The sequence below is a fragment of the Pedobacter gandavensis genome, from assembly GCF_032678745.1.
GTDB lineage: Bacteria > Bacteroidota > Bacteroidia > Sphingobacteriales > Sphingobacteriaceae > Pedobacter > Pedobacter gandavensis_C.
Genome location: NZ_JAVTST010000013.1, coordinates 1 through 48,492, shown reverse-complemented (window position 1 = coordinate 48,492; position 48,492 = coordinate 1). Strand labels below are relative to the sequence as shown.

The 48,492-nt window shown below is 39.0% G+C and carries 43 protein-coding genes and 1 pseudogene; 18 read left to right on the top strand and 26 right to left on the bottom strand.

What is annotated here, in order from left to right:
• The 3 genes and pseudogenes from R2S10_RS24560 to R2S10_RS24550 form a co-directional block, all read right to left on the bottom strand.
• Window positions 1–2,157 (bottom strand): annotated as a pseudogene (locus tag R2S10_RS24560) (hypothetical protein); the annotation flags it as partial.
• Between the two features lie 187 nt (window positions 2,158–2,344).
• A complete protein-coding gene (locus R2S10_RS24555; protein WP_316843043.1) occupies window positions 2,345–4,786 on the bottom strand; it encodes an AsmA family protein in 2,442 nt (813 codons plus the stop codon).
• Window positions 4,787–4,950: 164 nt separating this feature from the next.
• Complete coding sequence (locus R2S10_RS24550; protein WP_316843042.1) at window positions 4,951–5,997, bottom strand: NAD(P)-dependent alcohol dehydrogenase; 1,047 nt, start codon at window positions 5,995–5,997, stop codon at window positions 4,951–4,953.
• A 337-nt stretch (window positions 5,998–6,334) separates the two neighbouring features.
• Between R2S10_RS24550 and R2S10_RS24545 the strand changes: the two genes are divergently transcribed.
• Window positions 6,335–7,993: a DUF3472 domain-containing protein gene (locus tag R2S10_RS24545; RefSeq protein WP_316843041.1), complete on the top strand. Its 1,659-nt coding sequence runs from the start codon at window positions 6,335–6,337 to the stop codon at window positions 7,991–7,993.
• An 88-nt stretch (window positions 7,994–8,081) separates the two neighbouring features.
• Here the strand turns inward: R2S10_RS24545 and R2S10_RS24540 are convergent, their stop codons facing one another.
• The gene (locus R2S10_RS24540) at window positions 8,082–9,587 is read right to left on the bottom strand and encodes a malate:quinone oxidoreductase (RefSeq protein ID WP_316843040.1); all 1,506 of its coding nucleotides are present in this window, start codon (window positions 9,585–9,587) and stop codon (window positions 8,082–8,084) included.
• Window positions 9,588–10,006: 419 nt separating this feature from the next.
• On the opposite strand from R2S10_RS24540, the gene R2S10_RS24535 reads away from it, so the two are divergent.
• From R2S10_RS24535 to R2S10_RS24750, 3 genes are read left to right on the top strand one after another with little or no spacing between them, the layout of a single operon-like run.
• Entirely contained in the window at window positions 10,007–10,891 is an 885-nt protein-coding gene (locus R2S10_RS24535; RefSeq protein WP_316843039.1) for a sce7726 family protein, read from the top strand.
• A 9-nt stretch (window positions 10,892–10,900) separates the two neighbouring features.
• On the top strand, window positions 10,901–11,152 hold the full coding sequence (locus tag R2S10_RS24530) for a sce7725 family protein (protein WP_316843038.1): 252 nt from the start codon (window positions 10,901–10,903) through the stop codon (window positions 11,150–11,152).
• Complete coding sequence (locus tag R2S10_RS24750; RefSeq protein WP_410479029.1) at window positions 11,104–11,337, top strand: RES family NAD+ phosphorylase; 234 nt, start codon at window positions 11,104–11,106, stop codon at window positions 11,335–11,337. Before R2S10_RS24530 ends, R2S10_RS24750 begins: the two co-directional genes overlap by 49 nt.
• A gap of 105 nt (window positions 11,338–11,442) precedes the next feature.
• Here the strand turns inward: R2S10_RS24750 and R2S10_RS24525 are convergent, their stop codons facing one another.
• Window positions 11,443–12,309 (bottom strand): DUF808 domain-containing protein, encoded by an 867-nt coding sequence (locus R2S10_RS24525; protein WP_316843036.1) that lies wholly within the window; start codon window positions 12,307–12,309, stop codon window positions 11,443–11,445.
• A gap of 148 nt (window positions 12,310–12,457) precedes the next feature.
• On the opposite strand from R2S10_RS24525, the gene R2S10_RS24520 reads away from it, so the two are divergent.
• The 4 genes from R2S10_RS24520 to R2S10_RS24505 all read left to right on the top strand — a co-directional run bounded on the left by R2S10_RS24520 (window position 12,458) and on the right by R2S10_RS24505 (window position 17,921).
• Window positions 12,458–14,902 carry an outer membrane beta-barrel protein gene (locus R2S10_RS24520; RefSeq protein ID WP_316843035.1) on the top strand — a complete coding sequence of 815 codons (2,445 nt, stop codon included), beginning with the start codon at window positions 12,458–12,460 and terminating at the stop codon, window positions 14,900–14,902.
• Between the two features lie 43 nt (window positions 14,903–14,945).
• Window positions 14,946–15,263 carry a hypothetical protein gene (locus R2S10_RS24515; RefSeq protein ID WP_316843034.1) on the top strand — a complete coding sequence of 106 codons (318 nt, stop codon included), beginning with the start codon at window positions 14,946–14,948 and terminating at the stop codon, window positions 15,261–15,263.
• 107 nt (window positions 15,264–15,370) lie between these two features.
• Window positions 15,371–15,700 carry a hypothetical protein gene (locus R2S10_RS24510; RefSeq protein WP_316843033.1) on the top strand — a complete coding sequence of 110 codons (330 nt, stop codon included), beginning with the start codon at window positions 15,371–15,373 and terminating at the stop codon, window positions 15,698–15,700.
• Window position 15,701: 1 nt separating this feature from the next.
• The gene (locus tag R2S10_RS24505) at window positions 15,702–17,921 is read left to right on the top strand and encodes a TonB-dependent receptor (RefSeq protein WP_316843032.1); all 2,220 of its coding nucleotides are present in this window, start codon (window positions 15,702–15,704) and stop codon (window positions 17,919–17,921) included.
• Between the two features lie 94 nt (window positions 17,922–18,015).
• Here R2S10_RS24505 and R2S10_RS24500 read toward each other — a convergent pair whose 3' ends face one another.
• From R2S10_RS24500 to R2S10_RS24480, 5 genes are all read right to left on the bottom strand, one after another.
• Entirely contained in the window at window positions 18,016–19,137 is a 1,122-nt protein-coding gene (locus tag R2S10_RS24500) for an AAA family ATPase (protein ID WP_316843031.1), read from the bottom strand.
• Window positions 19,109–19,816, bottom strand: a complete 708-nt coding sequence (locus R2S10_RS24495; protein WP_316843030.1) for an RNA ligase family protein — start codon at window positions 19,814–19,816, stop codon at window positions 19,109–19,111. The genes R2S10_RS24500 and R2S10_RS24495 overlap by 29 nt, the downstream gene beginning before the upstream one ends.
• A 151-nt stretch (window positions 19,817–19,967) precedes the next feature.
• Window positions 19,968–20,330: a DUF2200 domain-containing protein gene (locus R2S10_RS24490; protein WP_316843029.1), complete on the bottom strand. Its 363-nt coding sequence runs from the start codon at window positions 20,328–20,330 to the stop codon at window positions 19,968–19,970.
• A gap of 18 nt (window positions 20,331–20,348) precedes the next feature.
• Window positions 20,349–20,978 (bottom strand): class I SAM-dependent methyltransferase, encoded by a 630-nt coding sequence (locus R2S10_RS24485; RefSeq protein ID WP_316843028.1) that lies wholly within the window; start codon window positions 20,976–20,978, stop codon window positions 20,349–20,351.
• A gap of 71 nt (window positions 20,979–21,049) precedes the next feature.
• Window positions 21,050–21,502, bottom strand: coding sequence for an RDD family protein (locus tag R2S10_RS24480; RefSeq protein ID WP_316843027.1), 453 nt, complete (start codon window positions 21,500–21,502; stop codon window positions 21,050–21,052).
• Window positions 21,503–21,805: 303 nt separating this feature from the next.
• Here R2S10_RS24480 and R2S10_RS24475 point away from each other — a divergent pair, with 303 nt between their 5' ends.
• Complete coding sequence (locus R2S10_RS24475; RefSeq protein ID WP_316843026.1) at window positions 21,806–22,582, top strand: hypothetical protein; 777 nt, start codon at window positions 21,806–21,808, stop codon at window positions 22,580–22,582.
• Window positions 22,583–22,603: 21 nt separating this feature from the next.
• Here the strand turns inward: R2S10_RS24475 and R2S10_RS24470 are convergent, their stop codons facing one another.
• On the bottom strand, window positions 22,604–23,116 hold the full coding sequence (locus R2S10_RS24470; protein ID WP_316843025.1) for a ClbS/DfsB family four-helix bundle protein: 513 nt from the start codon (window positions 23,114–23,116) through the stop codon (window positions 22,604–22,606).
• 70 nt (window positions 23,117–23,186) lie between these two features.
• On the opposite strand from R2S10_RS24470, the gene R2S10_RS24465 reads away from it, so the two are divergent.
• Together R2S10_RS24465 and R2S10_RS24460 are read left to right on the top strand one after the other, a co-directional pair.
• Entirely contained in the window at window positions 23,187–24,017 is an 831-nt protein-coding gene (locus R2S10_RS24465; RefSeq protein WP_316843024.1) for a sulfurtransferase, read from the top strand.
• A gap of 27 nt (window positions 24,018–24,044) precedes the next feature.
• Window positions 24,045–24,785 (top strand): DUF1080 domain-containing protein, encoded by a 741-nt coding sequence (locus tag R2S10_RS24460; protein WP_316843023.1) that lies wholly within the window; start codon window positions 24,045–24,047, stop codon window positions 24,783–24,785.
• Window positions 24,786–24,796: 11 nt separating this feature from the next.
• Here the strand turns inward: R2S10_RS24460 and R2S10_RS24455 are convergent, their stop codons facing one another.
• Window positions 24,797–25,546: a DeoR/GlpR family DNA-binding transcription regulator gene (locus R2S10_RS24455; RefSeq protein ID WP_316843022.1), complete on the bottom strand. Its 750-nt coding sequence runs from the start codon at window positions 25,544–25,546 to the stop codon at window positions 24,797–24,799.
• A gap of 172 nt (window positions 25,547–25,718) precedes the next feature.
• On the opposite strand from R2S10_RS24455, the gene R2S10_RS24450 reads away from it, so the two are divergent.
• A complete protein-coding gene (locus R2S10_RS24450) occupies window positions 25,719–26,894 on the top strand; it encodes an MFS transporter (protein WP_316843021.1) in 1,176 nt (391 codons plus the stop codon).
• Between the two features lie 109 nt (window positions 26,895–27,003).
• Here the strand turns inward: R2S10_RS24450 and R2S10_RS24445 are convergent, their stop codons facing one another.
• The 5 genes from R2S10_RS24445 to R2S10_RS24425 all read right to left on the bottom strand — a co-directional run bounded on the left by R2S10_RS24445 (window position 27,004) and on the right by R2S10_RS24425 (window position 34,931).
• Window positions 27,004–28,095 carry a basic secretory protein-like protein gene (locus R2S10_RS24445; RefSeq protein ID WP_316843020.1) on the bottom strand — a complete coding sequence of 364 codons (1,092 nt, stop codon included), beginning with the start codon at window positions 28,093–28,095 and terminating at the stop codon, window positions 27,004–27,006.
• A 159-nt stretch (window positions 28,096–28,254) separates the two neighbouring features.
• Window positions 28,255–29,226 (bottom strand): hypothetical protein, encoded by a 972-nt coding sequence (locus R2S10_RS24440; protein WP_316843019.1) that lies wholly within the window; start codon window positions 29,224–29,226, stop codon window positions 28,255–28,257.
• Window positions 29,227–29,294: 68 nt separating this feature from the next.
• Window positions 29,295–31,121 carry a RagB/SusD family nutrient uptake outer membrane protein gene (locus R2S10_RS24435; RefSeq protein ID WP_316843018.1) on the bottom strand — a complete coding sequence of 609 codons (1,827 nt, stop codon included), beginning with the start codon at window positions 31,119–31,121 and terminating at the stop codon, window positions 29,295–29,297.
• Between the two features lie 5 nt (window positions 31,122–31,126).
• Entirely contained in the window at window positions 31,127–34,333 is a 3,207-nt protein-coding gene (locus R2S10_RS24430; RefSeq protein ID WP_316843017.1) for a TonB-dependent receptor, read from the bottom strand.
• Between the two features lie 34 nt (window positions 34,334–34,367).
• Window positions 34,368–34,931: a discoidin domain-containing protein gene (locus R2S10_RS24425; protein ID WP_316843016.1), complete on the bottom strand. Its 564-nt coding sequence runs from the start codon at window positions 34,929–34,931 to the stop codon at window positions 34,368–34,370.
• Window positions 34,932–35,164: 233 nt separating this feature from the next.
• On the opposite strand from R2S10_RS24425, the gene R2S10_RS24420 reads away from it, so the two are divergent.
• Entirely contained in the window at window positions 35,165–36,613 is a 1,449-nt protein-coding gene (locus tag R2S10_RS24420) for a HAMP domain-containing sensor histidine kinase (protein ID WP_316843015.1), read from the top strand.
• Between the two features lie 3 nt (window positions 36,614–36,616).
• Here R2S10_RS24420 and R2S10_RS24415 read toward each other — a convergent pair whose 3' ends face one another.
• A complete protein-coding gene (locus tag R2S10_RS24415; RefSeq protein WP_316843014.1) occupies window positions 36,617–37,339 on the bottom strand; it encodes a response regulator transcription factor in 723 nt (240 codons plus the stop codon).
• A 161-nt stretch (window positions 37,340–37,500) separates the two neighbouring features.
• Here R2S10_RS24415 and R2S10_RS24410 point away from each other — a divergent pair, with 161 nt between their 5' ends.
• Entirely contained in the window at window positions 37,501–37,860 is a 360-nt protein-coding gene (locus tag R2S10_RS24410; RefSeq protein WP_316843013.1) for a DUF4180 domain-containing protein, read from the top strand.
• Window positions 37,861–37,903: 43 nt separating this feature from the next.
• On the opposite strand, the gene R2S10_RS24405 is transcribed toward R2S10_RS24410, so the two are convergent.
• Together R2S10_RS24405 and lepB are read right to left on the bottom strand one after the other, a co-directional pair.
• Window positions 37,904–38,371 (bottom strand): nuclear transport factor 2 family protein, encoded by a 468-nt coding sequence (locus R2S10_RS24405; RefSeq protein ID WP_316843011.1) that lies wholly within the window; start codon window positions 38,369–38,371, stop codon window positions 37,904–37,906.
• A 28-nt stretch (window positions 38,372–38,399) separates the two neighbouring features.
• A complete protein-coding gene (lepB, locus tag R2S10_RS24400) occupies window positions 38,400–39,590 on the bottom strand; it encodes a signal peptidase I (protein WP_316843010.1) in 1,191 nt (396 codons plus the stop codon).
• Window positions 39,591–39,889: 299 nt separating this feature from the next.
• Here lepB and R2S10_RS24395 point away from each other — a divergent pair, with 299 nt between their 5' ends.
• Entirely contained in the window at window positions 39,890–40,537 is a 648-nt protein-coding gene (locus R2S10_RS24395) for a hypothetical protein (protein ID WP_316843009.1), read from the top strand.
• A gap of 83 nt (window positions 40,538–40,620) precedes the next feature.
• On the opposite strand, the gene R2S10_RS24390 is transcribed toward R2S10_RS24395, so the two are convergent.
• The 5 genes from R2S10_RS24390 to R2S10_RS24370 form a co-directional block, all read right to left on the bottom strand.
• A complete protein-coding gene (locus R2S10_RS24390; RefSeq protein WP_316843008.1) occupies window positions 40,621–41,550 on the bottom strand; it encodes a hypothetical protein in 930 nt (309 codons plus the stop codon).
• Window positions 41,551–41,556: 6 nt separating this feature from the next.
• Window positions 41,557–42,570 carry an SPFH domain-containing protein gene (locus tag R2S10_RS24385; RefSeq protein ID WP_316843007.1) on the bottom strand — a complete coding sequence of 338 codons (1,014 nt, stop codon included), beginning with the start codon at window positions 42,568–42,570 and terminating at the stop codon, window positions 41,557–41,559.
• Window positions 42,571–42,685: 115 nt separating this feature from the next.
• Window positions 42,686–43,393, bottom strand: a complete 708-nt coding sequence (locus R2S10_RS24380) for an NUDIX hydrolase (protein WP_316843006.1) — start codon at window positions 43,391–43,393, stop codon at window positions 42,686–42,688.
• A gap of 595 nt (window positions 43,394–43,988) precedes the next feature.
• Window positions 43,989–44,549, bottom strand: a complete 561-nt coding sequence (locus R2S10_RS24375) for a suppressor of fused domain protein (protein ID WP_316843005.1) — start codon at window positions 44,547–44,549, stop codon at window positions 43,989–43,991.
• Between the two features lie 133 nt (window positions 44,550–44,682).
• Complete coding sequence (locus R2S10_RS24370) at window positions 44,683–45,288, bottom strand: hypothetical protein (protein WP_316843004.1); 606 nt, start codon at window positions 45,286–45,288, stop codon at window positions 44,683–44,685.
• A 279-nt stretch (window positions 45,289–45,567) separates the two neighbouring features.
• On the opposite strand from R2S10_RS24370, the gene R2S10_RS24365 reads away from it, so the two are divergent.
• The 3 genes from R2S10_RS24365 to R2S10_RS24355 all read left to right on the top strand — a co-directional run bounded on the left by R2S10_RS24365 (window position 45,568) and on the right by R2S10_RS24355 (window position 47,599).
• Complete coding sequence (locus R2S10_RS24365; RefSeq protein WP_316843003.1) at window positions 45,568–46,491, top strand: AraC family transcriptional regulator; 924 nt, start codon at window positions 45,568–45,570, stop codon at window positions 46,489–46,491.
• Window positions 46,492–46,579: 88 nt separating this feature from the next.
• Window positions 46,580–46,921: a VOC family protein gene (locus tag R2S10_RS24360; protein ID WP_316843002.1), complete on the top strand. Its 342-nt coding sequence runs from the start codon at window positions 46,580–46,582 to the stop codon at window positions 46,919–46,921.
• A gap of 33 nt (window positions 46,922–46,954) precedes the next feature.
• Window positions 46,955–47,599 (top strand): Pr6Pr family membrane protein, encoded by a 645-nt coding sequence (locus R2S10_RS24355; RefSeq protein WP_316843001.1) that lies wholly within the window; start codon window positions 46,955–46,957, stop codon window positions 47,597–47,599.
• A 1-nt stretch (window position 47,600) separates the two neighbouring features.
• Here the strand turns inward: R2S10_RS24355 and R2S10_RS24350 are convergent, their stop codons facing one another.
• Window positions 47,601–48,023, bottom strand: coding sequence for a putative quinol monooxygenase (locus R2S10_RS24350; RefSeq protein WP_316843000.1), 423 nt, complete (start codon window positions 48,021–48,023; stop codon window positions 47,601–47,603).
• Between the last annotated feature and the right edge of the window lie 469 nt (window positions 48,024–48,492).

The following is a 48,492-nucleotide window of genomic DNA, read 5'->3' as shown; positions in this document are numbered from 1 at the left end:
TACTGGATCCCCAGCTAAACAAAACACCGTAATTTGTGGCATTTGGATCTGATTTCCCGTAATCATAGGGGCAATCACCAGCACATCTTCTGTATTGCAATCAGGCAAATTACCATTATAATTTCTACCCTCAACAGCGGTTGAAGAACCTTCATAACTGGTAAAAGTATTGGGAAAAGCATTGACCAAAGGTGTTACCAATCTATCTGGATGAATGGCTGCTCTTAGAGGATCTGGAAATAATGCCTGTGCGCTAACATGATAAATACCAGGAGGAACAGTACAGTCAATTTTTGCAGTAAGCTTGATCAAAACCTCATCACCTGGAAACAACGTAAAATCCCCAAAAATCAGTCGAACAGCAGTCGTGTCCAAATTAGTCAACTGTTCCGGACCACTGGCATCACCAGTATAAAATACTTCTGACGATACAAAAGAAAAACCCAACGGCAGTTTCATTTCTAACTTGATTCCAGAAGCAGTAGCCTGCTGCAGATTAGTAGTTCGGATAAAATAGGTGACCTGCCCACCTGCATAATAGCTGAGAGTTACATCACTTTGAGAAACGGTAGTGATGAGTTCTGGAAAACAAAGGCCATACCTTAAATGTGGCGGAAGGTCATTATTGCTAAAATGCCTCAGATTCCCATCCTGACCATCCGCAGCGGATTTTGTCTCATTCGTACCGGACAATGTGCCGGCTTTCCCTTTACTTACATCGGTTATTGCTCTTGAAACAGTCATAGAGGAGAAAATCTGTCCACCACCGCCGCCGCCGCCAGGCCCTGCACTGGAAACAACAGCACCTCTGAATGCTGTTGGTAAGCCATTACCTCCTTTGGCTTCAACAAGAACATTGGCTGGTAAATCTCCATGAAGTTCATTAATGAAAATGGTACCACCAGCTCCTCCTCCTGTCCCTGAAACGAGAGGTTGAAATTCTCTTGGATCGTTGCCCAAGGTGAAATTTTTTAAAAAATATCCGTTGGACCGGATAGATCCCGTTCCCGTAATCCGACCCGCATTAATCAGAACAACTGCTCCACCATTAAAAAGGTCCCCCCCATGACCACTATCTTTAAGATCACCGCCACCGCCTCCACCTCCAGGAATCAATCGGTCTATAACTGAAGTATTGTCATATACATTAGAGCCCGGACGTCCGCCATTTGGAAAAGTATCTCTTGGATCCCCACGACTAAGGCCATTACCGCCAACTCCTCCAGCCCCGGCATTTCCACCACCTCCTCCCCCAGCCAAATAGAGATTACCTGCACCTCCTGCATTTGCAGGTGCTCCTTTACCCCAGGACCCCAATGGAAAACCATATCCTGGCGTACCAGCTATTCCATTTGCTTTACCTGAATATCTATATGGACCATCTCTTGCAGTAAGTTGAGCATAAACATCACTCTTATTATATTCCCCGTCCCCTATTTCAAAATAACGTCCCTTGTTCCCTCCCAAAAAACCACATGCAGAAACATCAATATTGTCCCCATTTAAATCAAAAACTCCCGCGACATTAAAAGCCAATACCCCGCCTACCTTACCATTAAATCTCGGTACAGTTAAAGTGCCCCTAATTGGATCAAGTTGAACATTAGCGTATTGAGGAACCCTAATGACCTGAAAACTTCGGGAACCACGGAGAGCGGTTGGAGCAGCACTTGTGTATTCATTGACTGTACCTTTTCCTGCACCCATTCCTCTGAAAATTAATAAACCTCCCCTAAGAGACACAGAATTTGTTGCTACAATATATTCGTATTTACCACTATTACCTAAGTCCGTGTATCCAGTTCCACCAAGCCGGTCTGGCCCGGAAAAAGGATCGTTTGCCCCATAGTTCGCATCATTGCTAAAATTTATAATAGCATCCTGCATCTGAATCAGGATCAAAAGATCTCCAGGGCTAATGGGAATACTCCCACAATGATCATATAAAAGGCCATCATTCGATCCTACTCCATTGAGCATGATCTGCCTAGATCCAGTGGCAAGAACCACATCACCTGCAGGAGCGAAATAGGTATTGATAGTGCTTGATCGATCAGCAAGAACCCCATCTTTACCTGGGGTTCCACACACTTGTGCATATATATTTTGAAATGCAAAACATAAATAAAACAGTAGCAATATGTTCTTCGTTCTCATTCGAATCAAAATAAAACACAAACTACTTATTTATTCTAAAATTAAACTATTTTACAATAAACATATTATTGTCCACTATATAAGAATATTTATTCTTTAATTAAAATAACTATAATCATTACAAATGATTGACGACTCTGGTAATTAAATGCCAAAATTATCAATACAACAACCCAAAAACCGCCTATTATTTCACCTTATTCCTATTCTTATTCAGCTTGATCTTAATCTTACCATCCTCCCCATCTGTTGCCAGTAAATGAAGTACAATCCCCTTCATCCTACGTTCCTGAATTTCCTTTTTATCAGTAATATCTGCATCTTTTTTAGGGTTCCTCAATGGCACGTCCACGGCAATATTCGTTCCTTTCGACATAGAATACACCCCTGAAACATCCATATTCAGGATACTGGAATTGATCTGCATTGGCGCAATCGTAATCAGCGGACCGCGAACATCAAACTTCCCGTTCAGGTTACTAAAAGTGATATTATCCAGATCTCTGAAAGGGAAAGCAAATTTACCCACACTTTTTACGGGTTCAAACTTCAACAATGCCCCCTGTTTGAGGTCAAAACTAATATCTCCTGCCAAGGAATTCGTCACCACTCTCCCCTGATCGGTAATCAAACCACCAATCTTCGATTTAGAAAAAAGATAACCTTTCAGGTTTTTAGAAGTCAGCGTAGTCATTCCGAAGTTGTCAAATGAGTAAAAGAAATTCTTAATGTCTACATTATTCAAAGTTGTATTCACAAGGAATCGATTCATATTTCCTTTTTGGGCGATATTCCCATCTACTTTCATAGAGCCACCACCATGTTTCACACTAATATTTTTCATACCAATACCTGCCTCAGAAAGAAACAAATCTGCCATTACATCCGTGCCGACAAACTTATTATAATATACCTTGGCTACCCGCAAATGCATATCTACCTTACTCTTCTCAAATAGATCATTTACATCTTCTGAGAAACTGGTATTTTTATTATTCTTTTTTGCAGTCCTGGCTGGTTTTCTGCTACCTAGAAAACCTAAGAACTCTCCCAAGTGTAACTGCGGACTTCTAATCTGCCAGTTCAGTAAAATTTTCTCCGGATCATTATAATACAAATTCAGGAAATTACGAATTCTACCATCCATCATCACAATACTCTTTCCGCTTTGCAAACGAATGTTTTTAATAAAAAGATCATCTGTAGTAAAATTCAAAGACACCGCCGTATTGGTGAAATTCAACTTTCTTGGCACATAGCTCACATCAGCATTCACCACATCTATAACACCCGTAACCAATGGCTTGTGCAGCTTAAAATCAACAATATCCGCTTTGTAAGCCAATTTCACCGTTGCTGTTCCTTTCCCAAACTTCAATGTTTCCGTACCTATTGCTTTATTCAGTTTAGCAACACTAAATTTCGATTTGAAAACACCAGTAGCAATTGGTTTCTCCAGATTAAGAATAAGCATTGTATCAATTGAAAAAGGCATCTCGGTATAAGCTCCTTTAAACTGATACAACTTAATCGCCGAATTCGCATCTGTAAAGCCCTTACCCTTTTCATAGTTATTAGTAAAAACTCCCTTAAAATTGCAGCTATCAATCAAAGCTCCGGGAGTTTTCAACACATTGTCTTTCACTAATGCAGTTACATTAATTTCCGGATCACCACCAGGTCCCATATTACCATTCAAAGTACAACTCGCATCAATAGGCGTTTTCAGATCAAACATCAATAGTTTCTCCGTAATATTCGGTGCCAACAAGTTGGCTGCATCTTTCCATAGGATGGAAGGTGCTTTGATATCTATTGTAAAATCAGTATTCTCTTTTGAGGTGTCAAATTTAGCCCCAATCATAAAAGGATCTTTTCCAATATTCAATTGATTCGGTGCGACCAGAAGAACCCCGGTATCCTCATCATAATTGATCTTAAAAGGCCCCTCTAACATCTTATCCTTAATAAAACTACCTCTTCTCGTGTTAAAGGCCATGCTCTTCGCCAACGTCTTTAATTTCAGTTGAGCCTCCCATCCGGAAAATGAATAATCCATCTTTCCTTCCAGATCATCCACTACAAAATGAAACAACTTATGTCCTTTTCTATTGTCGACAATAAAATCCACATTATTTAAGCTGAATTGTTTCAATTGAGCATCTGTATTTCCCTGATCAGATTTAGGTTCTTTCTTCTCTTTTTTCTTGAAAACCGCGGTGTTACTATAACCGGAAGAATCTGTAAACAAGTCAATTTTAGCATTATTAATTCCTATCTTTTTGATCTCAATAGTCCCTCTCAATAAGGCCATTGTATTCACTGAAACTTCAAAATCCTCTGCCTCCAGCAAAGTATGTTGATGTTCCTTCCACAGACTATCTTTAATCACCACATTTCTAAGACCAATAGAAACCCCAGGAAAGCCTTTAAAGAAAGTAGGCTCCATGCTCCCAATAGTTAGTGAACCATGTAGATTTTTATTCAATTTCTCTGTAATCGTGGCCAGTAAAGTCTTTTTATTTGCATTCACATACAAACCAAGTCCTATAAAAATAAGCGCTACAAACGCTATTAAACCAACAAATATTCTGAGTGTAATCTTAGACCAGCGAGGCATTTTTTCCATTGTAAAAAGCTAACGTTTTTAACCATCAAATTGTTTGGCAACAAACTGCTTTGCAGGACAATTACCCCAATTTATGAAAAACAATGCGATTAACACACAGCCCTAAACAAGAAAACCCGCAAAGTCTTAAGCTTTGCGGGTTTAAAATTATGTTAAAGAAACAATTAATCCATAGAGGCCATATCAATTACAAAACGATACCGCACATCACCTGCCAGGGTTCGCTCATATGCTTCATTGATCTGATTCATGTTGATCATTTCTACATCAGAAGTGATGCCATGCTCAGCACAATAATCCAGCATCTCCTGAGTTTCCTTAATTCCACCAACCAATGAGCCAACCAAACTACGGCGACCAAAGATCAGTTGTACCGCATGCACCTCAGATGGTGTTGGTGGCACACCCAGTAAGATCATCACACCATTGGTACGCAATAAAGCCAGATATTGGTTATAATCATGCTCCGCAGAAACCGTATCGATGATGAAATCAAATGTATTGGCAAGACCTTTCATGGTCTCAGCTTCGGTAGTCAATGCAAAATGATGCGCACCTAACTCCTCAGCATCTTTAGCTTTTCCTGGAGAACGACTCAACATCGTCACTTCCGCACCCATAGAAGCAGCAAGTTTAACTGCCATATGGCCTAAACCACCCAAACCTACAACCGCAAGTTTATCTCCTTTTTTCACGCCCCAATGTTTCAAAGGAGAATAAGTAGTGATCCCTGCACAAAGCAAAGGCGCTACTTTTTCCAATGGCAACTTATCAGAAACACTCAAAACAAAACCTTGTGTTACCACGATATGTGTTGAGTAACCGCCATAAGTAAGGGTTTTCTTATCTTGTTCAAATGAATTATAAGTCTGTGTATGACCATTTTCACAATACTGTTCCTGATGGTCTTTACAGTTATTACAATGACCGCAAGAATCTACAAAACAGCCGACACCCACCGTATCGCCAGCTTTGAACTTACTAACATTAGCCCCTACACGGGTCACTTTACCGACAATCTCATGGCCGGGAACAACAGGATACATGGTGCCTCCCCATTCATTCCTTGCGGTATGAATATCTGAATGACACACTCCTGAGTATAAAATCTTAATCTCCACATCTTCTGCACCCGGCTCCCGACGAGTCAACTGATAAGGTTCCAATGCTTTATCTGCTTTATAAGCTGCGTATGCTTTTACTGAAGTCATATCTTTTATGATTAGTTTTCTTTATAAATACCGAAACTAATGAAAATGTTTTGGCTAAAAACCATAGGTACTTGTATTCTTGCTCAACTATTACACAAACGTTTGCATATGCTGTTAAAAAGATAAATAGCCAAAAAACCTATTAAAAATCTCAACTAACAATAGAAAACAAAATAACATCCTCAGACAGGGCTTAGAAAAACGAATAGCTTTTCCTACAATCCTTATTCAGATCACACCAGTCTACACAACCGTTTGCGCAACACTAAACCAACTGACTATCAATACTTCTCCTGAACTTATATTATAATTAAATCTATTCCTAAACCCAATCATTATGAAATTAACCAATTTCTACTTCAAGCCGGTTTTACTGCTGCTGTTCCTATTTACCTATCTGACTTCCTGTCAAAAGTCCATCCTTGCTGAAAACATCGAAAAGCAGCAGCGGGAACTGAACAGCAGCCTCGCTGTTGCTGGTACCGAAAATGCAGCACCATCACAACACATTTTCTTTTCTTTTCCTTCGGATGCCATTGCAAAAATTCACAAGATTAAGATTACCCAATCCGCCAATGCAGAATATTTCTCTGTTCACAATTACTCAGGCGGTTACAATGGTTTCCAACAAACCCCGGACAATTCTTTTGGCACACCAAACATCCTGATTGCTTCACATTGGGATCCTAATACCGCAGGCGGTGTGTTCTCCAGAGTAGCCTACACGGCAACAAACACCATTAGCGGCAGATTCGGCGGTGAAGGTGATGGTTACAAAACCATTAATCCATATCAATGGGCCCTCAATACCTGGTACAATATTGCCATCAGGTCCTGGAAGCTCAATGGAGAGCTGTTTATCGGCACCTTCGTTCAAAACATGAGTACCGGAATCTGGTTCCATACTTCTACCCTTGCCATTCCGGAGCGAACCACCTTTTTAGGCGCCGGAAATGATTCCTTTCTCGAAAACTGGACAGGTGGCAATCCTGCCTATGATGGTAGTTTCATCAGGAAAGCTTTTTTCAAAGACTGCTGGAACCTAAGTACCACCAACGTATGGCAAAAACATACCAGCAGAAGTTTTAGCGCCAATTCTGGTGATGAAGGTAGAAATGGCATCTACGATCGTGCTTTTAATTCCGGATATGATGCAACAGAAGATGCCTATTTTATGGAGCATGGCGGTAGCGTACAACCCGATGCCGCTTTTGGTACAGGTCGAACTTTAACCCTACCTGCACAAACCAATCAGGGAACGGCACCAGTCATCACTGTTGGAGAAACCCAGTCTGTAGCTGCTGTTTATTCAGGAAATACCATTTACATCAGCTGGACCAACAATAGCATAAAAACCCCTCAGTTCTCTTCAAAAGTGGAATTGATCGACCCTACTGGAACAGTTATCAATACAATTGATGAAGTCCTTCCTCAAAAAAGAACTGCCAGCTTTAGCAATGTGACGCTGGGAAGCGGGACCTATACTGCAAGGGTTACCATTACCGATATCTTTAACCAGGTAGCCCCAGCAATCAGCTCCACATTGATTCCTGGAGATCCACCTGCAACCTGGTATAGACTGAAAAACGCATCCAGTGGACTATACTTATCCGTTGAAGGAAACAGCACGGCAAATAGCGCCTATATTGTACAATCGATCAGTAGTGCCGGAGCAGAACAAAAATGGAAATTAAGCACACAAAATGGAGCCACCGTGCTGATCAACAGCAACAGCAATAAAGCCATAGACATTTCCGGAGGAACTCAAACCATAGGTGCTAATGTAATCCAATATACAGTGAGCAATGCCATCAACCAGCAATGGAACCTGGTTTCTGTGGGCACAAATAAATATGTCATTCAGAGTAATATGTCTAATCATTATATCCTAGACAATCCTGGCAGCAGTAGCACAAATGGTCAAAGGCTCGTCCTATACTCCATGAATGGAACTACAGGCACTGCCAATCAACAATGGATTTTAGAAGCGCAATAGTCTATTGATTTTATGAAGCATAAAAAAAGGGCTTTTAGTATTCACACTAAAAGCCCTTCTCTATTTATGTTTTGAAAACTACCCGATCTTATTCCGCTTCGCGTAAGTTTAAAGTTTTCGTTGTATTAGACCTGATCTCTTCAGTCATTTTTACATTTTTACTTAAAGCATGACCGTACGAAGGAATCATAGCTGTTAGTTTTTTCTGCCATTCTTTACTTTTCAATTGTTCGCCGAAGCAACGCTCCATTAAAGTAATCATGATAGATACAGCGGTAGATGCACCTGGTGAAGCACCAAGCAAAGCCGCAATTGAACCATCCGCAGCAGTAACCACTTCCGTTCCAAACTCTAAAATACCACCATGCTCCTCATCTTTCTTGATCACCTGAACACGCTGACCAGCGGTTTCCAGTTCCCAATCTTCCATTTTGGCAGTAGGCAAGTATTCTCTTAGGGCAGTCATACGGTCTTCCGGAGATTGACGCACCTGGTTGATTAAATATTTTGTTAGTGGCAAATTATCCAGTCCTGCTGAAATCATCGGACGAATATTATTCACTTTAATTGACATAGGAAGGTCCATTAAAGAACCATTTTTCAGGAATCTTGTAGAAAATCCTGCATAAGGACCAAAAAGTAACGCCTTTTTGCCATCGATCATTCTGGTATCTAAGTGTGGTACCGACATCGGTGGCGCGCCAACCGAAGCCTTGCCATATACTTTAGCCTCATGATTTGCAATGACATCCGGATTGATACATTTCAACCATTGTCCGCTTACCGGGAAACCGCCAAAACCTTTACCTTCAGGAATACCAGATTTCTCCAATAATGGCATCGAGCCACCACCAGCACCAATGAAAACAAATTTAGCTTTCACCAAACGCTTATCTCCTGTAGCCAAGTCTTTCACCTTCACTTCCCAAAGCCCATCTTTTTGCTTTAGTTTTTTGACATCATGAGAAAAGTACATATTCACACCTTCCATTTTCTGAAGTGTGTTGAACATCATTCTGGTTAAAGCACCAAAATTCACATCCGTTCCCATCGTCATTCTTGTCGCAGCTACCTTTTCTTCAGGATCTCGCTGATCCATTACCAATGGCATCCACTTTTTCAATTGCTCCGGATCTTCAGAATACTTCATTCCTTCAAAAAGGAGGTTTTCCTGAAGTCGGTCAAAACGTTCCTTTAAAAAGGCAACATTCTTCTCTCCCCACACAAAACTAACGTGAGGAATGCTCTTAATGAATGTTTCGGGTGATCCAACCAGGTTCTGATTAACCAGGAAAGACCAAAACTGCTTGGATACTTCAAAAGATTCTGCAATCTCAACTGCTTTTGCAGTTTTTACTGAACCATCTGCTAATTGTGGCGTATAATTTAGCTCACAAAATGCAGAATGCCCGGTGCCGGCGTTATTCCAGGCATCAGAACTCTCTGCCGCAGCAACGTCCAGTCTTTCAAAAATATCTATGGTGATATCCGGCTGCAATTCTTTGAGTAATACACCTAGCGTAGCGCTCATTATCCCTGCTCCAATCAATACAACATCCGCAGTTTTTTCCGAATTACTATTCTTACGAGTCATTTATTTGAATTTTTATGCAAAAATACAATACCTTATCAAATAAACCTTCAAAAAACAAGATGTTTTACGAATTATTTCTGTCAATTCTATAAAATTCAAAAAACTACACTCAGAAATGAGGTAAAGTCAAGTGAAATCAACTCAATTATCCGTCAAATTTTCATTCGTTCTAATTTTATTACCTGTATTTATAGGATAATTTCCTTTGATCAGATATAATTCACAGAAAGATATTCAGAATATCAACGATTTAGCAACTCATTTATTTGTCATTTTTAAATGACATGCCAAATATAATTTGGAGCGACTGTAAATTTAAAAGATCAGCCCTTTAAACTTACACAAAACACAGCTGCGAATTTTGGATATTGACATGCTCATTGATTATAAATCTCTTTAATTGTTATTACCTTTACACTATGTCTTTAGGTCGTATTAACTCCCAGGTGAATCTCAGCGCATTAGCAAAAATGATGTCTAATGCCGGGCTACAACGGATGATGTTTACCGATAATTTCAAACAACAAGCGAAGCACCTTAAGCAATTGCTAAAAAAAAACGGAGTTGAAGTTGAAAAGAAATCTTATGTTTCGGAGCTAATTAATAGTTCTTACGAGCATTTACTGACACACTACCGTCATGAATACTTGTATAAAGTTGCGCTACTAAACAGTTACGTTCTAAACAACTACTCGCTTTCCGACACCATACTATTAAATGAGTTTAAAATAGGCAATTCTAAGGCTGATACCATTTTAATCAATGGTACGAACAAAGTCTTCGAAATTAAAACTGAATTGGATAGTCCTGAGCGACTATACACTCAGATAAATGACTACTACAAAGGATTTTCTGAAGTTTACATTGTCATACATCATTCGGAAATTGGTAAATACTTAAATTGTGTCGATGACCATGTTGGGATAATGACATTTTCTAAACATCATACAATCGACTTGTTTAAACCTGCCCAAACTTATAATGAAAAGCTTGATATCCTGGTAATGATGAAAGCTTTACGCAAGGAAGAATATCTACAGCTAGTTTATGAAATTACTGGAAAACTCCCCGAAGCAACCCCAGTACGAATGTTTAAGGCCTGCATAAACCTATTGTCCAGCTACTCCGTACTAGATGTTCAGAATACATTTCTTAAAATTATAAAACAAAGGATCAGTCTTTCCACAAATGACCTCGTACAAGATCCGAGTGTTCCCGATATACTTCGTTTAGCATGCTATCACTACAATTTAAATCAGAATCAATATATTAGTCTAATTGAAAGGCTAACTCATCAGATTTAAATTAACGCTATGTACTTACCGTATCTCAGGGGTAAACAGTATGAATTACTCGCTTTGCGCGAGCTTTGTGCTTTACCATTAGACCCTCTTAAAATCTCTCCAATTGTTGAACCACTAAAAAAGGACCTTAAAAGTATAGAAACTGCTTTAATTGCACTCAAACGTATTGAAGTTCAAATGCAATTGATTGTGAATCCAGAACACGGTGACGTTTGGAGCATGAGCTATCTAGACCAGTTCGTAAACAAGATGTACATTTAGATTATTTACCCACGCAATATTTATGCGAATTCATCAAATCACTAGGTTTTGATGGCGTAGAATATAAAAGTGCGATGAATTCCAACGGCTATAACCTAGCCATCTTTACCGATAAAAAACTTGATTGCGTTGATGCTATTTTTCATCGGGTAACAAACTTACAATACGATTGGGAACCCAAATAATCTGCTAAAGAACTATAAAAATTAATCCCAATAAAATCTTAAAACCAGAACAGCCCATTTCCTATCTGGGAAATGGGCTGTCATATGAATAGCAAAAAGCTTAAACTATCGCTTAATAACTGAAATTACTTTTTTAACTCCTGTAAACACTGCAACCACAATTAATCCAACAACAAATCCGATCAGTGCTTCTTTAAGCATCCCTGGCATTGTCGGAAACAAGTGGTGAAAAAACTCGATGTTATGAACAAATATTCCACCAGACACCAAAATCAGTGCAATTGTACCCACCACACTTAGAATTCTGATAATTACCGGTAGAGATTTCACAAGTATACCTCCAAGACCAGCTAATACCCCTTTTTCTTTGGAATGTCTGATTAATTTATAGCCCATATCATCCATCCTTACAATCATTGCAACAATACCATACACCCCAATCGTAGCAATTAAGGCAACTACCGAAACTGTTAGAATCTGAATAGGTAAAGCTTCTGTTAAAACAGTGCCCAATGCAATAATTACAATCTCTACAGACAGAATAAAATCAGTGGTGATCGCAGATTTGATCTTTGCTTTTTCAGCATCATTACCATCCTCTTTAACCTCTTCTACTACCTCATGACCTTCCTTTGTACGATGAAATAAGTACTCGACAATCTTCTCCACTCCCTCATAAGCCAGATAAAACCCACCTAAAACCAGGGCCACCTTAATGGCAATCGGAAAAAACACATTGAGAACTAAGGCAATAGGAACGATAATAATCTTATTGATTAAAGAACCTTTAGTAATTGCCCAAAGCACAGGTAACTCTCTCGAAGAGAGGAAACCAGTCGCCTTTTCCGCATTCACCGCTAAATCATCTCCCAAAATACCTGCAGTTTTTTTCGTCGCTATTTTAGCCGCAATGGAAACATCATCCATTAAAGCAGCTATATCATCCAAAATCGCAAAAAAACCTGAAGCCATATTTATTTATTTAATTTGGCCGCAAAATATAAATACGATTTTGAATTTTAATATAAAACAGCCGTATATATTTACGGCATCGTCAACCTCTTGCTGTAAAATCCTGGAAACAAGGAGAAAATCAAAATAAATATGTTAATCTTAGCGGATGATCCATTCTATTTCAAAGCGAAGCTATATTCTAATCCTTTTCATCAGCTGTTTTTTCTTAAATGTACTAGCGCAAAACCCTAAAGGCATCATACTAAAAGGCTTGATTAAAAGCGCAAACAACGAGGCCGTAGATGGTGCTACCTTGTTGCTAAAAGACAGCAAAAATGGTCAAACTATTAAACAAGGATTGAGCAATCCGGATGGAAGCTTTTCTTTTGATCTAGCCCCTGGAACTTATGTGATTTCAATTAGCTATTTAGGAGCCTTATCCTATCAAAGCGAGCCATTGAACTTAGTTGATAAAATGGATTTGGGCATCCTTAAAATTGAAACAAACCCACGCAGCTTAAAAGAAGTAGTCATTCAAAGCTCAGGTAACAAACCACTGATTAAGATTGAAGGCCGGAAAATGATTTATAACCTGGAGAAAAGCATCACCGGACAAGGTAGCAACGCCTTAGAGGCCTTAAAAAAAACACCAGGTATTATTGTAAATCAGGACAACTCCATCACCCTAAACGGAACCAGTGGCGCATTGGTCATGATTAACGGCAGACAAACCTATCTGCAAGCAGAAGAGCTGGCACAGCTGCTAAAAACAATGTCTGCATCAGATCTAAAGTCAATTGAAGTGATTAAAAACCCTTCTGCCGAATATGATGCTGCCGGAACGGGTGGTATAGTGAATCTTGTGCTTCAAAAATCAATTGCCGAAGGTTTTAATGGCAGTATCAATAATGGAATCGCTTATGGCCTCAGCTTAAAGCAAAACACCAATATGAACCTCAACTTCCGCCAAGGAAAAGTAAACCTGTTCGGCAGTTACAATCATAATTTTGGACATTTTGCGATGGACTACGACAACGACAGAACTACAAATGGAAAGATCTATTTAAATTCCAATCATGATGTAGATAAACGCCATAGCATGGGATCAACTGTAGGCCTAGATTACGCGATAGACACTACTAAAACGCTGGGCATGGTCATGAACGCTAACTTTTCTGGCGGTGGTGGTCTGATTACCCCGATCACAAATATTTATGATCAATCTACAAATCAGCTTTTACAGACCCTGAAAAGCAACAGCGATTACCCTGAACAAAAAGCCCATCGCTACAATGCCAATTTAAATTACCGATACAAAGGCAACAATAGAACCACCCTGGACATAGATGCAGACTACGGAATCTTTGATGCGGCGACAAAAAACCTGAGTACAAATACCCTTTACTCCCCGGATGGGAACTTGATTTCTACAAATAATTTCCTTGTCGCCAATAGCAGAGACATCAAAATGTATGCGCTTAAAGCTGATTATGGCTTTCCAATCGGAAAAGGAAGAATGCTAACCGGTGCAAAATTCTCCGAAGTAAGCGCCAATAATGTTTTTGACCAATATGATGTAAATGGCCCTACTCCTATAATCGACATCAACTTATCCAATACATTCAACTATAAAGAGCAAATCACCGCAGGCTACCTGAAATACGAAACCACTATAAATGATGCATTCAATTTTGACATTGGCCTAAGGTTGGAAAACACACATTCCGAAGGAGAATTGCAACCACGCGAAGGCAGCAACATCGCAGCAACAACTGTTCTTAGAAATTACCTGAACGCCTTTCCAACAGCTGCAATTACGTATAAAACCAAGGAATCAGGCAGCTATAATTTAAGTTTTGCCCGTCGCATTGACCGCCCTGCCTATAACAACCTGAACCCTTTTTCCTACCCCGTAGATGAACTCTCCTATTGGAAAGGGAATCCATTTCTAAAGCCCCAATACGCAAATACACTAGCCCTACAATACAGCTATAAAAAAACTACAATATCAACCAGTTATACCCATACAACTGATATCAGCAGCAGCATAACGGAAGTTTTGCAAGACAATATTATCCATATGGTTCCTAGAAATATTGGGCTCCAAAACAACCTGAATTTGACCCTGACGCAGCAACTTAACCTGGCAAAATGGTGGAATATGACCCTCACCGGCATCGGATACCGCCTGGAGAATAAAGTAGGAACACAGGAATATGGAAATTACAACCGCAGCCGTTTTGCCGGAACGATCAATGCGCAACAAACTTTCAACCTGCCAGCCGGTATTACAGCCGAGGCGGTAGCGGTTCTGAATTCTAAAAACATCAGTGGACTAAACACCTACATCAAAGGCAATTCCCAAATCGATCTTGGTTTACAAAAGAACTTAATGAACAATCAGGCAACCCTTAGATTGGCCGCTTCAGATATATTCAAATTCAATAAAATCAGCACAGACACTCAATTAAACAACCTGTTATTGCATACGACCTATGCTGGAGAAACCCGTCAGATTCGATTAAATTTCAGCTATAGATTCGGAAACAATAAAATCAAAGCAAAAGATAACCGGGAGTCGGGATTGGAAAATGAATCACAAAGATTATAGCAGAATTATAGTAATATTCAGTTTTTTTCTTAATTTCGAGCTGATGAGATTCCTTGCAGTAATCATGTGTATTTGTTTTTTGGGGCTTTCTTACCCCTCTGTTGCAGAAACCGACTGCAAAGCAAAAGCTGAGCAGGAAAGTTCCGAAGCTGAGGATCCTCACCAGCATGAACAGGAAGAAGATGATGATTGTGCTACATCCTGCTTAAACTATTGCTGTTCAAGTTTAATTATCCTTCAAGAACAAACCTATTCCCTGATTACCAACCAAAGTTCTGGAATCCTGGAATCCCCTCCTTACTACAAATTCTATGCTATAGAGCCAAGCTTTTCTATTTGGCAACCGCCAAAAACCATTTAACCATCTTCTTGAATAAACAATTTGCTGCAACACGGGATATTTCTATTTTCCGCGGTCGCCTATTGTATCCTATTTAACCATTTTATAAACCATATAAACTCAGAACGATGTTTAAGTCTCTAATTATTGCTGTATTATTTTGCGCAGCAATCAGCAACAAATCACTAGCTCAAAATATAAAATCAGTAACTGACACCACCATTACGATAAAAGTGAAAGGAATTACCTGCGGCAATGATCTAAAAACCTTATCAGAAAATGTAAAGGTATTAAAAGGTGTTACCGACTGTAAACCTGGAAAAGCAGGCCCTGTTTCAGCCTTCAAAATCACCTTCAATCCGACAGTAGTAGACACAAAAACAATATACCAGGCCATTGAAAACACTGGTGGTTGCAGCGATCCAAATGAAAAACCTTATAAGGTAAAGGCGAATTAGGATGTATAAGTTTTTTGTTTACTTATGCTTAGTACTGCCCTTAGGAACTACCGCACAAAGCATTAAAGGAACAGTTCTGGATAAAAACAGACAACCAATTCCCCATGCAACCATCAGCTGGTTGGGCGGTAAAAAGGGTGTTTCAACTGATACAAAAGGCCATTTTTCTATAGATAGGATACCAAGCCATCATCAGCTTGTTGCCAGTCATAATGGATATGGGAAAGACACGATCGATGTGAGCAATATCGATACGGTTTTATTTATACTTAAAGAAAAGAATAACCTCAATGAAGTTAGGGTAACTGCTGGAAAAGCGGGTACCCTGCTTTCAAATTTAAGTCCGATAAAAACAGAAATACTGACCTCTGAAGAGCTGAAAAAATCAGCTTGTTGTGATCTCGCAGGCTGTTTCGAAACACAATCCACAGTACAGGCACAGACCACCAATGTGATCACCAATGCTAAAGAATTGCGGATATTGGGCTTATCAGGTGTGTATAATCAAGTGTTGATTGATGGTTTCCCAATGATTCAGGGACTAACCTTTACCTATGGCATTAGTGGGATTCCTGGAACCCTGGTTGATAACATTCATATTTCAAAAGGTGCCAACAGTGTGCTTCAAGGTTATGAAAGTATTAGTGGCCAAATTAATGTGGAAACCAAAAAGCCCAATCCTTCAGAAAAGCTGAATGTCAATATTTACCTAAATAGTTTTCTGGAGAAACACCTGAACCTGAATACCAGCTTCAAAGCGGGCAGATGGAAAAGTCTGCTGGCATTTCATACCGTACAACCTGCAAAAAAGACCGACAAGGATCATGATAATTTCCTTGACCTCCCCCTATTGACCAGGTATATGGTGATGAATAAATGGAAACTGGGAAATGAAAAAGATTGGGGCTGGAGTACCGAGTTTGCTTTACGATATCTGAATGAAAACCGCATAGGCGGTCAGACCTTCTTTGATCCTAAAAAAGACAAAGGCAGTAATACCATTTATGGCAATACCGTAGCTTTAAATCAGCCAGAAATGTGGGCAAAAACCAGCTACCGATTTAACGACATCCACCGGGTAACTGCATACGCTTCTGCTTTCCACCAAAATCAATCTTCTTATTTTGGCGCACTTTCCTATAAAGCGAAACAAAGTAATGCTTTCCTAAATCTGCAGTACGAACTGAACAGCACCGAAAATCACTCCTTAAAAACCGGTATCAGTCTCAAAAGTATGAACCTTGATGAGGATCTTCGATTTACCGATCTGATGGATCCCAGAAATTATGCTGGAAATTACCGACGTCATGAAAACGTAACTGGAGTTTTTGCTGAAAACATGCTTAGTTTTCTTGATGGAAAATTAACCTGGATTGCAGGAATCAGAGCAGATCACCACAACAAATTTGGATGGTATGTTACCCCCCGGACATTACTTAAATACGATCCTACGCCAACATTAACCATTCGCGGTAACATTGGCACAGGTTGGCGTACTGTTAACCTATTCAGTGAAAACATCGGTTTATTGGCCAGCTCCAGAAACATCGTGTTTTTAGAAGAGTTAAAGCCCGAAAAAGCAGTTAATATGGGTATTAACCTGACACAGAAGTTCGAAATTGATGAAATTTCCGGCCATATCAGTATGGATTATTACCGGACTAATTTCCAAAATCAGATTTTCCCTGACTACGACACTGACCCAGGCAAAGCATTTATCCGGAATTTCAGCGGAAAAAGTGTGAGTAATGGCTTTCAAGCAGATCTTCTTCTCAAACTGTATAAACGATATGAGCTTAAAGCAGGATATAATTTCTTAGACGTTTACAGAATGAATAATGGTGTTAAAGAAGAATTGCCATTTAATGCCCGTCATAAGATCCTGACCGCATTTAGCTTTAAACCGCTGAGCAATAAATTTCATGCGGATATCAATGTACACTGGTTCGGGAAACAAAGATTGCCAGATACTAAGCTTAACCCGGTACCCTATCAGAGACCTGACTATTCAGAGAATTATACCACTGTAAATGCCCAGTTCACGTATATTTTCAAAGCATTTGAAGTCTATACCGGTTGTGAAAACATCTTCAATTTCCGTCAGCATCAACCCATTCTCAGTTGGCAAAATCCCTTTGGCCCTCAATTCGATACTTCCTCTGTATGGGGACCAACGAGAGGCCGGGAATTCTATTTAGGCATACGTTTCAAGCTGATTTAAGATTTCTTAGGGCTTCCCTTCTTAGTGATGAATACATAAAACAGGCCGCTTTTTAATCAAAAGCGGCCTGTTTTATTCTAATTAAAGGATATGATTACTTGATATGGTACGCTACTTTATGCGCCTCCCATAATGCAGGCACTTCCAATTTACGAACCAATTTGTTTAACACTCCAATTGGTACAACAGCATCTCTGCTTTTATTCTGTCCTTGTAAATGCTGATAAGGCACTTCAATATAAACAATGCTGGTTTTCGCTTTATAAGTATTAAACAGATCAATCAACTGACTGCGCATTTGACTCGTCGTATTGGTGGCATTCCAAACAAAAGATTCCTGTTTCCGCAGGTAAATTCTTGCCTGCTCCTTCGCCTCCTGAATCACGCGTCCATTACCCGCCTTATCTGTTGGCGCCACTCCTCTTTCAGTACGTATTTGGTCTAAGGAAATAACCGGCCAATCCCGGTAATGCGCTCTAATATGGGTATCCTTTCCCGCACCAGGCAAACCACTCATCAATACCACCTCTGCGACAGGTGTTTCAAAGGGAATGTAATCCAGGTAAGCATCATCATGCTGCATATAATACATTTGCGCCTGATCTGACTCAAACTGACGGGCGTTTCCCCAGCAGTCATGTTCCTTACAAAACTCATCAAAACAATCGATGCGGTAAAGCATCTCCTCCTGATCATCACAAATCCGGCCCTTCATATCGGCACGTGCCAATAAACTCAACCATCGCAAATTCACCTCCATACTTGCCTTCACCAGCGCCTTTAAAGGATCCTCCTTTTCGAACAACCATATCGGTAAACCATGATGCCTCACCAGCCCTACAATTTGCTCACGAATGGCAAAAGGTGCCGGTTCATTTAAATACAGTAACTGCCTGGCAAACTGTGCGCCTTTCCTTGCATGTCCTTTTGAAGTAATGCTACCGTCACTTTCTAACACCGTAGTACTGTATTTCTCTACATCATGCAATAAAGCCGATGCCCATAAAATCTCCTGATCCTCTGGAGACAACTGCTTAAAATCCGGCTCATTTTGTAAAGCTGCCAGAACCATTTGCGTATGAATGGCGACATTACCTTCCGCATGGTAGCGAGCATCCTGCTCCACCTCCTGCATTCGTTTTACCCAGTCAAAGCGATGCTCCAGCTCTTCCCAATTTTTATTTTCACTAAAGGTCCACATACTTACCTCCTTCATTAATTAATAAGGCCCGTTTCCAGTTTCTGATCCAATGTTCATCAGTTTTAACGTGACCTTTTCGTACATATTTAAAAACATTTTGTGCAAAAGCACTTACCGGGTAGCCATCAGCGTTCCTGCTCACAATCCCTTCCATGATCGTCTTTTTATGATCATATACATCATAGGGATCAAATGAACCCGCAGCATTAACCAATTCGAGCATTTCCTTTTCGAATTGCTGCTGATCCTTCGGTTGCTGTTCAATTTTAATTACAGGAACCATTGGTAAATCCAACAGCTGCGCATAAAACTGACTTTCTTCCCAGCTCAACCAACGGTCGTGTTCCCGAATACCGAAAACATAGAAATGCTGTTCCAGTTTACGATATTCAATAGAATGAACCGCATATAAATTCTCCATAAAGATTTCCAGATCTCCCAGATCATGTCTGATCAACTGCCAAAACCTCCTCAGACTTTCGGTCCATGGGGATGTGGTTGGAGCCGCATGTGAACGGGCAAACACGCCATGCTTAGATAAGCAATTGTTCTCGCCATCCAGTTTCTCTGTATGTATTATTGTAGGAATTTTTTGCAAAGATTCCCAGTAATCGTGCTGTATTCGGTCATCACTCGTTGTTCCCGGCGAAAACGGATAATGATAAGTACGACCATATTTTTGTGAAATAGCCATCTTGTAATAAGTAAAGTAAAAAATAAATAGTAATTACTCCCTTCCCGGGTGGGAAAGGTCATTTAACATTAAAATGTCCAAATGATATTACATGACACAAGGCTCAAATAGATTGATAATCTTACAAATGTAGAAAAATATTCTGCTTTTCTTACTTCCTTAAAATCTTTTCCATTGCCTTTCCCTTTGCAAGTTCATCAATCAGCTTATCCAGATAACGAACCTTTTGCATCAGCGGCTCCTCAATTTCTTCTACACGGTAGCCGCAGATGACACCTGTAATTTTTGAGGCATTTGGATTGAAATGTGGTGCCTGAGCGAAGAAGCTCTCGAAATCAGTTTTGTTGTCAAGATGATGCTGAAATGTGTCTTTATCATAGCCTGTCAGCCAGAAAATAATCTCATCTACCTCTTCTTTAGTACGCCCCTTTTTCTCCGCTTTTTGAATGTAATGAGGGTAAACGCTTGTGAAAGACATTTTATACACCCTGGCAATATTCTGTTCTTTAGTCATAAAGTATATTATAAAGTGCTATAAAATTATCACCTTTTTTAACACAATTAAAAAGAATGGCTGATTTTCCATGATTTCTCTGACTTCAAGCAAACCATACTTACTAAACTCCGAGGCGATTGATTCCTGATCATAGAAAAACATATGCACACCATCAAATATTTCGTATCGATCCTTGCTTATAAATTTGCCTTGTCCATAAGTTTTTGCCTCTTTGGAGATAACTGTAAAAACCATATAACCTCCATCTAACAGCTGCTGATAAGCTTCAAAAATGAGCTTTTCCCTTTCAGTACTGTCCAGCAAATGAATGAGTGCATAACAAAAAACCCCATCATATTGCGTCCGATCAAATGGCATATCAGTTACGGAACCATGGTGGATCACCATATCTTTTCCGTAATGTTTTCTCGCCATTTCAATCGCAGTTTTTGAAATCTCAATGCCAGTTACCGCTATTCCGTTTTCCTTGAAAATTTGTGCATTTCTACCGTAGCCAATACCTGGTATCAGGATATTCTTTACTGAATTTTGAACAAAAAAATCCTTTGCCCATACAGCAGATTTGGATGGCTCAAAGCCCCACATCTCCTGTTTTTCGCCAAAAGCGGATTCCCAAAATTCTGGTTTTACGGTTTCATTGGTCATGGTGCATTTTATTGATGTAGCAATTTACCAAAAATTCGCATTTGTAGTAGATTTACAAGACCTAGGAAACGCTATATACTGAACTTTTCTCTGACTGGTTGTTGCTCAGGATCCGAGATATCAATCACAATAGTTCCAGCCAACATATCACCAAGTCGTTGATGCTTTTCAGAAAACTTAATGGCAATAAACGCAGGAATTCCATAACATAAAATATCAAATGGATCCATTAGATGCCTCCTAAGCGCCTGACTAAATTCAACTTCCTCCCTTTTAACAGTTAGCACTTTCAAGTTAAAACTCTTGTAACCAAGTGTTGCACCGTAGGTAGCCTCGATGATGACAAAATAGATAAACCAAACTATAGGAATAACACATGCTTTGAGACCAGTCACTGTATAATTGCTGAGTCCATCATACTCTCCAAAAAAAAGAAGGTAGGCAACGGTGCTAAGGGAAACCAAAGCGTAATCCAAAATTGTGGCGTAGACTCTTTTCTTTAAATTTGCTTTTATCTTTATCATGTATTGTACTTTGCTCTTCGATTATTTGATTACCGAAAAGAATTTCAAAGATGTTAATTTTTTCAACAGTAAACAGAAACTGTTTTTTTCAAAAATGCCATTTTTATAGCCAGACTAGTCAAAAATCCTGATGATCGCATTCATGATAATTCGGGAGGATAGAACCACCAAACTCCAGCTAAAAAAAATAGGACATTTTCAAAACCTGAATTAGAATTCGTTATTTTTAATAGCTGATGACTGACGACAATTTGCGTAGCAGCTTCATAAAACAATACCATTAACCTCTTAAACCAATCAACCATGACAAATCCCATAATCGAATGCGGCGATAATGCCGACGGCAAAAAGGAAGAGAAAAACGAATTGGTATTTTCCTACCTGACACTTCGAAATCTTATCGGTTTCAGCGGAATCTTTCTTCCTTTGATTCTAGCAATAGCACCAAAAGGGACTGCCAAATATTACGGTTTTGAAGCATCCATAAGCGATTATTTTTATACTGACCGTGGAGATATTCTTGTGGTGGTACTGTGTATACAAGGCGCCTTCCTGATTACCTATACAGGGTATTGCTGGAAGGAACAACTGTTGACTTTAATAGCGGGAATCTGTAGCATCGGTGTTGCATTCGTGCCAACAGAAACCGAGCAACTGCAATACGAGCTGAGTGTTCATACCACCAATGGCGGAGTCCTCGGCTTTATGATCGGAACTGCTTGGCATATTGCATTTGCAGCAATATTCCTGATTTGCCTCGCAATGATGTCGCTCGTATTTTTCACTAAGAGCAGCGAGAAGGGTGACCATAAGCTCAGAGATGGCAAGCTCAGTAAAAAGGGAAAAAGAAATATCGTGTATAAAGTATGTGGCTGGACCATCATTGCTTCCCTTGTTATTTTAGGGCTGTACTTTACATTTGATCCTGACCTGGGCAAGTTCCCGGTAGTATTCGCACTAGAATCCCTGGCCGTCATCGCCTTTGGAATTTCATGGATTACAAAAGGGGAAACACTATGGCCAGATGACACACATTATATAATAAAAGGCATAGAAAAAGTCAAAACCATGCTTAAATAAAGGATTAAAATTTCTTCATTTTTATGACTGCACTGATTCATTTTTTCGATGTTTTCTCAGCCTGGCTCTGGCATTACGGTAAGGAGAGACCGTATTGAACTGAATCATACGGCCGAGTGTCCATTTGCCATACCAAGGTACTCCATAGAGTGCCTTATCCTCTAAATCCCCTACAAGTTCAAGGATTGAATCTACTGTATTGTCCAGTTTCTTCAGTAAAACCTCATACTCCAAGTCCTCATAATCTATATAAAACTTCTGAGCAAGTTTCCCCAATTCGTTCCATTTGTAACCGGTTTCCGGAAAATCACAAGGCAATTCTTTAGATGTCTTATCATACCATTTCAACACCAGTTCCCCCCAGCCCAACAGATAGGACACCAAATCAAAAGGGCTCATCATGGTTCCTTTGGCATGACCATCCATTGTTTTTGTTATTGCAATTTCATTGTTAATTGTGGCCAACTCAGATTTGAGTAAAGAATAACTTCTTTGTAATTCAGCCAACAACTCTTGTTTGTTTCCAGGTATCATAATGAGGTAAATGTAAATAATTATATATTTGATTCAGGACCAAACCTTATTCATAAATTAACAAAAACCTATGAAACTACCATCCATTATACAGCCTGAGGAACTAGTTTTACAAGATAAAAACGATTTCATCCTTTTTGATGTCAGTGCAGGATCGAAAGCCAGATATGAGGAACAACACTTGGATGGCGCTTATTATTTGGATTTGAATACGGATCTGGCTGATATTAAAGATTTCGCTATTGGTGGCAGGCATCCCCTACCAACTTTTGATCATTTTGCTCATCTTTTAGGGAAATACGGAGTTACAAAAGATACCCATGTAATTGTTTATGACGATAAAAACGGGTCTAATGCTGCAGCAAGATTCTGGTGGATGTTAAAGTCAATAGGCCATGAAAAAGTTCAGGTGGTAAATGCTGGCTATACTGCTGCAAAGCAAGCAGGATTTGCTGTAAATGCAGCGCAACCTTTAGCTAAACCATCCGACCCATATCAAATCACTGAATGGCAATTACCATTAGCGGAAATGGAGGAAGTAGAGCTTGCTAGCAACACTAAAAACCATTTAATTATTGATGTTCGTGATGCAAATCGCTTTGCAGGTTTAACCGAACCCATAGACCTGATCGCTGGTCATATTCCTAACGCGCTAAATATTCCATTTACTGAGAATCTTGATGCTAATGGTGCTTTTCTAAGTCCTGAAATTCTAAAGGAAAAATATTCAAAAGCACTGGCTGATTTTAATCCTGAAAAGGTGATCGTACATTGTGGCTCGGGTGTAACCGCCTGTCATACACTTTTAGCGATGGACTATGCAGGTTTAGAGATCCCAAAATTATATGTGGGTAGTTGGAGCGAGTGGAGCAGAAACAACAAGAAAATGATTGTGGCTTAATGATGATATAACTATTATACTAATTTTATGAAAAAATTCAAGGTATTCCTCAGTGCCGCAGCACTAACCGCTGTGATCATGAGCTCATGCAGCTCCAGCAAACCCAAGGACAATGAGCTCTCTAAGGAGGAGATAGCGCAAGGCTATCAATTATTGTTCGATGGTAAAACCCTAGATGGATGGCACGTTTACAATCAGGGTAAAATCTCCTCTTCCTGGGTGGCGCAGGATGGAGAATTAAGGTGTTTGCCAGGTACCGACGCCGAACACGGAGACCTCGTAACTGATCAGGAGTTTGAAAATTATGAATTCCAATTCGACTGGAAGATCTCCAAAGAAGGAAATAGCGGTGTATTCATTAATGTACTTGAACGTGCCGACATTCCTACTGCATGGGCCTCAGGTCCGGAATACCAATTGCTAGATAAAGCGCATCAGGATTACGTCAAAGAAATGAAACGTCCAGGCTGTCTCTACAATTTCTCCCCACAGTTGAACCCTGCAGAGCTTAAACCCTCAACGGAATGGAACCATTCAGTCATCAGACAACAGGATGGAAAGGTTGAATTTATGCTCAATGGCATAGTCACTGCTAAAGAGGATTTTAATACTCCTAACTGGAAAACCGCAATTGCCAATAGTAATTTTAAGCATTTCCCTGAATTCGGAAAGCAAATTAAAGGTCGTATTGCCCTGCAGGACTGGAACAAAGGAGTCGTCTTTAAAAACCTGAAAATAAAAAAGATAGAGAAGACCGAAACTCAATAAACGGACAAGAATTAGATAATTTTAAGGTTCTTAAAACGCAAATCATCTAGTTTAGCATCATCACTTGGGAGCTCAGTAACCAGCACATTAATCCCCTGCAAGTCGCAGACAACAAAAGCTTCGTTGATACCGATTTTTTTGCTGTTACTGAGTACAACCACTGATTTTGAGCCTTTCAGCATGGCCCTCTTTACAGCCCCATCCTCTCTTATTGCAGCAGTGATACCGAAATCTTTAGAGATTGCACAAGTGCCCATCAGGTAAATATCGACAACGAATTCAGTCGCCTCCTCACATGTTTTGGCACCCGTATTTGTTTGTGTATCCCTGTCATAATTCCCACCAAGTACAATAACCTCTATGTTCTTAAAGCGACCTAACAAAGGAACCAGGGCTATATTATTCGTTATCACTCTCAATGAGGTATTCGCTGGTAAGTATTCCGCAACTGCACAAACCGTAGTTCCACCATCCATAAATACAGTCATCCCAGCCTTAAGTAAAGGCTGAACCTTCATGGCAATGACCTCCTTTTCAGTGGTATGAAAATCAGTACGATCTTGAAAAGAAAGCGGGTTTTTCTCACGTGATATCGCTCCACCCCTAACTTTCGACAAAAGCCCATTCTCGTGTAGATAGTCAATATCCCTACGGATCGTGTCCTCAGAAACTGACAGATCCATAGACATTCCGCTATAGGTAACCGCGCCTGTCTTCTTCAAACTGGAGATTATGTGCTCAAACCTTTTTTCTCTGATCATTTCGCGTCAAATATAATTCTTTCCCTCCGATGCCTAAAATCCTTAGCTCATTATAATTGATTTGTAAAATATAAGCTACTATTCTATTGAAATGATTCAATTAAGCGCTGTTCACAAAACATAGTTACCGCAACTATTTGCAAATTCGCAACAATTTGCATTAATTTGCTTCATGAATAACAAGGAGATAATCACTAATGCCAAGAAGGCGACACAATATATATTCCTGGTCTGCGGGTTTGCCCTTTCCAGCTGGGCACCTATGGTACCTATCGTAAAAGACAGACTGCAGCTCAATGATGCTAACCTTGGATTATTGCTCCTATTCTTTGGTGCTGGAGCGATTTCGATGATGCCATTGAGCGGATACCTCTCTAAACTTTATGGAACACGAATTGTCATTTTGTTTTCAGGCCTGGTCGCCGCAATATTCCTTCCCATCTTGCTATTGATGCCAAATCCCTGGATGATGGGAGCCGCACTCTTCATTTTTGGAGGAGGAATAGGTGTGATTGATGTGGCGATGAACTCCCATGGCATCCATGTTCAGAACCGCTATGGGCGACCTATCATGTCATCCCTCCATGGTCTTTTTAGTGTGGGTGGATTATGTGGTGCCTTAGGATTAGGGTTGTTAATGAAGGCAGGCCTAAATCCACTAACTGCTGCCATTTCCATTTCTACATTGCTTTTGGTCATCCTGCTATGGAAATTCAAATCACTGTTATCGAAAGCGCAGGAAATTGAGGTACCAGAACATCATACAACAGAGGAACATAAAACTAAAGCGATATCCGGCTGGTTCAGTGCAAGAATACTCTTTCTTGGCGCAGCATGTTTTGCAGTCTTTCTTTCCGAAGGAGCAATGCTGGACTGGAGTGCACTTTTCTTAAAGGAAAACAGAGGAGTAGCTCCAGAGCTTGCCGGGATTGGGTATGCTACCTTTTCAATTGCAATGGCTGCCATGCGACTTTTAGGGGATCGCATTGTGGAGCGCTTCAGTGGAAAAACCGTAGTCGTTGCCGGTGGCCTCATCGCTGCTTTAGGAATTTTTCTTGCGGTGGCCACTCCATGGGTCCCTACTACCCTGATGGGCTTTATGCTCCTGGGAATAGGTGCAGCAAACATAGTTCCTGTTTTCTTCAGTGAGGGCGGTAGACTTAAAGGAATTCCAGCATCAGTGGCCATTCCCGCAATCAGCACCATGGGATATGCAGGTCAGCTCGCTGGTCCCGCACTTCTCGGATTTATCGCCTACCACTTTTCTCTAACCATCGCATTAACCTTCACGGGGATACTACTTTTAAGTGTAGCGATGGCTTATGCATTCAGGAAAACTAGTGTTTAACTAAAAAAAAATACTTACATACACAAAAAGAAGAGAAGCCACGATGTCGAAATAGAAAAGCCGTTCTTCTTTATGAAAAACGGCTTTTAAATAGTGGCTCAGACCAGGATTATAAAATCGGATTTTGTTTATAATCGTCCCAGAGCTGCTCTACATCTTTATGAGTTTCTGATGGCCAGAAAGCACCATTATTATAAGTACCAGTACGTGCTGAGGTATTCAATTTAACCATGATCCCCGGATTACGGATTTCAAGCCATACAAAGAAACGCGCAGTTATTCTATACGCATCCGTATAGTTTTGTCCGGCTTGATAATTCGGTAAACTCCAATTAGCGGTAGCATTACTAAGGCCAATTCGGTAACGTTCATAATCTGCTAATCCTTCTGTAACCCATCCAGGTGCGCCACCAGAATAAGCCTGTACGATATGCATCATTTCATGAGTCGCCACATCTAAATCCAAAGGATTAGCTTTAAAATAAGCCGGGTCATAACGCACTACTCCTCCACCAAAGGTAGCAGCAACACCTTTATAATCAGGATCCATGATAAACACAATACTTGTTAATGCATTCGGATTATAAGTATCCACGCTTTTACTATAGTTCTTTTTGAAAGCATCAATCAGCCCTGCTTTAACCGATGGGAGTACCCCTGTATTTCGGTCTACATAAGTAAGCGTATATTTCCCTTGGGTGATGGTTTCTACAGTCGCCGATGCTGCCGTAACCGTTTGTTCCTTTTCAGGCACCTCAATTAAACGCCATTCCGCAAGTTGAAACAATACATTTGCACCTACCCTATTGTCGGATATTCCAGTAACATTCAAACGGTAATGCTTATAGGCTTTCGGGTTTTTAAAGTTAAAGCGTTGCGTTTGCGTTCTAAACCCAAAGGACTCATATTGTCTGGTATCCAACTGAACCCAGTTAGTACCATCATTTGATGCTGTTATTTTCCAATCGCGGGGATCCCTACCCTGTGCATCATCTCCTGAAGTCAGCGTGTAGGCCGCTACCATTTGTTCCTTAGGAAAAGAGAGTTGCATATAACTGGAAGGATCGAAGGAATAAGTCAGGAACTTAGTATTGGTTTTATTGTCAATTAGTTTTGAAGAACCTTCGTTAGCATTCGCCCCAGAAGTATTCTCCGTACTTACTGTCAGTGAAGCTAATGAAGTAACATCCTGTTCTTTCATTATTGTTGATTCTGTGGTATTACTCTTTGTTATTGTTCCCTTATTACAGGAAGAATGCGCAACAAGCACGCAAAAAAGAGGGGTAAAAAGACATGATAATTTGAGCATAAAAATGGTTTTATTTGTGTGTGTGTTAATAATATAAAAGACTGGGATCCATTAATAGGTGATACCAGGGAAATCAATTTTAGCTTTTACCAATTGCGCCTTCCAATCATTTCCTTTTTCATCTTTATCACCAAATGCAATCAAAGCCTGGTTTTCAAGATTAGCTCCTGCAGCTCCACTCCAGAAATGAATAAATTCACCAAAGTTCATTCTACGGTCGTACTCCATATATTGCTTCCCATTAGCTACGATCTGGTGCTTAGGAAAATGCGCTGCTAACTTGGTAAAAAAGCCATTCAAAACACGGGTTTTACCAAATTGATCATAGATAGGAAAAAACCAGTCTTTAAACCATTTTGTTCCGGCTCTTGGATAAGCATCAGACTTGGTCATCATCATATCGTACCAGCGCTTGGCATCAGCCGTTCTGTTCAAACCCAGATAAACATCATACTGGTAGATTTCCATCCACTTACTATCGTGCCATATGTCCCATGCTGGCGAGCCCTTCACCCCTTTTGACGCACCTTCTACAATGTGTCCGATCTCATGGGTAGAGATGTCAATATCATTCCCTTCACCCGACATCCATGCATTAAAATCACCAGCCCCACAGTCGGTCACATTGCGATAATCATGACTATCATCCATATAAGTTGAAGGATGGCCACCTCCATATTTCCCGGCATGATAAATCACAAACAAGCGGCCATCATCGCCAAAATTTCCATACGTTTTCTTGGTATAATCCCAGGCATCAGCCATGTATTTAAATGGCCAGGTAATGCTGCCTTTAACATCACCATCATAATACACTGCCACATTGGGATCATAAAACACCCGATTAACCACTTGAACATGGTCAAACCAATGCTCTTTCCAGGTTTTAGGTGGTGCCCCTGGCGGATCCTGAACCGTTACTATTGGAGGAGCTGGAGGGATGGGTTTTACAATTTCTTTTTTGGAATTACATCCAACACTTAAACCTGCTAAAAGCGCTACTATACCTACTGTTTTCTTCATAAAATCTGATTTAACAGGCAATAAAAACACCGGACGGAAATGCCCGCCCGATGTTATACTGCCTTCATTTACCAACCTGTGTTTTGTACAATTTGGGGTACTTTTTGTATTTCACCATTTGGGATAGGCCACAAATAGTGTCTTTTCTGGAATACTCTGTTTTCTGTGGTGATGACCGTATAGAATGCCGGACTATTCTTCGTAATGTCTAATCCACGAATAATGTTATCCGTACCTTCCGCGATTTTCCATTCTCTGGTATAAAAATAACGGTCCAGTTCAAAGGCAAGTTCTACCCTTCTTTCCTTACGGATCGCATCTCTCATATCAGCTGGAACTGGTAATCCTGAACCGCCATATTGAGGGATACCAGCACGTTCACGGATCTTATTTAAATACAGCAACAAATCAGGATTAGTTGGATCCGACTCCTGCAATGCCTCTACATAATCCAGGTATATTTCTGCCAGACGGATCATCGAGAATAAAGTACGACTGGTGGTCCAGCCTGCTACAGTCAGGTGTTTTCTTGAAGTATAACCTGTTTTAGTATAATCGGAATTCGCAATACCGGCTTTACCTGCATTACCCGTATTTGTGAAATCGGTAATGATAATCGACTGTGGGTTAATCCATTTACGCCCTGTATACGTGATATTAGCATAAAAGCGCGGCTCACGATTTACATACATATTACTGATCGACCTAGGTGCATTCTGATCATTCGGATCTGGTGCCTGATAGTTAGAAAAACCTGTCGAAGAATAACTTGGGTCGCTGTTAGGAGACAATCCATTCGCCGTAAAAAAGGCATCTACCATTTGCTGAGAAACAGACAAGAAGGAACCGCCCTTATCTCCTCCCGAAGCCCCATTATGATTCGGTGCTAAAGAATATTGATAACTGGTTACATCACCAGCCATTCCAAAGATCATTTCAGAGTTCCAACCATTCAGCATCACATCTCTGGTGGCCAGAAAAGCCCTGTTAAATGCCGTATTAGGAAGTCCTGTAGGTGTAGAATTCACCGTATACAAAGTATATCCAGCATAATTAGCATTGGTTAAAAACTCCTTAGCAGCGGTTGCCAATCTTGTCCATTTCGCCGGACTATTACTTTGACTGATCAACTGTTTGCCATCCTTATTTTTAAGATTGGCATAATCAGTATTGCCGTTAAATAAAGGCCTTGCTGCAGTAAGCAATGCTTTTATTTTATAAGCCTGAGCAACTGAACCATTGATGTGTCCGTAATCTTCAGTTGCCTGAGGAATAGCAGGGAGACCAGCTGTTGCCGCATCCAGTTCAGATACAATATAATCGATACATTCATCAAAGGAATTACGCGGTTTACTAATGGCCGCTAATGGCGCATCAGAAGCGATAGGATCATTCCCCAACAAAATTACCGGACCATATTGACGCACTAAATAATAGTAATAAATCGCCCTTAGCGCTCTTGCTTCGTTCAAATAACGGCCAACAAAATCAATCCCTCCAAGGTTACAATCTGTACATCTGTTTACATTGGCAATGAAGGTACTGGCCGCCTGTATACCCTTGTAATAGTTCTGCCAATGGTAATTCACTTCTCCCCTTGTAGCATCCCAGGCACCTGTATTCACGTTTTCAGAGAAATTGGCCAGTGTATAATCCGCTTCATCAGAAGCAGCTGTCCAGGGACCAATGTTACCAGTCTGACTCGGGAAACGATCCGAATTCTGACTAGGTAAAGTAGAATAAACGTTTGCCAGTGCCTGCTCTACAGTCGCTTTCTTTTCAAAAGCCTGTCCAAAAGTCAATCGGTCGTCAGGTACCTGGTCTAAGAATTTTTTACAACTGTAATTCCCTGCAATTAATAGAAAGGCTGTTGTATATATAAATATTTTTTTCATTGTGTTTAAAAATTAGCGGTGAAACCCAGGGAATAATTAGAAGTAAGCGGATAGCGGGTACCATTATTGGTTAAAAGTTCAGGATCCCATAGCTTAAACTTGCTGAAAGTATAGACGTTATAACCCGTCGCATAAATCCTCAGGCGTTTAACACCGATCGACTTAATCCCCTCTTTAAGGGTGTAACCCAAATCAACATTTTTCAATCTCAAAAAGCTGACATCACGTTTCCACCAGGTACTCGACTGATAATTATTGTTATTGGTATTATAAGATAATCTAGGATAAACGGCATCCTGACGTGGGTTATCTACCGTCCAGCGGTCTGTAGCCACAGCCAGCATATTACCCTGTCCTCCGGAATATGCAAAAGATGGGATGTTCACTAAAATATCCGCGTTGTTTTGTCCCTGGAAAAAGGCCCCAAAATCGAAATTCTTATAATTCAAGGAGAAGCCAAATCCATAAGTGGTGGTTGGCATGTCACCTCTTCCAATGATCGTCTTATCGAAATCATTAATCTCCCCATCACCATTCAAATCCTTGTATTTAATATCACCAGGTAACAGCGTACCAAATTGTTTAGGACTCGCATCAATTTCCGCCTGAGTATCGAACAATTTCTCTGCAATAAATCCAAAACGCGTTGCTGCCAGGATGTTGTATCCCCTTTGCTCCATCCATGGATAAGCTTTTGGCGCCTGATCATTTTCAATTACTTTATCTTTATTGTAGGTATAGTTCGCTCTGAAACTGATCGATAAATCCTGACTGAATTGCGCGTTGTACTCAATCGTACCATCGATACCTTTATTTTTCACTTCTCCAAGGTTACCCAGTGGTGTATTGGCAAGGCCGATATAATTTGGCACTACACCGCGACTAATAAAGGTTCCTTTTCTGTGTTCTTTAAACACATCTACAATAAGGGAAAGGTTGTTATTTAAGGTTTTCAACTCGAAACCCAAATCCTGTTTGCGCGTTTCTGCCCAGGTCACATCCACGCCATAAGCGGTAATTCCTAATCCTGAAACACTATTCTGACCAGTCTGTCCGAAAGTATAACCCGGAATATTCGTATTGCTGATTTTCGTCAGGTAGAAGAAACGATCTGCTTCATTATCTGCATAATTTGCAGTACTTCCTCCAGATCCAACGATACCATCAGAATAACGGAACTTAACCATTTGGAAAGTGTTTTTTAACTTCTCAAAGAAGCGCTCATTAGACAGTAACCATCCTACACCAAATGCAGGAAAGGCACCGTAACGTTTGCTTGGCGCAAAGTTTTCTGAACCGTTATAACCCAGGTTAAATTCAGCAAAATACTTATTGTCATAAGCATAGGTCGCGCGACTTGCGATACCTTGTAACCTGTAAGGTAGAGACAGTGTTAAATTACCAGCAAATGGGTTAGTGTTGTCATTCTGATTATAAAGCACCAAACCTGAAACTGCATGTTTACCGAAAGTACGGTTGTAATTAATCCCCACTTCAGCATAGACTTTCTTGTCCCCACCATTGCCATTCGCATAGTTTAAAAAGTCCTGGCCTTGTAATACCAAGCCATATTTATAGCCTGAGGCTGGGTCATTAGGTGTAACATAAGGGTCATTAGGATTAATCCGGTATAAAGATTCCCTTCTTACCCTGTTAATTCGGTTCTCATTTTTAACATCAAAAGAAAACATCCCGGTGATAGACAAACCAGGCGTAATCTCTTTTAAATCCTGAGTTAAACGAAGGTTAGAATACAATTGGGTATCATATCCAATCCGATATCCATTCCTGGTGATATCACCATATGGGTTACGTTGATCTGCTTGTGGACTAATTCCAGGCAAGCTACCATTTGGATATAAAACTGGAAATGAAGTTGGATTGATCAGGAAAGCCTGACTAAAAATATCCTGTGCATTAAATACACTTGGGAAGTCAGTCTGCGATAAAACACCTTTAATTCCCAGGTCCAATTTTGTTGTTCCCGTAATGTCCCAGTTTAAGTTAGAACTTACATTGAATCGGTCGTAGCTTTGCTTGATCTTTTTATTATCCGCTTGATTCGTTTTAAACAATCCACCTTCACCATAATACCCTAAAGAAACATAATATCTGGCATTGCTCACCCCACCGGATAAATTAGCAGTAGCCGTTCTGTTTTGCCCAAAATCATTATAAATTGCATCAAACCAGTTTACATTTGGATACAAAATCGGGTCTACCTTACTCGCTGTTTTACCAATAGCATCCAGACTAAAAGCAGGATTAAATGCTCCCGCAGCACCGCCTCTTAGGTATTCCGTATATTTTGCCTCATTGGCGAGGTTCATATAATCGATACCATCGATCAACTGTGGCTTACGTGTGAACTTGCTAATTCCCTGGTAAAAATCTACCGAGATCTTTGGTACACCGGTTTTACCCTGCTTGGTATTGATGAGGATTACCCCATTTGCACCACGAATACCATATACTGCAGTAGCAGCAGCATCTTTAAGCACAGTGAAGTTCTCTACGTCATATACACTGATGTCGTTCAGGTTTCTACCCGGCACACCGTCTATAATAACCAGAGGGCCTCTATCTCCGGCCGACTGAGAAGTAATACCACGGATAAAGATATCTGATCCTGTAGCGCCTGGTTCACCGTTTCTGGTCACGTTGATCACCCCCGGAATACGGCCAGCCAACATTTGACTCAAACTGGATACCGGTTGCTTTAAATCTTCTACACTTACCGAAGACTGTGCCCCTACCAAACTTTCCTTCTTCTGCGTACCAAAACCTACAATAGCGATCTCTTTCAGATCCTCGCCACCTTTAGGTTTCAATTGAATAGTTAAAGTCGTTTGTTTTCCTACAGGAACCTCCTGAGTTTCATAACTGACATAGCTCACAATTAACACTGCATTTTCATTGGGTACAGTGATGCTAAAAGCACCGTTCACATCCGCAGCAGCAGTGTTGGTAGAGCCTTTAACCCGAATACCAGCACCTGGTAATGGCAATCCTTTTTCATCCTTTATAATACCGCGGATTAAAATATCAGCGTTTACTGGTCTGGTAGAAGTAAATATAGCTGCATTAGCTGCTGGTAGCGTTGCCGAGGCATTGATGCCAGCTCCCATAGTCACAGAAAAGGCCAGTAAGCCAAGGGCAATATCCCTCGACAGCTGCTCTCGTCCGATTAACAATCGTAATTTTTTTCTCATAATTTTATTTGTTGGTTTGTTGGTTTATGGTCTGTTACTGTTGATCCAGGGGAACTTCTATCAATCTCCACTCACTCAGTTGGAATAAGCTGCCAGAACCTATTGCTGAAATACTAAGGCGGTAATACTTGTAGGAATTGGTGTTTTTGAAACTAAAGAACCTCGTTTGCGTACGACCAGCGAAGACTTCATTTTCTCTGGTATCCAGGTCTGTCCATGTAGTACCATCATTTGATCCGCTAAACTTCCAGTTCTTTGGGTCTCTTAGTGGCGCATCTCCTCCGGAAGTCAGGGAGTAAGAAGCCACTTGCTGGGCCTGTGGGAATTCCAGCTGCATATAGAAGTTAGGCGCATAAGAGAAAATTAAGAACTTAGTGTTGACATCATCATCCACCACTTTCTTAGAGCTTTCCCCACTTTCAATCCCATCTCTGTTTTCTATGTTAACACTAAGGCTAGCCTTCGAGGTAACATCTACCTTCGCCTTCCAGGTAAAAAGTTCGGTTTTTGGATAGCTTTCCTTTTCACAACCGGAACATAATGCGGCGACAAGAAAAAGCACTGGTGATGCTTTCCTCGGCAATTTTAATAAGTCCATACAAGTTTGGTTTTTGGTTAATCGTAATGATTTTTTATGGTTATTTATTTTTCCTTCAATGCCTCATTTAGTCCTCCTCCTTGCTATTAAAAGGTTTTAGGAAAATTTCTAAATAAAAACATTTCAATAAAAATAGGCTTTGCCAGATCTTGAAGTTGTTAAGGAAAACTTAATGAAATGTTAATGTTTACTTTAAAATGATTTCCTGCGATAAAACGATTATTTTAGCAGTAATGACCTTCAATAAAATACAATCGTCCCCCGGAACTCATAAAGTAATTGCACTGTTTAGTCTGATTATACTTTCTTATTTACAATTCAGTCTGATTTATACCACCTATAAATTAAAAGACAAACAGTACATTCTAAAGGAAAGCCGCATCATCGAGAATAGTTATAAAGAGGTGGTCCGCAACGACAAATTATATCCGGGAGGAGAGAAAATTGTGGACAGCATCATTTATAGAAATATGCAGGCACTTGAAGATAACTATTACCATGACCCTACTGCTTTTGCGCTGCTGAAACAAAAAGTTTGCGACAGTATCGTCAGGAACTTACGAATCAACAGTAATATGGATAGCGTTTTTAAGTCCATTTTGAAAAAGGACAGCCTGGACCAGGACCTAAAGTATCTTTTAGTCATGAATGATCTTGCCATCACCTTTAATGGTATAAATTATGTTTCCTTATACAAACCCGAAAAAGAAAAGCTGTCCTATTTGGATCCGGAAATTCAAAATCAATATGGAATTGCCATAGATGGAGAGCTTAAGAACCCTACCAACCAAAATCATACCGCTGGCTTGATGGTGAGTTCGCCAACTCCAAGAAGCTATTATATGGGCTTTGCCATCCATGTAGATTACGACAACAGGAAAATGATCATCCTGAAATCAATGACTTTCAGTCTATTGCTATCTATATCTTTTATAATCTTAGTCATCAGTATCTACTACTTTACGTTTAGGAATTGGTTGCGACAAAAGAAACTGGCCGATATGAAGACCGATTTTCTAAATAGTATTACCCATGAATTCAATACCCCTATTGCTACGATTTTAGTCGCCAATTCCAGCATCCGAAATAAAGAAATCATTGGAGAACCTTCCAAGATTTACCCCCTTACAGAGGTGATACAAAGGCAAACACAGCGCCTGCAGACTTTGATCAACCAGGCACTTGACATTAGTCAGATGAATAAGAATGAGATAGAAAAAGAAGTGTATGACATGGCTTCACTTTTAGAAGAAATCATCAATGACTATAAGCTTAAAATCAGCGAAAATGTAAGCATCATTTACAATTTTGAACACATTCATGCGCTGGTATTATTGAATCGTTTTTTACTGACCACCATGCTTTACAATATTTTCGACAATGCCTTAAAATACAACACAAAGGAGCATAAGGAAATTAAGATTGAGATGATCACTCATGGTCAGAGCCTCACACTCTGTATCAGGGACAATGGAGTTGGCATGAATAAAAAGCTCATGAAATCCATATTCGACAAATTTTATCGTGGTAAAAACGGGATTAAAACCCGAGGATTGGGTTTAGGTTTATTTTATGTCAAACAAACCGTAGAAGCGCACAATTGGGAATTAAATTTGACGAGTGAGCCGGGCCAATGCAGTACATTTTGTATTACTATGCCAGTAGAAAAAGAGAAGTTTTAATGCCTACTTTTTTGAGAGTTCAGCGATGCTAAAGATATAACCCACACCATATACGTTTTGGATACTCACCTCTGAAGAATGATTTAAAGCCTTGCGCAATCTGGAAATGAATACATCCAGACTTCTACCCAGAAAATAATCATTCTCTCCCCAGAGTTCCAGCAGGATATCCGCTCTTTTTAAGATGCGGTTTTGATGTAGATACATGTATTCCAGCAGCTGTGCTTCACGAAGGGTTAAGGAGATGCTAGACTGATTAGGCAAAAACAATTTTAACAAATCCTTTTTAAAAGTTAGATCGCCAATAGTCAGTTCATTTTCATTAATTAGGGATGAAGTTTCTTCCGTCACATAAAGGGGTTCATTCCTTTTTAGAATGTTTTTTATTCTGAGCACAAGCTCATCGATATCAAAAGGTTTTACGATGTAATCATCCGCACCAATTTTCAAACCACGAAGTCTATCGTGTTTTTCATTTCTTGCAGTAACGAAAATAAAACTCTGATTTCTATTTAAGGTTTTGATCTTTTCGACCAATTCAAAACCATCATAATCTGCCAATTGAATGTCAACAATCAAAATATGAAACTTGGTGGTCTGGTAGATATTTAACGCATCCTGAGCATTTAGACACCATGTTACTTCAAAGCCTACCAGTTCTAAATATTGCTTCACCACATTCCCCAAATCACGTTCATCTTCTACAAAAAGCACATGCTGTTTCATTTCACCCTAAAAATAACACTAGTTAATACAAGTTTACAGTTCACCTACCCAAGAGTAAACATATTCAAAAAAAACCAATACAACTGTTCGGTTTATAAAATAAAAGCATTTTTAGATCTGCAATCTTTGTCTTTTAACATTAAATGTTAAATTTAGTCCCCATGAAAATAGAAGTTCATCAAAACGGAGAAGTAAAAATTGCAGAAGTAATTTCGGATTCCTTTGTCATCAGTAATGCAGAAGAAGGTCTGCAATTAATGGTCGATTTATACTATCAGGACTTTGACAAAATCATCCTCCATGAACCAAATATTAAGCCTGATTTTTTTGATCTAAAAACAGGCATCGCAGGAGAAATCCTACAAAAATTTTCTAATTACAGAGTGCGATTGGTCATCGTTGGTGATTTCCATAAATATCCCGGAAAGAGTATTAAAGATTTCATCTACGAAAGCAACCAAGGTAGACAAGTCAATTTCCTAAATTCTGTTGAAGAAGCAGTGGAACGTTTGTCTAAGTAAGCGGTTTCATCGATTTTATACTCGGTATTATTTGTCCACGGTACTATTTATGACGATCACTGTCATGATATTGCCAAAGCACATTAATAATTTTCCAGGAACCATTCAGTTTTACCAGGTGTAGGTAGTCAATCCAATCATCTGCGATAAGTTTAATTGAGGCAGTTCTATCAGAAACATCCAAAAAGCGAACTTCTTTCTTAGGTACCGCCGGAAATTTATCCTTTTTCTTGTTATAGCTTTCTGCTAAAAGTACCATAGATTCAGTACTCGTTTCCCTAACGTAATCTTTGCCCGTCTCCTTGTCTTTCCAAAAAGTTCGCTTGACCATCCTAGGGTGTAATGCCCGCTCCATTTGCGCAGAATTAGGTACATGCTGAGACTCAATATAGTCTAAAACAGCAACTTTTATAGCTACACTATCCTGTTTTGTCTGACTAAAACCGCTGGAACTAACTGCGATTAAAACAATAGAAAATAGAAGCGCCTTGAATTTTGATTGCATTAACATTTGATCCGGTTTTTAATGAAAATCTATTTTAATTTATGCCTTTCAGCAACCTATTCCACCTGATTTTATGGAAAAAAGAAGCGTCCTTATCCCAGCTCATCCAAATGAACATTGCCTTACCTACCACATGATCTTCAGGCAGGAAGCCCCAATATCTTGAATCAATAGAGTTATGTCGGTTATCCCCCATCATCCAGTAATAATTCATTTTAAAGGTATAAGCAGTAGCAGGTTGATCATTTATATACCAGATATTCCCTTTCTTTTCTACCTTATTGCCCTCGTAAGTCCTGATTGCCCGATAATAAACCGGCATCGTATGGCTATCCAGTTGAACCGTCCAACCCGCTTTAGGAATTTTCATAGGACCAAAGTTGTCTACATTCCATTTCCGGTTTGAATCCAGCGGAAAAAGATCACCGTCATCTATGCTTTCCGATTTTACCGCTAAGGACACAGATTTTACAAAATCGAGGGTCTTCAATTTGTCAATCATCTCCGGACTGGCATTGGCAATATAGGTATCCGCATTTACCTGCTGCATTTCATTAACCGTAAAACCCAATTCCTTAAATACATCAAAGTTTATATCCGTAGTTTTAAACTGGATTTTATAAGGCATTTGCCCGGTATCTTTTAAAGGTTCGATCTTGCCATTTATGCTAACGATACCATTTTTCATGCTGATTACATCCCCTGAAATTCCGATACATCTTTTGATGATATTTTCTCTTTTATCAACCGGTCGACTGGTTACCGTGTATTGGCTATTCACCCCTTTCCAACCCAACTGGCGGACTAAATTATAATAACTCGGCTCTTGATTTTCCAGGGCAACAGTATCTCCAACGGGTAAATTGAAAACCACCACATCATTTCTCTTAATCTCAGATAAACCCGGTAAACGACGGTACTTCCAGGCAACGCCATCCCAATAAGCTTTAGTACCCGTAATTGGCATGGTATGATGGGCGAAAGGAAAAGCAACAGGTGTCATCGGAACTCTGGCTCCATAATTCACCTTACTCACAAAAAGAAAATCACCGATCAAAAGAGATCGCTCCATTGAACCACTTGGAATGGTATAAGCCTCAATAAAAAACACCCTTATTATCGTCGCTGCAATTACAGCAAAAATGATGGCATCAAACCATTCTCTTTTTTTTGTTTTCTTACTGTCTTTTGCAACACGCTTAGTCGAAAATAATTTCCAATTCATTTGATACTAATCAATCAGGTTAAGGAGATAATGGTTTCTTGTTCTGCTTTTTTAGAGAAAAAAGCCTTTGCATTGTTACAACAAGCTAGGCTTTAGCTGTATTCCGAATCCAGAGAGCCGTACCTTGCTAGCGTCAGGCCCTTCTGGATTCATGAAAGAGAAATTCAGTTACGAACACAGAATCACTATTACTTAAAAAAATCATTAATTTTCATTAAAAAAGTCTACATTGATTTTAATTTAATCAAAACAACCAAATATGAAAAAAAATCCTAATTTCATCATTGTTTTTAACAGTAATGATAGCTAGTGCTTGTAAGAAAGAGGCAAAAGTCGAGACTCAGATTTCGTTAGATGCTAAAATACCTAACGAAAAATCTTCAATGAGTACTGCAAGGGCTGAAGTCTTTACTTATACTGGTATTTCTGCCACATGGGCAGACAACCTGAGACAACAAATAATTGACGACCCAAATCTTGTTAAAATAATTCCCGGTCAAACTAATCTTGATAATGTTTTGTATGCTGCGGGCTATCAGGAGGGCGTACAAGATGCTAAGGCCTATATAAATTCCGTTACGGGTAGCCTAACTGAAACTGGTAACTTAAATAGATTAACATGCGACGTAAGTCTAAGATTCGCAATAACCAGTGTTCATCATGTTGGAATGATAACATATGTACCTGAAGGCTATGAATTGCAAACTGGCGAGCATAAATCTGGAGTTGCCCTAAAGATGAATTGTTCAGTTGCCGATAATTTTTGGTATACCAGAAATATACTTAAAGATCCAACAAATGATTCAGGAAGATACCTTTATCAGCTTAGGTTCAACAATTCATATGCAGGAAGGACAATCAATCAAATGTCCTTTGACTCAGGAAAGTACGAAGGATATTGGTTTTCAATTTCGAACCAACCTTTTGCCCCTGCTTCAACATTCTAAAAATAACAAAAAGGGAGGACAACACCTCCCTTCATCCACCTGATAAAGGGCTTATGATTTAGTTAAAATCGACAAGGCCTGTCTTAATTATTGGAAATACCGACCAATTTTGCTGCTTCTGATGCAATACCGATGGTAACAACCGCGCCACTATTGAAGTTTAAAAAATCAGCTTCGATTCCATCACTAAAAATAATTCCGTTAGATGGCATCAGAGATTCTATTTTTAAATAAGATTCCTGCTTGATCGATCCAAATACGATATCTGTTTGGGTTCTGATGCTTTTAAAGGGCTCCCTCACCGCAAATATCAGGTCATTCTCTTTAAAAACAGGTTTTTTCAGTTTCTGATTCTTGTTAGAAATGCTTGCTATCCCATGGGACATATTAATAATCGAACTAAGCCAACCTGTTGAACCTGCCGGGGTGGAAACGATCAATCCACTGGAAGAATGCTCCTCCGTTTTCGCTCCATAGCTGATTCGATATCTTGCAGAGACATGTGAAGACGCTCCTATAAATAAATCATTAAAAGCCAATAGCCGCTGACCATCATTAAGTCTGGCTTCTGCGAAGCGCCTTGTTTTAAACTGGAATTGATTCGCGATTACTCCCTCTATTCCAGACATAAAATTAGCTGTAGTAAAAGGTAATAAGACCCCATCATAACGATCCGTATCAGGGTTAACCGCAACAATTGGAACACCTTTAGCATACTTGGCAACATTGGCAACAAGCCCATCCTGGCCTATTACTACGATGATGTTCTTTTCTGAAAAAATAAATGAGGGTATAAATGCTCTATCAACAATTTTGTATTTGATTACTTTTGTAATCATAGTTTGTAAGGTATTTAGCGATACATAAAAAGCTTCATGTTCTATCTCATAATCCTTAAAATCCCCACCCAGACTTTCAATATAAAACTTAGCTTGTGCCTTTGTATTGAACCGTTCAATTAAGGACTCTAACCTGGTTTTGTTCTTTACGATGATTGCATACTCTACACTCATTTTCTTTTATCTCGTTTTTTCGTTAAGTAATGAATCTAATAGCTCTGGACTGATATTCAGGTTGCCTATTTTGTCTGCGTTTTCGGCAAGTTGTCTAAATGCAAGCGCAATATTGAACCTTGGATCAGGATTGTTATTCAGCGCAGTTAATATCTTCCAATCCATTTCCTTGTATGGCTTCAACGTGGCTTCTATCACATACCCTTGAGTCTCTGCCTCTTTCTTATCATTTTCGGTTTTTTGCTCAATGAATTGTTTCCTTTGATTTTCAACAGATATGTCCGCTTCCAATTGCATCTCTCGTAGCTTCCTTTCATTGTCCGACTTTTGGATCATAGATTCCATTTTCTTTTCGGAAATTTGTTTTTGCTTCTCCTCAACAGCGATTTCAGTATTTAGTTCAGTTTCTTTAATGATTCGCTCTTGTTCAACAGCAAAATTTCTTCTTTCATAAATCGCCTGATCTGCCTCTTGCTGAAGTTTTTCCCTGGTTTCAGTTTCTAATGCCCTAGCCATTTCAGGTGTTGCAGAGATACCCAGGATATTTGCACCTAAAATTTCAATCCCTAACATGCTAATTGCAACTGATGACTTTAATCCTTCCAAAATTTGCTCTTCAATGGCCTTAGCTGATCGAATTGCATCCTTTAATTTGATGCTATGGATATAGGAAGAGGTTGCCGTTTGAGCCTCATTAATAATTCGCTGATTTAGTTTTTCTATATCATTCTTTTTGTACACCCCATTATCGGCAACAGTGAAATCTAAAATGTCTGCGAGCTCTTTTGGCTTGCTTATTTTATAACTGATTTGCCCTTGAATTGTAACCTGCTGATAATCGTTAGTGGACTCCCCAAAAATAAACGGAAGATCATTACTCCCCATAGGAATAGCTACGATAGAACTGTTTGGTGCGAAATAAAAGAATGATAAGCCACGGCCCTCTCTTTTTATGAGTCCATTGTTAAAATGAAACACATAGGTCATTGAATCAAATTTGATGTGTTGGATGCCAAACATATGTTTTAGGTTTTAAGATAACTATTTGCGTTATTTTGACACAAATAAAAGAACTTAAAATTTAACACACAAATAATTTGCGTATTATTTACGCAAATACAATTATTTTCATGGATTACAACAACTTATAAAGATCGAAACCCTTGATTATTAACTGTTCATACTTCTCTCTATCGAAAGAATATAATTTACCAGGCCGTCCAACATTATTGGAAGGAGCCTTCTCGTCTAATTCAACAACCAGTCCCAATGACATTACTTTACGTTTAAAATTTCGGCGATCTATTTCCTGATCAAGCAATTTCATATAGAGTTGCTCTAAATCTGAAAAGAGGAACTTTCTGTCCAATAATTCAAAACCTATAGGCTCATAAGTAATTTTCGCTCTTAGTCGATTGATCGCCTTTTGCACAATATCGTTGTGATCAAAAGCCAGCTCGGGTAGTTGATAGATATTAAACCATGCCGCTTCTGATGCATCCGATGAGGCAAATAATCTAAAATCAGTAGATTTAACAAGGCCAAAATAAGAGATAGAAATGATCCGTCTTCTAGGATCTCTATCCGGCTTACCAAATGTAAATAGCTGTTCCAGATAGTTGATAGATACTCCTGCCTCTTCCTGTAACTCACGCGCTACTGCTTCTTCGAGTGTTTCATGATTGAGCACAAATCCGCCAGGTAATGCCCATTCATTGATGTAGGGTTCAATTTTTCGTTTGATCAACAAAACAGATATCCCACTCTCTTGGTTGTAACCAAATACAATAGCATCTACAGTAACTTTGATATTCTGATCTAGGTAAGAATCGGCCTTATTCATATAGAAATATGGTAAATTACAAAGTAAGGGAAATTATTAGAGTTTTCTCGAATTCAACTTATAGCCAATATACAATAACTAAAACGGGGAGGGAAATTCAGCTTTCGCTGGCAATGGTAAAAAAGGATAGACGTGTTCAAATGTATCTATCCTTCGTTTATTCAAACTGTCAGATAAAACCCATACATTGAAAGATTTACTCGCAGTGTTAATTATTTTTTTTGCCTTCATTGCTTTTTTTGGAGGGCTAAAATAACGTTCAGCTCCCGTGAATAAGTATATTTTCTTGCCAGTTATCGTAGTGTACAACATTGGAAACTTTCCGTTCCTTTGATGTTCGTCAACAGTAAGCGAATTATCACCCTTATATAGAATGACTTGATAATAATGAGGTTCGATTTTATCGAAATAAACCTCATAAATACAATCACTACATGGTTGATATTCAATATATCTACTTACGACAGTCTTGAGGTCATCACTTAATTCTACATAATTCTCGGAAACTATTTCATTTCTTGAATTTTTACAAGAGCAAAGAAAAAATACAAGTGAGATTAATATAATTAGATTTTTCATAAGTAACTTATTCCTTCTACCCAACCAAGCAATTGCGCTCTGGATTTAAATAATCCAATTGCTTATCTTCAAACAAATGTTCCAATTGCTCTACCCCATGTTCAATCTTAAAATCTCTTTCTTTTTGTGTAATAGGAATAAACCAATAACAACCAATCTCCTGACCATTATATTCAAACACCCCTAGTTCAGACCCATCAAGATAAGGACTAGAAATAAAGCCATAGTCACATTGTGAATTGTTTAACCAAGGCTGTCCAATATTCACCGTATGATTTATATCCAGTGGCAATCCATTTCTATGATATGAAGCACAGACAGTTAGAAGCTCTATCAAACCCTCCTCTGCTTTAGCTGAGTAAACAAATAACTCTATTAAATTATCATCTGAACGATCTGCGGACATACCTACCGTACAATAACAAAACATATCATTCTTTTTATTGGAAGGAAATTCTAAAATAAAAAAATCTGGGTGCAATTTATCCGTTGGTCCTTTCCCTAGTTTTAAACCTTTGCCAGGTACTCCAAAATAAGCTTCATAATGACCAACCAGTTCTGTAATATATGTTTTCAAATGGCATGAGTTTATTGTAATCAAAGATAAGGTTTTCGCCTTTATCAGGCTAACAAGTTCCGTGTAGTGGTTCTATTGCTACGACTTAGCCAATGGAACACAGTTAATTTGCCTATATAAATTATTGAGTTTTTTACGACTTATTCAGTTTCTCCCAATCATCCATTTCCTTTTTTGATCTGAACATTGGATTTGGCCCCTCGTAAGATTTAGGAACTTTTCCGTTCCTATAATCAATTGCTCTGTTTTTAATAGATCTAGAAGTTTTTTTATTTTCTATCAACTTTTTCAGTAAGACCTGAACCCTGCCATCAGTAGAATTATCCCTAATATAAGGATTGCCGAAAACTCCACCTAAAACTAGCCCCATGATGTCGTCGTTTATTTTCCTATCATAATAGCTCTCAAAACAACTTTCAAGAAAAATCAGATATTTTTCAGTTTTTAATTCACACATACTTAAGGAAACGACACTAAACTCAAGTTCCTCATAACTCGGACGTCTTAAATATTGAATGGCACTATCTAAATATAGTTCAGGTTGTTTCCATAAAACTTCAAATTCCTTAACCCCCATTGGTGTGTATATATAGGTCATATCTTCGGAAATCTCAGCTACCTTTTTTATTCTTTCTGAATAATTAACCTGTGAAAAGACAACGTTCGTTAAACAAACCATTGCCAGAACAAAAAAAGCGGCCTTTAAACAAATCATTTTTTCAATTATCTTTCTACCCATTTTCTAAAAACTATTGTTTCGCAAACTAATCTAAAATATTGGCCTTTTCATTATGGTCGAGGCTTCTTCTAAGATTTTCTCATCAAACTACATGTAACAACCTACATCTTTTACTAATATTCCTTATATGGCACTCATAATAACTATTCTGTTATCCTTAGGATAATTAACCTATCTGATTTGCGTTTAACTGCCAATTTGCTTGAAAAAAGATAACATCATCAGATGATTTTTAAAAGCAAGATTAATGTATATTTGAATATCACCTATTCCTTTATAATGGCAAGCTTAGCTCAAAAAGTGCAGATCACCTATATCAGCAGCGTGAATAAGGCGCTTCAATTTATGGATAAAAATCTTGACACAAACTTGTCTTTAGAAACGATTTCAAAAGTTGCCTGTTTTTCGCCTTTCCATTTTCATAGGATATTCAAGGCGATTACAAATGAGACATTAAATTCTTATATCAAGAGAAAAAGAATTGAAAAAGTTGCTTCTGTTTTAATACATAAGCCGGAAATAAGTATTACCGAGCTTTCACTTCAATATGGTTTTAATAGTAATTCTTCCCTTACAAGAGCTTTTAAAAAATATTACCATATAAGTCCATCTGAGTTCCGTAACAAAAAACATAGCAGATTTAGCAAGATCAGTAAAATAGAAAGCAAGAATGGGCAAGAGCGCGTAGTCTTTGAGGAATACATTTGCAGCATTAATAATCTTAAAAATTGGATCGAAATGAATGCAAAAATTGAAATCAAGGAAATAGCTAGTTTAGAATTGGCTTATGTGACCAGCATTGGACAACAAGGAATTACAACAGCTTATGATACCTTAGTTAAATGGGCAAATCCATTGGACTTGTTCAAGTATCCCGATACAAAAATGGTTACTATTTATCACGATAGTTTTAAAACCACAAAGCCCGAAAAAGTTAGAATAAGCGCATGTATTACACTAAGGACCCCAGTAAAGGTGTCAGGAAATATTGGAAGAACCTCCATTGAAAAAGGGAAATTTATTGTCGGAAGTTTTACAATCAACTTAAGTGAATTTGAAAAATCCTGGAATAGTCTTTTTGTATGGATGGTCGAAAACGGATATAAAAAAGCTGATAGAGACCCTTTTGAGATATACCATAATGATTACAGAATACATCCAGAGAAAAAGTGTATTGTGGATTATTTTATACCGATTTTGTGATATAACTCAATTAACAACTCGCCAATATTCAATCGTCAATACCACGTTTTCCTCAACACGTTTAACAGATTATTCTTAAATTGATCGCATGCAAAATAACCACATCAATTACATTGAATTCCAGGCCAGCGATCTGCAGGCAATAAAGCAATTCTACCAAAGCTCTTTTAACTGGAAGTTTACCGATTACGGACCAGAATACATCGCTTTTTCTGAAAGCGGACTTGATGGAGGCTTTTTCAAAAGCGACGCCAGCATCACAAACGGCGCATTAGTTATTCTTTATCACGAAGACCTTATCCAAATACAAAAGAAAATTATAGCTGCCGGCGGACAAATCGCTAAAGATATTTTCAGCTTTCCCGGAGGAAGAAGATTTCATTTTATAGATCCTGCAGGAAATGAATTGGCAGTCTGGTCGGATAAATAGGGTAAATAAAAAACAGAGCAATATTGAATGGATATGACGAAAACGCACGATAAGGCCAATAAATTATTCCTGATAACCGGCTTTTTAGCTGGCTGGTTTGCATTAATCACACAACTCTATCTCATTATCCAAAACAATCAAATACCTGTCATAGAATCTCTAACCAGATATTTCAGCTACTTCACCATCCTAACGAATATCATGGTGGCTTTGTGTTTTACCCAATTATTGTTCAATTTCAGTAAAAAAGAAAGCTCTTTTATTTCAAAACCAAGGAACTTAGCCTCTATAACCCTCTACATCTTTGTGGTTGGCCTGGTTTACAACTTAATATTACGTTTTACCTGGCAACCACAAGGACTGCAGCGCCTTGTAGACGAAATCTTACATCTATTTATACCGGTTTTATTCTTGCTCTATTGGCTGATTTTTGCAGCCAAAAGCACCTTAAAATGGCTTGATGCATTCTCATGGCTAATCTATCCATTTGTCTATTTAGTATTTGTGCTGATCAGAGGGCATTTCTCTGGTTTTTACCCATACCCCTTCCTGGATGTACTGACCTTGGGCTACCAAAAAATAATGATCAACAGTTTTTATCTTTTGATCGTATTTCTGGTCTTATCCCTAATACTGGTTTGGATTGGAAAACGAATCTCAAAACCTTTACTAACTTAGATTACTGCATTTTTGTAAAGATCAAACTCATGGTTTCCCGATCCATCGCATTCATATCTATTAGTTTCAATGATTTCACCATTTTCAATGTGCTGCTCTTATAATATTTAAAGTGTGGCGTCTCCAAATGCGACAAATATGCTTGCCTATTTGCATAGATTTCAACAATTCTAATCTGATTCGGGCGGTCTTTCTCAGACATTGGAAAGATAGCAATCACACCTGGCTCAACTTTCATAGAAGCCGCAGCTTCTTCCTTTAAAATGGTATTATAGGCCTCCAGATGTTCAGGGATAATTTCAATTTCAGAAATTCTTACGAGCATTGTTCCGCTCGCTGTACCCGATTTCTCCTGAGCATTTATTAACGATGCATTTAAAATTAACAAAAAAAACACAAAGTACTTTAAAAACTTATTCATCATCTTTATTTTGGGTTTATAATCAGATATTCCTCATTTGTTACTCACCTTAGCCATTCTATATTCTCTTCTCCCTGATCATTAACAATGGCAATATGACACATTTTACAACAGCGTTTTTTTTTGGCTTACAAGAATAATATGTTATGTTTTTTGCATATTAGTGATATTCCTTTGTAACACCACAAAGTACCGCATATTAAGCGGTAGAACCTTTATATATCTTACTGGTAAAGATACCATTTTCACTGATCTACCCTATTCCCATCGTATTTCATTAATACCACCTTCGAACTAGCGACACCCTAGCTCCTATATGCTTCCGTACTGCCACTTATAATACTTGGGTTTTGCTTGTCTTTCTGTAGGAGGTTGATAGGGCCTAAGATAGCTTGTAGCCTTACCAAGCCATATAATAATCAGTAGAATCTTTCTTGGTAACATTAAAAATATGTGGCAACATATAAGTGTT

Coding starts and splice junctions, on each gene's coding strand:
- R2S10_RS24550 (WP_316843042.1), bottom strand. CDS start 5,997: ATGACTTCAGTAAAAGCATACGCAGCTTATAAAGCAGATAAAGCATTG.
- R2S10_RS24470 (WP_316843025.1), bottom strand. CDS start 23,116: ATGATACCTGGAAACAAACAAGAGTTGTTGGCTGAATTACAAAGAAGT.
- R2S10_RS24380 (WP_316843006.1), bottom strand. CDS start 43,393: ATGAATAAGGCCGATTCTTACCTAGATCAGAATATCAAAGTTACTGTA.
- R2S10_RS24435 (WP_316843018.1), bottom strand. CDS start 31,121: ATGAAAAAAATATTTATATATACAACAGCCTTTCTATTAATTGCAGGG.
- lepB (WP_316843010.1), bottom strand. CDS start 39,590: ATGAATTGGAAATTATTTTCGACTAAGCGTGTTGCAAAAGACAGTAAG.
- R2S10_RS24485 (WP_316843028.1), bottom strand. CDS start 20,978: ATGACCAATGAAACCGTAAAACCAGAATTTTGGGAATCCGCTTTTGGC.
- R2S10_RS24480 (WP_316843027.1), bottom strand. CDS start 21,502: ATGATAAAGATAAAAGCAAATTTAAAGAAAAGAGTCTACGCCACAATT.
- R2S10_RS24450 (WP_316843021.1), top strand. CDS start 25,719: ATGAATAACAAGGAGATAATCACTAATGCCAAGAAGGCGACACAATAT.
- R2S10_RS24415 (WP_316843014.1), bottom strand. CDS start 37,339: ATGAAACAGCATGTGCTTTTTGTAGAAGATGAACGTGATTTGGGGAAT.
- R2S10_RS24355 (WP_316843001.1), top strand. CDS start 46,955: ATGACGAAAACGCACGATAAGGCCAATAAATTATTCCTGATAACCGGC.
- R2S10_RS24460 (WP_316843023.1), top strand. CDS start 24,045: ATGAAAAAATTCAAGGTATTCCTCAGTGCCGCAGCACTAACCGCTGTG.
- R2S10_RS24385 (WP_316843007.1), bottom strand. CDS start 42,570: ATGTTTGGCATCCAACACATCAAATTTGATTCAATGACCTATGTGTTT.
- R2S10_RS24455 (WP_316843022.1), bottom strand. CDS start 25,546: ATGATCAGAGAAAAAAGGTTTGAGCACATAATCTCCAGTTTGAAGAAG.
- R2S10_RS24405 (WP_316843011.1), bottom strand. CDS start 38,371: ATGTTAATGCAATCAAAATTCAAGGCGCTTCTATTTTCTATTGTTTTA.
- R2S10_RS24545 (WP_316843041.1), top strand. CDS start 6,335: ATGAAATTAACCAATTTCTACTTCAAGCCGGTTTTACTGCTGCTGTTC.
- R2S10_RS24410 (WP_316843013.1), top strand. CDS start 37,501: ATGAAAATAGAAGTTCATCAAAACGGAGAAGTAAAAATTGCAGAAGTA.
- R2S10_RS24395 (WP_316843009.1), top strand. CDS start 39,890: ATGATAGCTAGTGCTTGTAAGAAAGAGGCAAAAGTCGAGACTCAGATT.
- R2S10_RS24505 (WP_316843032.1), top strand. CDS start 15,702: ATGTATAAGTTTTTTGTTTACTTATGCTTAGTACTGCCCTTAGGAACT.
- R2S10_RS24535 (WP_316843039.1), top strand. CDS start 10,007: ATGTCTTTAGGTCGTATTAACTCCCAGGTGAATCTCAGCGCATTAGCA.
- R2S10_RS24525 (WP_316843036.1), bottom strand. CDS start 12,309: ATGGCTTCAGGTTTTTTTGCGATTTTGGATGATATAGCTGCTTTAATG.
- R2S10_RS24365 (WP_316843003.1), top strand. CDS start 45,568: ATGGCAAGCTTAGCTCAAAAAGTGCAGATCACCTATATCAGCAGCGTG.
- R2S10_RS24350 (WP_316843000.1), bottom strand. CDS start 48,023: ATGATGAATAAGTTTTTAAAGTACTTTGTGTTTTTTTTGTTAATTTTA.
- R2S10_RS24390 (WP_316843008.1), bottom strand. CDS start 41,550: ATGAGTGTAGAGTATGCAATCATCGTAAAGAACAAAACCAGGTTAGAG.
- R2S10_RS24425 (WP_316843016.1), bottom strand. CDS start 34,931: ATGGACTTATTAAAATTGCCGAGGAAAGCATCACCAGTGCTTTTTCTT.
- R2S10_RS24445 (WP_316843020.1), bottom strand. CDS start 28,095: ATGAAAGAACAGGATGTTACTTCATTAGCTTCACTGACAGTAAGTACG.
- R2S10_RS24440 (WP_316843019.1), bottom strand. CDS start 29,226: ATGAAGAAAACAGTAGGTATAGTAGCGCTTTTAGCAGGTTTAAGTGTT.
- R2S10_RS24555 (WP_316843043.1), bottom strand. CDS start 4,786: ATGGAAAAAATGCCTCGCTGGTCTAAGATTACACTCAGAATATTTGTT.
- R2S10_RS24515 (WP_316843034.1), top strand. CDS start 14,946: ATGAGATTCCTTGCAGTAATCATGTGTATTTGTTTTTTGGGGCTTTCT.
- R2S10_RS24520 (WP_316843035.1), top strand. CDS start 12,458: ATGATCCATTCTATTTCAAAGCGAAGCTATATTCTAATCCTTTTCATC.
- R2S10_RS24430 (WP_316843017.1), bottom strand. CDS start 34,333: ATGAGAAAAAAATTACGATTGTTAATCGGACGAGAGCAGCTGTCGAGG.
- R2S10_RS24465 (WP_316843024.1), top strand. CDS start 23,187: ATGAAACTACCATCCATTATACAGCCTGAGGAACTAGTTTTACAAGAT.
- R2S10_RS24370 (WP_316843004.1), bottom strand. CDS start 45,288: ATGGGTAGAAAGATAATTGAAAAAATGATTTGTTTAAAGGCCGCTTTT.
- R2S10_RS24495 (WP_316843030.1), bottom strand. CDS start 19,816: ATGGCTATTTCACAAAAATATGGTCGTACTTATCATTATCCGTTTTCG.
- R2S10_RS24490 (WP_316843029.1), bottom strand. CDS start 20,330: ATGACTAAAGAACAGAATATTGCCAGGGTGTATAAAATGTCTTTCACA.
- R2S10_RS24360 (WP_316843002.1), top strand. CDS start 46,580: ATGCAAAATAACCACATCAATTACATTGAATTCCAGGCCAGCGATCTG.
- R2S10_RS24510 (WP_316843033.1), top strand. CDS start 15,371: ATGTTTAAGTCTCTAATTATTGCTGTATTATTTTGCGCAGCAATCAGC.
- R2S10_RS24420 (WP_316843015.1), top strand. CDS start 35,165: ATGACCTTCAATAAAATACAATCGTCCCCCGGAACTCATAAAGTAATT.
- R2S10_RS24540 (WP_316843040.1), bottom strand. CDS start 9,587: ATGACTCGTAAGAATAGTAATTCGGAAAAAACTGCGGATGTTGTATTG.
- R2S10_RS24530 (WP_316843038.1), top strand. CDS start 10,901: ATGTACTTACCGTATCTCAGGGGTAAACAGTATGAATTACTCGCTTTG.
- R2S10_RS24475 (WP_316843026.1), top strand. CDS start 21,806: ATGACAAATCCCATAATCGAATGCGGCGATAATGCCGACGGCAAAAAG.
- R2S10_RS24500 (WP_316843031.1), bottom strand. CDS start 19,137: ATGAAGGAGGTAAGTATGTGGACCTTTAGTGAAAATAAAAATTGGGAA.